The organism is Streptomyces sp. NPDC038707, assembly GCF_040636485.1.
Classification (GTDB): domain Bacteria; phylum Actinomycetota; class Actinomycetes; order Streptomycetales; family Streptomycetaceae; genus Streptomyces.
In genome coordinates this window covers 1-56,163 of the sequence record NZ_JBEZUP010000020.1, presented here as the reverse complement: position 1 = coordinate 56,163, position 56,163 = coordinate 1, and the positions used below count along the sequence as shown (strand labels likewise).

The 56,163-nt window shown below is 72.4% G+C and carries 52 protein-coding genes and 2 pseudogenes (1 of these 54 only partly in view); 21 read left to right on the top strand and 33 right to left on the bottom strand.

The annotated features are described in order from the left end of the window. From AB0E62_RS25340 to AB0E62_RS25285, 12 genes and pseudogenes are all read right to left on the bottom strand, one after another. Positions 1-563, bottom strand: the 5' portion of a protein-coding gene (locus AB0E62_RS25340) for a sugar ABC transporter substrate-binding protein (RefSeq protein ID WP_362198062.1). The gene continues 772 nt to the left of window position 1, outside the view; only the first 563 of its 1,335 coding nucleotides appear in the window; it begins with the start codon at positions 561-563; its stop codon lies beyond the left edge, outside the window. Between the two features lie 82 nt (positions 564-645). Next, positions 646-843 carry a hypothetical protein gene (locus tag AB0E62_RS25335; RefSeq protein ID WP_362198059.1) on the bottom strand — a complete coding sequence of 66 codons (198 nt, stop codon included), beginning with the start codon at positions 841-843 and terminating at the stop codon, positions 646-648. Beyond that, the gene (locus AB0E62_RS25330) at positions 840-2,132 is read right to left on the bottom strand and encodes a pectin esterase (protein ID WP_362198056.1); all 1,293 of its coding nucleotides are present in this window, start codon (positions 2,130-2,132) and stop codon (positions 840-842) included. Before AB0E62_RS25330 ends, AB0E62_RS25335 begins: the two co-directional genes overlap by 4 nt. Positions 2,133-2,161: 29 nt before the next feature. Further along, on the bottom strand, positions 2,162-3,667 hold the full coding sequence (locus AB0E62_RS25325) for a family 43 glycosylhydrolase (RefSeq protein ID WP_362198053.1): 1,506 nt from the start codon (positions 3,665-3,667) through the stop codon (positions 2,162-2,164). Next, positions 3,664-4,509 (bottom strand): PmoA family protein, encoded by an 846-nt coding sequence (locus tag AB0E62_RS25320; protein WP_362198050.1) that lies wholly within the window; start codon positions 4,507-4,509, stop codon positions 3,664-3,666. The genes AB0E62_RS25325 and AB0E62_RS25320 overlap by 4 nt, the downstream gene beginning before the upstream one ends. Continuing rightward, positions 4,509-5,648, bottom strand: a complete 1,140-nt coding sequence (locus tag AB0E62_RS25315) for a Gfo/Idh/MocA family oxidoreductase (protein ID WP_362198047.1) — start codon at positions 5,646-5,648, stop codon at positions 4,509-4,511. Before AB0E62_RS25315 ends, AB0E62_RS25320 begins: the two co-directional genes overlap by 1 nt. Beyond that, a pseudogene (locus AB0E62_RS25310) lies at positions 5,645-5,803 on the bottom strand (pectate lyase); the annotation flags it as partial. The pseudogene AB0E62_RS25310 and the gene AB0E62_RS25315, both read right to left, overlap by 4 nt. 11 nt (positions 5,804-5,814) lie before the next feature. Next, a complete protein-coding gene (locus AB0E62_RS25305) occupies positions 5,815-6,687 on the bottom strand; it encodes a carbohydrate ABC transporter permease (protein ID WP_362198244.1) in 873 nt (290 codons plus the stop codon). 8 nt (positions 6,688-6,695) lie between these two features. Then, positions 6,696-7,631 carry a sugar ABC transporter permease gene (locus tag AB0E62_RS25300; RefSeq protein WP_362198044.1) on the bottom strand — a complete coding sequence of 312 codons (936 nt, stop codon included), beginning with the start codon at positions 7,629-7,631 and terminating at the stop codon, positions 6,696-6,698. An 80-nt stretch (positions 7,632-7,711) separates the two neighbouring features. Continuing rightward, positions 7,712-9,454 carry an L-arabinonate dehydratase gene (gene araD, locus AB0E62_RS25295; protein WP_362198041.1) on the bottom strand — a complete coding sequence of 581 codons (1,743 nt, stop codon included), beginning with the start codon at positions 9,452-9,454 and terminating at the stop codon, positions 7,712-7,714. Next, a complete protein-coding gene (locus AB0E62_RS25290; RefSeq protein WP_362198038.1) occupies positions 9,442-10,353 on the bottom strand; it encodes a dihydrodipicolinate synthase family protein in 912 nt (303 codons plus the stop codon). Before AB0E62_RS25290 ends, araD begins: the two co-directional genes overlap by 13 nt. Beyond that, the gene (locus AB0E62_RS25285; protein WP_362198035.1) at positions 10,350-11,006 is read right to left on the bottom strand and encodes a GntR family transcriptional regulator; all 657 of its coding nucleotides are present in this window, start codon (positions 11,004-11,006) and stop codon (positions 10,350-10,352) included. Before AB0E62_RS25285 ends, AB0E62_RS25290 begins: the two co-directional genes overlap by 4 nt. Before the next feature lie 216 nt (positions 11,007-11,222). Between AB0E62_RS25285 and AB0E62_RS25280 the strand changes: the two genes are divergently transcribed. Beyond that, entirely contained in the window at positions 11,223-12,917 is a 1,695-nt protein-coding gene (locus AB0E62_RS25280) for an RICIN domain-containing protein (protein WP_362198032.1), read from the top strand. A 126-nt stretch (positions 12,918-13,043) separates the two neighbouring features. Continuing rightward, the gene (locus AB0E62_RS25275) at positions 13,044-14,258 is read left to right on the top strand and encodes an MFS transporter (RefSeq protein ID WP_362198029.1); all 1,215 of its coding nucleotides are present in this window, start codon (positions 13,044-13,046) and stop codon (positions 14,256-14,258) included. 33 nt (positions 14,259-14,291) lie between these two features. Here AB0E62_RS25275 and AB0E62_RS25270 read toward each other — a convergent pair whose 3' ends face one another. Next, positions 14,292-15,455, bottom strand: a complete 1,164-nt coding sequence (locus tag AB0E62_RS25270) for a hypothetical protein (RefSeq protein ID WP_362198026.1) — start codon at positions 15,453-15,455, stop codon at positions 14,292-14,294. Then, on the bottom strand, positions 15,452-16,393 hold the full coding sequence (locus tag AB0E62_RS25265; RefSeq protein WP_362198023.1) for a 5-dehydro-4-deoxyglucarate dehydratase: 942 nt from the start codon (positions 16,391-16,393) through the stop codon (positions 15,452-15,454). Before AB0E62_RS25265 ends, AB0E62_RS25270 begins: the two co-directional genes overlap by 4 nt. Positions 16,394-16,633: 240 nt before the next feature. Between AB0E62_RS25265 and AB0E62_RS25260 the strand changes: the two genes are divergently transcribed. The 7 genes from AB0E62_RS25260 (at position 16,634) to AB0E62_RS25230 (ending at position 23,966) form a co-directional block, all read left to right on the top strand. After that, entirely contained in the window at positions 16,634-17,443 is an 810-nt protein-coding gene (locus tag AB0E62_RS25260; RefSeq protein WP_362198021.1) for an NAD(P)-dependent oxidoreductase, read from the top strand. Positions 17,444-17,726: 283 nt separating this feature from the next. Further along, a complete protein-coding gene (locus AB0E62_RS25255) occupies positions 17,727-18,497 on the top strand; it encodes a DeoR/GlpR family DNA-binding transcription regulator (protein ID WP_362198241.1) in 771 nt (256 codons plus the stop codon). A gap of 89 nt (positions 18,498-18,586) precedes the next feature. Then, positions 18,587-19,951, top strand: coding sequence for a sugar ABC transporter substrate-binding protein (locus tag AB0E62_RS25250; RefSeq protein WP_362198018.1), 1,365 nt, complete (start codon positions 18,587-18,589; stop codon positions 19,949-19,951). Then, complete coding sequence (locus tag AB0E62_RS25245; protein ID WP_362198015.1) at positions 19,948-20,883, top strand: sugar ABC transporter permease; 936 nt, start codon at positions 19,948-19,950, stop codon at positions 20,881-20,883. Before AB0E62_RS25250 ends, AB0E62_RS25245 begins: the two co-directional genes overlap by 4 nt. Continuing rightward, entirely contained in the window at positions 20,880-21,704 is an 825-nt protein-coding gene (locus tag AB0E62_RS25240; RefSeq protein ID WP_362198012.1) for a carbohydrate ABC transporter permease, read from the top strand. Before AB0E62_RS25245 ends, AB0E62_RS25240 begins: the two co-directional genes overlap by 4 nt. Further along, entirely contained in the window at positions 21,701-22,690 is a 990-nt protein-coding gene (locus tag AB0E62_RS25235; RefSeq protein WP_362198009.1) for a zinc-dependent alcohol dehydrogenase family protein, read from the top strand. The genes AB0E62_RS25240 and AB0E62_RS25235 overlap by 4 nt, the downstream gene beginning before the upstream one ends. Before the next feature lie 91 nt (positions 22,691-22,781). Further along, entirely contained in the window at positions 22,782-23,966 is a 1,185-nt protein-coding gene (locus AB0E62_RS25230; protein ID WP_362198006.1) for a TerD family protein, read from the top strand. A gap of 142 nt (positions 23,967-24,108) precedes the next feature. Here AB0E62_RS25230 and AB0E62_RS25225 read toward each other — a convergent pair whose 3' ends face one another. Further along, entirely contained in the window at positions 24,109-24,684 is a 576-nt protein-coding gene (locus AB0E62_RS25225; protein WP_362198003.1) for a helix-turn-helix domain-containing protein, read from the bottom strand. Positions 24,685-24,836: 152 nt separating this feature from the next. Here AB0E62_RS25225 and AB0E62_RS25220 point away from each other — a divergent pair, with 152 nt between their 5' ends. Next, complete coding sequence (locus AB0E62_RS25220) at positions 24,837-26,285, top strand: MFS transporter (RefSeq protein ID WP_362198000.1); 1,449 nt, start codon at positions 24,837-24,839, stop codon at positions 26,283-26,285. 119 nt (positions 26,286-26,404) lie between these two features. Here the strand turns inward: AB0E62_RS25220 and AB0E62_RS25215 are convergent, their stop codons facing one another. Then, entirely contained in the window at positions 26,405-27,859 is a 1,455-nt protein-coding gene (locus tag AB0E62_RS25215; protein WP_362197997.1) for an alkaline phosphatase PhoX, read from the bottom strand. 410 nt (positions 27,860-28,269) lie between these two features. After that, on the bottom strand, positions 28,270-29,694 hold the full coding sequence (locus tag AB0E62_RS25210) for a hypothetical protein (RefSeq protein WP_362197994.1): 1,425 nt from the start codon (positions 29,692-29,694) through the stop codon (positions 28,270-28,272). A 268-nt stretch (positions 29,695-29,962) separates the two neighbouring features. Between AB0E62_RS25210 and AB0E62_RS25205 the strand changes: the two genes are divergently transcribed. Then, a complete protein-coding gene (locus AB0E62_RS25205; protein WP_362197991.1) occupies positions 29,963-31,789 on the top strand; it encodes an endonuclease/exonuclease/phosphatase family protein in 1,827 nt (608 codons plus the stop codon). Between the two features lie 67 nt (positions 31,790-31,856). On the opposite strand, the gene AB0E62_RS25200 is transcribed toward AB0E62_RS25205, so the two are convergent. Continuing rightward, a complete protein-coding gene (locus AB0E62_RS25200; RefSeq protein ID WP_362197988.1) occupies positions 31,857-32,426 on the bottom strand; it encodes a DUF3618 domain-containing protein in 570 nt (189 codons plus the stop codon). A gap of 161 nt (positions 32,427-32,587) precedes the next feature. On the opposite strand from AB0E62_RS25200, the gene dapA reads away from it, so the two are divergent. Next, positions 32,588-33,490 (top strand): 4-hydroxy-tetrahydrodipicolinate synthase, encoded by a 903-nt coding sequence (gene dapA / locus AB0E62_RS25195; RefSeq protein ID WP_362197985.1) that lies wholly within the window; start codon positions 32,588-32,590, stop codon positions 33,488-33,490. A 71-nt stretch (positions 33,491-33,561) separates the two neighbouring features. Here dapA and dapD read toward each other — a convergent pair whose 3' ends face one another. The 11 genes from dapD to AB0E62_RS25140 form a co-directional block, all read right to left on the bottom strand. After that, the gene (gene dapD, locus AB0E62_RS25190; RefSeq protein WP_189752301.1) at positions 33,562-34,548 is read right to left on the bottom strand and encodes a 2,3,4,5-tetrahydropyridine-2,6-dicarboxylate N-succinyltransferase; all 987 of its coding nucleotides are present in this window, start codon (positions 34,546-34,548) and stop codon (positions 33,562-33,564) included. Between the two features lie 64 nt (positions 34,549-34,612). Continuing rightward, positions 34,613-35,149 (bottom strand): TetR family transcriptional regulator, encoded by a 537-nt coding sequence (locus AB0E62_RS25185; protein ID WP_362197982.1) that lies wholly within the window; start codon positions 35,147-35,149, stop codon positions 34,613-34,615. Beyond that, on the bottom strand, positions 35,149-35,472 hold the full coding sequence (locus AB0E62_RS25180; protein ID WP_362197979.1) for a multidrug efflux SMR transporter: 324 nt from the start codon (positions 35,470-35,472) through the stop codon (positions 35,149-35,151). Before AB0E62_RS25180 ends, AB0E62_RS25185 begins: the two co-directional genes overlap by 1 nt. A gap of 89 nt (positions 35,473-35,561) precedes the next feature. Beyond that, a complete protein-coding gene (locus AB0E62_RS25175; protein ID WP_362197976.1) occupies positions 35,562-35,894 on the bottom strand; it encodes a metal-sulfur cluster assembly factor in 333 nt (110 codons plus the stop codon). Next, positions 35,891-36,358 carry a Fe-S cluster assembly sulfur transfer protein SufU gene (gene sufU / locus AB0E62_RS25170; RefSeq protein WP_362197973.1) on the bottom strand — a complete coding sequence of 156 codons (468 nt, stop codon included), beginning with the start codon at positions 36,356-36,358 and terminating at the stop codon, positions 35,891-35,893. The genes AB0E62_RS25175 and sufU overlap by 4 nt, the downstream gene beginning before the upstream one ends. Before the next feature lie 16 nt (positions 36,359-36,374). Beyond that, positions 36,375-37,631, bottom strand: coding sequence for a cysteine desulfurase (locus AB0E62_RS25165; protein WP_362197970.1), 1,257 nt, complete (start codon positions 37,629-37,631; stop codon positions 36,375-36,377). After that, the gene (sufC, locus tag AB0E62_RS25160; protein ID WP_289965555.1) at positions 37,628-38,392 is read right to left on the bottom strand and encodes a Fe-S cluster assembly ATPase SufC; all 765 of its coding nucleotides are present in this window, start codon (positions 38,390-38,392) and stop codon (positions 37,628-37,630) included. Before sufC ends, AB0E62_RS25165 begins: the two co-directional genes overlap by 4 nt. A gap of 7 nt (positions 38,393-38,399) precedes the next feature. Then, a complete protein-coding gene (locus AB0E62_RS25155) occupies positions 38,400-38,720 on the bottom strand; it encodes a non-heme iron oxygenase ferredoxin subunit (RefSeq protein WP_362197967.1) in 321 nt (106 codons plus the stop codon). Then, on the bottom strand, positions 38,717-39,898 hold the full coding sequence (gene sufD / locus AB0E62_RS25150) for a Fe-S cluster assembly protein SufD (protein WP_362197964.1): 1,182 nt from the start codon (positions 39,896-39,898) through the stop codon (positions 38,717-38,719). Before sufD ends, AB0E62_RS25155 begins: the two co-directional genes overlap by 4 nt. A 56-nt stretch (positions 39,899-39,954) precedes the next feature. Beyond that, positions 39,955-41,376: a Fe-S cluster assembly protein SufB gene (sufB, locus tag AB0E62_RS25145; protein ID WP_362197961.1), complete on the bottom strand. Its 1,422-nt coding sequence runs from the start codon at positions 41,374-41,376 to the stop codon at positions 39,955-39,957. Beyond that, positions 41,373-42,107, bottom strand: coding sequence for an ArsR family transcriptional regulator (locus AB0E62_RS25140; protein ID WP_362197958.1), 735 nt, complete (start codon positions 42,105-42,107; stop codon positions 41,373-41,375). The genes sufB and AB0E62_RS25140 overlap by 4 nt, the downstream gene beginning before the upstream one ends. A gap of 183 nt (positions 42,108-42,290) precedes the next feature. Between AB0E62_RS25140 and AB0E62_RS25135 the strand changes: the two genes are divergently transcribed. The 4 genes from AB0E62_RS25135 (at position 42,291) to AB0E62_RS25120 (ending at position 45,938) form a co-directional block, all read left to right on the top strand. Then, a complete protein-coding gene (locus tag AB0E62_RS25135) occupies positions 42,291-43,106 on the top strand; it encodes an AAC(3) family N-acetyltransferase (protein ID WP_362197955.1) in 816 nt (271 codons plus the stop codon). Positions 43,107-43,136: 30 nt separating this feature from the next. Next, the gene (locus AB0E62_RS25130) at positions 43,137-44,060 is read left to right on the top strand and encodes an ABC transporter ATP-binding protein (RefSeq protein ID WP_362197952.1); all 924 of its coding nucleotides are present in this window, start codon (positions 43,137-43,139) and stop codon (positions 44,058-44,060) included. Positions 44,061-44,107: 47 nt separating this feature from the next. Beyond that, complete coding sequence (locus AB0E62_RS25125) at positions 44,108-44,824, top strand: ABC transporter permease (protein ID WP_362198238.1); 717 nt, start codon at positions 44,108-44,110, stop codon at positions 44,822-44,824. A gap of 103 nt (positions 44,825-44,927) precedes the next feature. Then, a complete protein-coding gene (locus AB0E62_RS25120; protein ID WP_362197949.1) occupies positions 44,928-45,938 on the top strand; it encodes a COX15/CtaA family protein in 1,011 nt (336 codons plus the stop codon). A gap of 26 nt (positions 45,939-45,964) precedes the next feature. Here AB0E62_RS25120 and AB0E62_RS25115 read toward each other — a convergent pair whose 3' ends face one another. The 3 genes from AB0E62_RS25115 to AB0E62_RS25105 form a co-directional block, all read right to left on the bottom strand. Then, positions 45,965-46,831: a nucleotidyltransferase gene (locus tag AB0E62_RS25115; protein WP_362197946.1), complete on the bottom strand. Its 867-nt coding sequence runs from the start codon at positions 46,829-46,831 to the stop codon at positions 45,965-45,967. A 187-nt stretch (positions 46,832-47,018) separates the two neighbouring features. Next, positions 47,019-47,339, bottom strand: a complete 321-nt coding sequence (locus AB0E62_RS25110; RefSeq protein WP_362197943.1) for a hypothetical protein — start codon at positions 47,337-47,339, stop codon at positions 47,019-47,021. Positions 47,340-47,408: 69 nt separating this feature from the next. Continuing rightward, positions 47,409-48,413, bottom strand: a complete 1,005-nt coding sequence (locus AB0E62_RS25105) for a heme o synthase (protein ID WP_362197940.1) — start codon at positions 48,411-48,413, stop codon at positions 47,409-47,411. Between the two features lie 437 nt (positions 48,414-48,850). Between AB0E62_RS25105 and tkt the strand changes: the two genes are divergently transcribed. Genes tkt through pgl form a run of 5 tightly spaced genes read left to right on the top strand, consistent with a single transcriptional unit; the run spans position 48,851 to position 55,560 of the window. Further along, entirely contained in the window at positions 48,851-50,938 is a 2,088-nt protein-coding gene (gene tkt / locus AB0E62_RS25100; protein ID WP_362197937.1) for a transketolase, read from the top strand. A 33-nt stretch (positions 50,939-50,971) separates the two neighbouring features. Continuing rightward, a complete protein-coding gene (tal, locus tag AB0E62_RS25095) occupies positions 50,972-52,090 on the top strand; it encodes a transaldolase (RefSeq protein ID WP_362197934.1) in 1,119 nt (372 codons plus the stop codon). Between the two features lies 1 nt (position 52,091). Further along, positions 52,092-53,630: a glucose-6-phosphate dehydrogenase gene (gene zwf / locus AB0E62_RS25090; RefSeq protein WP_362197931.1), complete on the top strand. Its 1,539-nt coding sequence runs from the start codon at positions 52,092-52,094 to the stop codon at positions 53,628-53,630. Next, on the top strand, positions 53,627-54,781 hold the full coding sequence (gene opcA, locus AB0E62_RS25085) for a glucose-6-phosphate dehydrogenase assembly protein OpcA (protein ID WP_362197928.1): 1,155 nt from the start codon (positions 53,627-53,629) through the stop codon (positions 54,779-54,781). Before zwf ends, opcA begins: the two co-directional genes overlap by 4 nt. Continuing rightward, positions 54,778-55,560 (top strand): 6-phosphogluconolactonase, encoded by a 783-nt coding sequence (gene pgl, locus AB0E62_RS25080; RefSeq protein ID WP_362197925.1) that lies wholly within the window; start codon positions 54,778-54,780, stop codon positions 55,558-55,560. The genes opcA and pgl overlap by 4 nt, the downstream gene beginning before the upstream one ends. An 85-nt stretch (positions 55,561-55,645) precedes the next feature. Here the strand turns inward: pgl and AB0E62_RS25075 are convergent. Further along, positions 55,646-56,163, bottom strand: a pseudogene (locus tag AB0E62_RS25075) (glucose-6-phosphate isomerase); the annotation flags it as partial.

Here is a 56,163-nt window from a genome sequence, read left to right as displayed (position 1 = left end):
AACTTCGTCCAGGTGGTCGGCGGCTCCAGCTTCGCCGCGCGGAACAGATCGGTGCGGTACCACAGCGTGCCGTTGTTCGCGGAGGTCGGGACGGTGTACGTCTTGCCGTCCCCGCCGGCCGCCTTCACGCTCTCCAGGAACTTGGCGTTGAGCTTGCCGCTGAGCGGGCCGGAGGAGAGCCGCTCGTCCAGCGGCTCCAGCGCGCCCTGCGCGGCGACCTCGGCCAGCATCGCCGTGCCGACGCCGCCGACGTCCGGCAGGCCGCCGCCCTGGATGGCGGTGTCGTACTTGGACTGCACGCTCGCGGCGGGCACGCCGACGTACTTGACCTTGATGTCGGGGTACTTGTGCTCGAAGTCGGCGATGATCTGCTTCCAGACGTCGGTGCGGACACCGCCGTTGTTGTCCCAGAAGGTGATCGTGCCCTTGCCGGAGCCCTCGTTCCCCTTCTCCCCCGCGCTGCCGCTGCCGTCGTCGCCGCAGGCGGTGGCGGTCAGCGCGAGGGCGGAGCCCAGGGCCACGGCCAGGGCGGCGCGCCTGCTTCTGCGGATGCTGCTCTTCATTGGTCGGCTCTCTTCTGCTGGATCGTGCGGGGACTCTGCTGGATCGTGCGGGGACAGGGAGGAGTGTGGGGGCGGTGCGAGGTCAGCGGCGGGCGAACGGCGCCCGGCCGTCCGTGCCGCGCAGACAGCCGGCGACGGTGTGCGACCGCGCGTCCGCGTCGCTCAGCCGCGGCCGGCCGGGGCCTTGGGCGGCTCCGGGGCCGTAGGTGCGGTACTCGGCGAACCGGGCGTCCTGCCACGGGAAACCGCCCATGCCGGTCCACGGCGCGGACGTGATCACGACGGGCAGCTCGGTGTTCCGGACGAGCACCTGGCCGGCCGCGCCCGGATCACCGACCGCTCGATGACGGCCGAGGCGCGCCCGTGGACGAAGTCGACGTCGCCCTCGATGTGGCGGTCGCCGGACTTCTTCGAGGTCAGATGCCGGGCGGTGTCGCCGTCGGGCACGGCGTCCACCGCGGACCGCACGGCCGGGTGGTCGCCCGGCACGCGCAGCACGGTGCCGATCCGCTGTTGCGGGCCGGAGAAGCGCTTGACCAGGGCGGGGACGGCGGCGGCCGGGTCCGGCCGGTAGTCGTAGAAGGCGTGCGGGTCGAAGGCGGTGCCGTGCTCGTCGGTGCGCCCGCCGGTGTTCCTCAGGATCGAGCCGCGCTGCACCAACTCGGCCGTGGCATCGGCCTGGTAGGGGTGCTGCACACCGTCGTAGTAGCTGTTCTCGATGACCATCTTCGTGTGCCCGCGGGACCAGTTGCCGTACGTCCACACCGGGTCGCCGTCGGCCACCTGGTCCGACAGGTAGTTGTTGTAGAGGTGCGCGTAGGCGCAGTTGTCGGCGGACGGGTTGCGCTGCTTGGTGCCGGAGAACCAGTTGTGGTCGATGGTGATCTGGGTGCGCACATTGCTGGTCCAGCCGATGCCGAGCGCCTTGTTGTGGTGCGTGAACCGGTTCCAGGAGACGGTGACGTACTGGCTGTCCTTGCGGATGTCGAGCAGCCCGTCGCCCATGTGCGTGAAGCGGTTGTGGTCGATCCAGACGTGGTCGGCGCCGTCCATCTGGATCGCGTCGAAGTCGGTGGTCTTGCCGTCCCAGTCGCCCTCGACATAGGAGTCACGGATCGTCAGGTTGCGGATGACGACGTTGTGCGTGCCGGGGTTCAGGTGCAGTTCCCCGTGGACGATCTCGCCGGTGTCGCCGACGCCGACGATGGTCTTGTCGGAGGCGACCACGATGTCCGAGCCGAAGGGTTCCACCGCGATCGATCCGGCGACCCGGATGACGTACGGCTCCGGGGCCGAGGCGTAGCGGGCGAGGGACGCCTGGTCGGTGACGGTGACGATCCGGCCGGCGGCGCCGCCGGTGGTGCCGCCGGCCAGTGCGGCGAAGCCGTGCGGCCGGTCGCCGTAGGGCCCGGCGGCGGCCGGACCGGCGGCCCGCGCGGGGGGCGCGGCCTCGGGGGTGGCGGCCGTCGCCTCGCCCGCCAGGCCGAGGCCGGCCGTGGCGACGAGGGCGGTCGCGGCGGCCAGGGCGGCGCACCGGTGGGGCAAGCGCTTGCCAGGGATGTGCGTCATTGCGGCTCCCAACAGGGCTTCTTCGGCGATTACAGGGGCGTGATCCGGAACCGGGTGAAGGTCGCCGAGCCCGCGTGCCCGGGGCCCTCGGGTGCGACGGCGAACAGGCCGAGCAGGGCGCCGACCCAGCGCCAGGGCGTGGCGGCGAAGACCGGGCCGGAGGGCCGGAAGCCGTCCCCGGCGTCGTAGGAGAACCGGCAGCGTGCCCCGGGCCCGGCCTCGATCCGCAGCCGTGCCCGGCCCCCGGGCGCGGCGCACGGCACCCCGGCGGCGCGCTCCCGGTCGGCGACCGCCTCCGCGAACCGGTGCACCAGCCGGACCGTTCCGTCGGTCCCGCGCTCCAGCCCGATCCACGAGAAGGCGTCCCCGAGGACCACCAGTCCCGCGCGGGCACCCGGCTCGCCGGCGTCCAGCCGCAGCTCGACCTCGGCCGCGCTCGGCAGCCCGGGCAGCCGCTGGGTGAGGACGTTCGGCAGTTTCCGCGGGTCATGAGCCTCGGCGGAGCGGACGCAGGCCAGCCGCAGCCCGTCCCCGGAGTGCTGGGTGGCCCAGCCGTCGCCCGGATTGGCGGTCCACTGCCACTGCCGGCCGTACCGGCCGCCGGGGAAGTCGTCGTCGGTGGCGGGCGCGGCGGGCGGCTGCGCCGGCAGGGCGGGCCGCCGGTGTACGGCGACGGGGGCGCCCTCGTCCCCGATGACCGGCCAGCCGTCCCTCCCCCAGCGCATCGGCTGGAGGTGGACCACCCTGCCGTAGGGGCCGCGCTGCTGGAAGTGCAGGAACCAGTCCTCGCCGGCCGCGGTGCGCACCCAGCCGCCCTGATGGGGGCCGTTGACGTCGGTGTCCTTCTGCTCCAGCACGATCCGTTCCTCGTACGGACCGAAGAAGCCGCGCGAGCGGAACGCCCCCTGCCAGCCGGTCTCCACGCCCCCGGCGGGGGCGAGGATCCAGAACCAGCCGTCGTGCCGGTAGAGCTTGGGCCCTTCGAGGGTGAACCAGCCGGGGATGCGGTCGCCGTCGACGATCACCTTGCCCTCGTCGAGCAGCGAGGTGGCGTCGGGGTGCATCCGGTGGCCGGTGAGGCGGTTCTTGACGCCGGAGCGGGACTTGGCCCAGGCGTGCACGAGGTAGGCCTCGCCGGTCTCGTCGTCCCACAGCGGGCACGGGTCGATCAGGCCCTTGCCCGCCTTGACCAGGTGCGGGCGGGTCCACGGGCCCCTGATCTCGGGGGCGTTGACCTGGAAGATGCCCTGGTCGGGGTCGCCCCAGAAGATCCAGAAGCGGTCGTCGTGGTGCCGGATGGACGGCGCCCAGACCCCGCGGTCGTGCCGGGGCAGGGCGAACTCCTCCTCGGGTTCGAGGCGTTCGAGGGCGTGGCCGACGAGGGTCCAGTCGACCAGGTTCCGGGAGTGCAGCAGGGGCAGTCCTGGGGCGCGGCCGAAGCTGGAGGCGGTCAGGTAGAAGTCGTCGCCGACCCGGACCACGTCCGGGTCGGACCAGTCGGCGTTCAGCACCGGGTTGCGGTAGGTCGCGGTCACTGGGCCACCGCCTTGCGGACCAGGGCGGCCAGCTCGTCGCGGGCCGGGCGGCCGTCGGCGACGACGGTGACGATCCGGCGGACGACGGTCCCGCCGGGCGCGATCGTCAGCCGCTCGGTGTGCGCCAGCGAGGAGCCCACCCCGGGGTACTCGGCGGCCCGGACGAACCAGGGGTCGCGGCGGGTGTCCTCGGTGGCCCCGGCGAACGCCAGCGTCCAGCCGGCGCCGGCCAGCGCGAGCCAGTCGGCGCGGGTGCCGTGCACCTCGGCCTCGCCCTCCCGGTCGGCGGTGAAGACCTCGGGCGGCCGGGATTCCCCGCGGGCCCGCCAGAAGAAGCCGCCGTAGGCCGCGCCGGGCCGGCCGTTGGTGGCGGGGCTGCCGATCGACAGCGGGCCGGGGGTGACATTGGTGAGGGAGAAGGTGAAATCCAGCGCCCAGGCGGTCTCGGTGAGCCCGGTGGCCGCGACCGTGCGGCGCTCGCGCAGCAGCTCGGTGCCGGCGGCGGTCCAGCGCAGCTCCTCCACGAAGCCGTCGGGGTCGCACAGCTGGAAGCCGGTGTGCCGCTGGATGCCGTGGTTGTCCAGCTCGGTCGGTCCCTGGTCGCGCACGAAGGTCCGGCCGCCCCAGAAGTTGTGCCCCTCGACGTCGGGGACGGCGACACCGACGCCGAGGTGGTGCGCGTGGTCGGCGGGGCTCACCTCGGTGACCGCCGTGCCGGCCAGGGTGGTGACGGGGTGCAGATAGGGGCGCGGGGCGAGCCGGGCGGGCAGGCCGGGCCGGGTGACATAGCGGCCGACCGGGCGGCCCGCGGCCCGCAGGACCAGGCTGTCGTGGGTGGTCATCAGGTGCTCACCTCGTTCGGCAGGGGCCAGGAGGCGCCCAGTTCGGAGTAGAGGGCGAGGGTGTCGGCCGCCGCCGCGACCAGGCCCTCCACGCCGGGCACGATCCGGCGCCGCTCGCCCGGCAGCGACCGCCAGGCGGACTCGGGCAGGGGGGCCGGGTCGGGGGCGGTGCGGATCGCCTCGACGACCCGCATGAAGGCGCCGGTGTCGTCCGGCGGGACCAGCAGCGCGGTGCCGTGCTCCAGGTGGCCGGCCAGGTTCTCCAGCAGGTCGGTGCGGCCGTACTCGGTCTCCTCGGGGCCGTGCCCGGAGCGCTGGAGCAGCACCCGGTCCTGCTTGTACCAGAAGGTGATCCGGCCGCGGTCGCCGTGCACCAGCACGTACGGCTCGCCGGGGTGCTCGGCGCACAGGGTCGCGGCGACCGTGACCGGTCCGCGCGGGGTGCGCACGCGGACACAGGAGGTGTCGTCGGACTCGATGGCGTTGGCGCGCAGCAGCTCGGTCTCGATGCCGGTGACGTCCTCGGCGCGGGTGGTGCCGAGCAGGGCGAGAGCGGTGGCGACGGCGTGCGCGAGGGGGTTGGTGAGCACCCCGTCGACCACGTCGGCGCCGTTCAGCCGCCGCCGGCCCGCCCAGGGGGCCCGCCGGTAGTAAGCCTCGTCCCGGGCCCAGGCCCCGGCGGCGCCGACCCCCTTGACCGCGCCGATGGCGCCCTCGGCGATCAGCCGCCGGATCGCGGGCACCGCGTGCGAGCCGAGCGACTGGAAGCCGACCTGGCAGGCCACCCGGGCCTGGGCGACCCCGTCGGCCATGCGGCGGAACTCGGCGTAGGAGGGCGCGGGCGGCTTCTCCAGCAGCAGGTGCACGCCCCGCGCGGCGGCGGTCAGGGCCAGCTCGGTGTGGGTGGGGATGGGCGTGCAGATCACGGCGATCCGCGCGCCGGTCGTGTCGAGGAGCGCGCCGAGGTCGGCGGACTGCTCCGGGGTGCCCAGGCCGTCCGGGATCTCCGCCCCGGTGAGCGGGGTCAGTTCGCAGATCCCGGCGAGCCGCACCACGCCCCGGTCCTGGAGCCGGCGGATGTTGTCCAGGTGCCAGCGGCCGTGCCCGCGGGCGCCCGCGAGGACGACGGGTACGGTCATGTGGTCCTCCCCGCGCCCGCGCCGCGCGCCACCGCCCGGCCGGCCACCGCCGCGCTGTCGATCTTCCCGTGCGGGACGGGGGTCCAGCCGACGTCCGCCGTCAGGTCGCGCTCGCTCCCGGAGTTGTGGATGGCGAGCAGGTCGACCGGACAGCCTCTCCCGGATCTCATCCCTTCACCGCCCCCGCGCTGAAGCCGGTGATCAGCCACTTCTGGATGAAGGCGAACACGATCACCACGGGCACGGCGGCGATGATGCCGCCGGCCGCCAGGGCGCCCAGGTCGACGCTGTCGGCGCTCATCAGGGTGTTCAGGCCGACCGGGATGGTCTGCTTGCCCTGGTCGGACAGGAACATCAGGGCGAACAGGAAGTGGTTCCAGGCGTGCACGAAGGCGAAGGAGCCGACGGCGATCAGCCCGGGCCGCAGCAGCGGCAGCACCACGATCCGGAAGCCGGTCAGGCGGTTGCAGCCGTCCACCCAGGCCGCCTCCTCCAGGGAGTAGGGCACGTTCCGGATGAACCCGCTGATCAGGATCATCGACAGCGGGAGCTGGAAGACGGTCTCGGCGAGGACCACGCTGCCCAGGGAGTTGATCATCCGCAGGTTGGCGAAGATCTGGAACAGCGGGACCAGCAGCAGCGCGCCCGGCACGAACTGGGAGCACAGCAGCGCCAGCATGAAGCCGCGCTTGAGCCGGAAGTCGAAGCGGGCGAGCGCGTAGCCGCCGGCCAGGGCGACGACGGTGGTCAGCACCAGGGTGGCCAGGCCGACGTAGACGCTGTTGGTGAAGTAGGTGCCGAAGCTGCGCTCGGTCCACACCTTCTCGAAGTGCTCGAAGGTCATCGGCCAGGGCACCAGGGAGGTGGAGCCGGCCGGGCGGAGCGCGAAGAGCAGGATCCAGTAGAAGGGGATCAGGGTGAACAGCAGGTAGAGGGTCAGCGGGACGTAGATCTGCCAGCGCGGGACCTGGTCCCAGGCTCGGCGCTTCCTGCCGGGCCGGGCGGGCTCGGCCGCCACGCGCTCGGGAGCGGGAGCGATCTCGGTGATCACCTGGACTCACCTCCGAACTTGCTCAGCCGCAGATAGACGATCGAGCAGAAGAGCAGGATCACGAACGCCACCGTGGTGAGGGCGGAGGCGTAGCCGAAGTTGTGGGCGTCGACGGATGTGTTGGCGATGTACAGCGGCAGGGTGGTGGTCTCGCCGGCCGGGCCGCCGCCGGTCAGGGTGTAGAGCAGGTCGACGTTGTTGAACTCCCACACCGCGCGCAGCAGCGTGGACAGGACGATGGCGTCCTTCAGGTGGGGCAGGGTGATGTGCCAGAACTGCTTGAGCCGGCTCGCCCCGTCGACCTCGGCGGCCTCGTACAGGTCCTTGGAGACGGACTGGAGGTCGGCGAGGATGAGGATCGCGAAGAACGGCACCCCGCGCCACAGGTCGGCGACCACGGTCGCCGGGAACACCGTGGAGGTGTCCGACAGCCAGCTGGTGCCGTACGAGCCGAGGCCCGCGTCGGCGAGGTAACGGCTGATGCCGGTCTGGGAGTTGTAGAGCAGCACCCAGATGGCGGAGGTCAGCACGCCGGAGACCGCCCAGGGCGAGAAGACGAGCGCGCGGCCCACCGCCCGGCCGACGAAGGTCTGGTTGACGATGAGCGCCAGCGCGAGACCGAACAGCAGCTGCAAGCCGACTTCCACCACGACCCACTTGGCGCTGAAGGTCAGGGTGTCCCAGAACTGCGGGTCGTGGGCGAAGGCGTGGGTGAAGTTGTCCAGGCCCGCGAATCCGTTCCGCCAGGGCTTGGTGGGGTTGTAGTTCCGCAGGCTGTAGTAGAAGACGCTGAGCACCGGGTAGGCGATGAATCCCAGCATCAGCAGGGCCGCCGGGGCGATCAGCAGATACGGCAGCCTGCGCGGGGTGGCGGAGGCACGGCGCCGCCGGGGTGGCGCGGGCGGTTTCGCCACGGCTGCGGCTTGGGCCATGACTGTTCTCCGTTCTCGGTGAAGCGCTTTCCGATCAGTGTTCGAGATCTCGACCGAAGGGGGTCGTGGTCGAGGGCGGTTCAGCCCGCGTACGGGTCCTGCACGGTGCCCGGCCGGGCGAGGAACTCGAAGTCGCAGCCGGTGTCCGCCTGGGTGATCTGCTCGCTGTAGAGCGCGCCGTAGCCGCGTTCGTAGCGCACGGGCGGCGGGGTCCACTCGGCCCTGCGGCGCTCCAGTTCGGCGTCGTCCACCTCGAGCCGGAGGGTGCGCGCCTCGACGTCGAGCGTGATGAGGTCGCCGGTGCGCACCAGGGCCAGCGGTCCGCCGACGTAGGACTCGGGGGCCACGTGCAGCACGCACGCGCCGTAGCTCGTGCCGCTCATCCGGGCGTCGGAGATCCGGACCATGTCCCGCACGCCCTGCTTCAGCAGGTGGTCCGGGATGGGCAGCATGCCGTACTCGGGCATGCCCGGGCCGCCCTTGGGGCCGGCGTTGCGCAGCACCAGGACGCTGTCGGCGGTGATGCCGAGCGCGGGGTCGTTGATGGTGCGCTGCATGGTCTTGTAGTCGTCGAAGACGACGGCCGGGCCGGTGTGCCTGAGCAGGCGCGGCTCGGCGGCGATGTGCTTGATGACCGCGCCGTCCGGGCAGAGGTTGCCGCGCAGTACGGCGACCCCGCCCTCGCTCGCCACCGGGTTGTCCCGGGTGCGGATGACGTCGTCGTCGTGGACCCGGGCACCGGCGAGCTGTTCGCGCAGGGTGTCGTGGGACACCGTCGGCCGGTCCAGGTGGAGCAGGTCGGTGATCCGGGACAGGAAGCCGGGCAGGCCGCCGGCGAAGTGGAAATCCTCCATCAGGTACTTCTGTCCGCCGGGGCGGACGTTGGCGAGGACCGGGACCGTGCGGGCGATGCGGTCGAAGTCGTCCAGGGTGAGCCGGACCCCGGCCCGGCCGGCCATGGCGATGAGGTGGATCACCGCGTTGGTGGAGCCGCCGAGGCCGAGCACGGTGGTGACGGCGTCCTCGAAGGCCTCCGGGGTGAGGACGGCGGACAGCCTGCGGCCTTGGTGGACGAGGTCCACGGCGGTCATGCCCGCCTTCGCCGCCATCCGGTCGTGCCCGGAGTCCACCGCCGGGATGCTGGACGCGCCCGGCACGGTCACCCCGAGCGCCTCGGCCGCCGCGGTGAGCGTGGACGCCGTGCCCATCGTCATGCAGTGGCCGGGCGAGCGGGCCAGGCCGCTCTCCAGCTCGGCCATTTCGCAGTCGCCGATGAGGCCGGCCCGCTTGTCGTCCCAGTACTTCCACATGTCGGTGCCGGAGCCGAGGACCTCGCCGCGCCAGTGGCCCGGGAGCATCGGACCGGCGGGCACGAACACCGCGGGCAGGTCGGCGGAGGCCGCGCCCATCAGCAGCGCGGGCGTGGACTTGTCGCAGCCGCCCATGAGCACCGCCCCGTCGACCGGGTAGGAGCGCAGCAGTTCCTCGGTCTCCATGGCGAGCAGATTGCGGTAGAGCATGGGGGTCGGCTTCTGGAAGGTCTCGCTGAGCGTGGAGACCGGGAACTCCAGCGGGAAGCCGCCCGCCTGCCACACCCCGCGCTTGACGGCCTGGGCGCGGTCGCGCAGGTGGACGTGGCAGGGGTTGATGTCGGACCAGGTGTTGAGGATGGCGATGACCGGCTTGCCCAGGTGTTCCTCGGGCAGGTAGCCGAGCTGGCGGGTGCGGGCGCGGTGGCTGAAGGAGCGGAGCCCGTCGGTGCCGTACCACTGGTGGCTGCGCAGTTCCTCGGGGCGCCTGGGGGCTGCGTTCATATGGACCATCCGGCGGCGATCGCGGCGACCTCGGCACGTTCGTCCTCGGGCAGCGGCCTGCTGGGCGGGCGGACGTCCCGGCGGCAGAGGCCGAGCGCGGCGAGGGCCTCCTTGACGACGGTGACGTTGTTGGCGCTGCCCTGCGCGGCGCGCAACTCCTCGAAGCGGCGGATCTGCTCCCAGACCTTCATGGCGGCCGGGTAGTCGCCGGCGCGCAGCGCGTCCAGCATGGCGCGGGAGACGGCCGGGGCGACGTTGACGAGCCCGGAGGTGAAGCCGGTGGCGCCTGCGGAGAAGTAGGAGGGGGCGTACGGCTCGGCGAGTCCGGCCACCCAGGCGAAGCGGTCCAGGCCGGCGTCCCGGGCGAAGGCCGCGAAGTGGGCGGCGTCCGGGACGGCGTACTTCACCCCGATGACGTTCGGGCAGTGGTCGGCGAGTTCGGCCAGCCGGGCGCCGGGCAGCTGCGCGTTGCGGATGTACGGCACCACGCCCAGCTCGGGGACGGCCTCGGCGATGGCGCGGTGGTAGTCGACCCAGCCGGCCGCGGACACGTACGGGTGCACCGGCTGGTGGACCATGACCATCCGGGCGCCGAGGCCCTCGGCGTGCCGGGCGGAGGCGATGGCGGTGGGCAGGTCGTGGCCCACGCCGGCCAGGATGGCGGCGCGGTCGCCGGCCTCGTCCACGGTGATCTCGGCGACCAGCCGGCGCTCCTCGGGGGTGAGGGCGTAGAACTCGCCGGTGTTGCCGTTCGGGGTGAGGGTGGTGATGCCGCCGTCGAGCAGACGGCGCAGCAGCGCACGGTGGGTGGCGGTGTCGATGGTGCCGTCCGCGGCGAAGGGGGTCACCGGGATGGCCACCACCTCGGCCAGGGCCGCCCGTTGGGTCTCGAAGGTCACGCTGCTCATTGCTCGCCTTCCGTGGGGAGGGGCTCGGGGAACGCCCGCCGGACGAAGGACGCGATGTGGGCGTGCAGGGCGCCCGCGGCCCCGTCCGCGTCGCCGTCCAGGGCGAGCCGCAGGATCTCCCGGTGCTCGGCGGCCTCCCGCTCCCAGGAGGGGTCGGTGGCCCAGGCGACGGCGGAGACGAGGGCGGCCTGGTCGCGGACCTGGTCCAGCATCCGGGCGAGCAGCGGGTTGCCGCACGGCAGGTACAGCGCGCGGTGGAACTCGCGGTTGGCCAGGGAACGTTCGGCGGCGTCGGTGGCGTCGTCGGCGCGGGTCAGCGCGGCGCGGGCGGCCTCCAGGGAGGCTCCGTCGGCCACGGCCCGGCGCAGCGCCTCCGGCTCCAGCAGCAGCCGTACGTCGTAGACCTCGCGCGCCATGTCCGCGTCCACCATGCGCACCGTGACGCCCTTGTACTGGCTCATCACGACCAGGCCGGTTCCGGCGAGGGTCTTCAGCGCCTCGCGCACCGGGGTCTTGGACACCCCGAACTGCGCGGCCAGTTCCGTCTCCACCAGCGCCTGACCGGGCGTCAGCTGCCCGGTGAGGATGCGGTGTTTGATCGCGTCCAGCACGTACTGCGTGCGGGACGGGATCGGGGTGGGCACAGAGGTCATGCGGCCCTCTCGGATCTCACATATCGCGTCTCATATATGACGTACGGAGTACGACGCGTTGAAGGTAGGAGGGGGCGCAAGTTTCGTCAATGGTTCTGACAAAGGACGTTGCGGGAGCGGGAGTTCCGCTTTGCGGTTCGGAACCCCAGGTGCACACCGGCCACTTCGGCAGGCTAATCGGAGCAAGTCGGCCGTGCCGTGGTTGACTTACCCCCCGTGAAACGATTGTTCGAACACGTACGGCGTGTCCTGACCCCCGTGGCCGGCGCGGCGTTGGCCGCCGGTCTGCTGCTTCCCGCACAGCCCGCCCAGGCGGCATCCCAGCTGACCTCTTTCGACGCCGACTTCACCCTGACGCGAGTCAGCGGTGGCAACGAGGCCCTGATCGAGTCGGCGGAGGCGGCCGGTGTCGCGAAGGCGTCCGTCACCGAGGTCCTGGACTCCCACACCGGCAAACCCCACCTGTGCCACGGCACCGGGCTCAACGGCGCGCTGGCCTACGACGGCTTCTGCTGGGACGATATTGACGACCTCACCGGATACACGGACACGGACAAGGTCCCCGAAGGCGGCTGGATGCCGCAGGGGTTCACCGGATCACACGCCGCCTACGCGGGCGGCCTGTACGAGGGCCGGCACCTCTACGTCGCCTCCTGGTACTTCGGAAAGTTCGCCGACGGAAAGCCGAACGAGCAGTACACCCGGATCTCGATCATCCAGTCGACGGGTGACCAGGTGACGTACGGCCACGTGGCGCTGGTGGAACCGACGCTGGGCAACTTCAGGGAACTGTCCTACCAGTCGCACGCGGACGGAATAGCCTGGTACGGCGACCGGCTCTTCGTGGCCAACGGCGTGGAACTCCAGGTGTACGACCTCAGGCACCTGTGGAGGATGGACGACACGAGCAGCGCCGCCACCGGACTGATCGGGGGGCGCGCCTCCGCCCGCTACCACAGGTGGGCCCTGCCGCTGCTGGCCCGCTACACCACCAAGCCCGGCGCCGTCGCCGACACCGACCCCCAGCCGTTCGGCGCGGGCGTGCGCACCTGCGGACCCGCCAAGAACGTGGTGTGCCTGAGCAGCCTGAGCGTGGACCGGTCGACCTCCAGCCTGGTCTCCGCGGAGAACATCGGCACGAACAGCGGGGCGCGCATCGTCCGCTGGCCGCTGGCGCAACTGGGGACCCAGCTCCCCGCCAAGGTGACCTCGGCCTCCCGCGGCTACTACGCCGACCCGGTGCTCAACGTGCAGGGCGTCGCCACCGACGGCACCCACTTCTACCTGAGCGGCGACTGCCCGGCGTCCTGGCACGCGGGCTACTCGTGCGTCCACGTGGCAGCGGAGGGCGAGGCGACGCACGTGCTCACGCAGGCGCCATGGCTGACCCAGAACCTCTCCTGGGACCCGAACGCCGGGCGTCTGTGGGGCCTCAACGAAGCCTTGGAGGACAAGGACGTCGGCGGCAAACGCGTGGTGTTCTCCCTCAACCCGTCCGCCGGGGCGGCGGTCGACGGCTGGGGGTGGATGTCCAACTTCACCAAACCGGGATTCACTTGTGCCACGCCCAAGGGCGACGGCACCGCCAACGGAACCATCGTCACGGTCTGGCACTGCATCGGGTCCGAGAGCCAGCGGTGGGCCTTCAAGGACGGCCGCCTCGTCCACAAGGCGAGCGGCAAGTGCCTGACGCCGCAGGCCGACGCGGAGGACACCAACGGCGCCGTACTGACCCTGTGGACCTGCAACGGCAACGCGTCACAGCTGTTCAAGCAGGACGGGGGCGCCGTGACCAACCGCCTCGGCAAGGCCGTCACCCCCAAGGGGGACTCGCTGAACGACGGCACCTATCTGACCCTGTGGTCGAAGACCGGCAACGACTCGCAGGAGTGGCGGGTCAAGGGCTTCTGACGCCCTGACACCGCCGCGCCGGGGTGGCGGCCGGCGGGGGCCTTACGAACGCCCCCGTCCCCGCCCCCCGGCCTCGGGCATCCGCCCGATCCCCGCCCTGGTGCCTCAGGCCCACGATGGGCGGGCATGACGACTTCTCCGACCGCGTTCCGTGTGCTGCGGGACCGCGACGCGGCGCTGTATCTGGGCGCCGTGGTGGTGTCCGGGTTCGGCACCTCCTCCCTGTGGCTGGCCTCAGGAGTGTGGGTGAAGGACATGACCGGCTCCGACGCCCTCGCCGCGCTGTGCATGCTCGCCATGTGGGCGCCCTCGCTCGCCGGGCCGGCGCTCGGCACGCTCGCCGACCGGGTGCGCCGCAGACCCCTGCTGGTCTGCCTGAACCTGGGCCTCGCCGCGCTGCTCCCGGTGCTGTTCGCCGTCGACTCCCCCGGCCGCCTGTGGCTGCTGTACGCCGTGCTGCTGGTGTACGGCGCGGCCGGCACCGTGCATGACGCCGCCGAGTCGGCGCTGGTGACCTCCGTGGTCGGCGCGGACCTGCTCGGCGACTTCAACGGGCTGCGGATGACGGTCACCGAGGGCATGAAACTCGTCGCCCCGCTGACCGGCGCGGGCCTGTACGCGGTCTGGGGCGGACCGGCCGTGGCCTGCCTGGACGCGGCCAGTTTCGTGCTCGCGGCCGGGGTGTGCGCCCTGCTGCGGGTGCGCGAGGAGCAGCCCGTACCGTCCGGCACGGGCTGGTGGCGGGAGACCGCCGAGGGCACCCGGTACCTGTGGGGGCACCCGGTGCTGCGCCCGCTGGTCCTGGCGGGCGGCCTGACGATGCTGTTCACCGCGGTGGCGAGCACGGCGGTGTACACCGTGCTCGACCGGCTCGGCCACTCCCCCGCCTACCTGGGCGTGCTGTACGCGGCCCAGGGCGCCGGCTCGGTGGCGGCCGGGCTGCTCGCCGGGCCGGCGCTGCGCCGGCTGGGCGCGCGGCGGTTCGCGGCGGCCGGGATCGCGCTGACCGCGGTCGCGGCGGCGACGCGGGCCGTGGCGTGGGACCCGGTGGCCCTGGCGTCGAGCGTGGCCGGCGGACTGGGCCTGCCCTGTGTGCTGGTCGCCGCGCTCACCGCCGTGCAGCGGGAGACGCCGGGGGCGCTGCTGGGCCGGGCGACGGCCACCGCGAACACGCTGATGTTCACGCCCACGGCACTCGGGCTGGCCGCCGGGGCCGGCCTGGTGGGGCCGGCCGGCCCCGGGCTGCTGCTGCCGCTGTGCGGCCTGGCCCTGCTGGCGACGGCCGCCCCGCTGCGCCGGCGGCCGGCCACCACGGCACAGTCCCCGTCCGGCCCCGCGTGAAAGGGCCGCGCCCGCTCGGACGGCCGGACCCCCTCAGAGGGCGGACAACCCGGCCCGCACCGCCGCCAGGTCCTCGTCCGACGCCAGCCCGGCGTGGTACAGCCGCAGTTCGGTCGCGCCGGCGTCCCGGGCGCGGGCCGCGTCCGCCGCGAGCGTGCCGGGGCTGCCGCCCATGCCGCCGACGACGGTGAGGTTGGCGGCCAGCACCGTCCCCTCCCGGGCGGCGGCGGCGAACGGCGCCAGCAGGTCCGTGCCGCCGGTGCAGGGCACCACGACGCCGTCGGCCACGGACAGGATGTGGGCGGGGTCGACGCCCGCGTTGGCTCCGCAGTGGTAGGAGACCGGATCGGCGTGCAGCAGCACCCGGAAGCCCTGGGGCGCGGCGGCGCGCACGGCGGCGACGGCCTCCTCCTGGAGGGTGCGGGCGGTGGTGTCCCGCCAGGCGCGCGTGGCCGCCGCCGGCTCCGCCCCGAGCAGCTTCTCCACCGTCGGCCAGCCGGTGTCGTCGGCCGTGCCCCGCCACAGCGGTTCCAGCGCCTCGCGCACGGCCGCGGCCAGCGCGTCGGCGTCCAGGCCCCGGTCGCCGTAGCCGGCCCGGCAGGACGGGCAGAAGCACAGGGACATCAGGTACTGCCCGGCCTCCCCGAGGGCGACGCCGGCGGTCTTGTCGTGGGCGTGCAGGTGCTGGAGCCCGTACCAGCCCAGGGACTCCAGTTCGGTGCCGTGCGCGCCGGGGCGTACGGCGGCCTCGGCGGCCAGGTCGGTCAGGTAGGCGCGGGTGCCGGGCTGGGCGATGCAGGGCGCCCACGGGTAGCGGTCGCCGTAGGCGTTGACGACGGAGGTGTCCGGGTGTTCGGCGCCCATGCGGGAGTTGTGGGCGAGGACGACCCAGGTGTGCACCTCCAGCCCGGCCGCGGCCAGGGCCTCGGCGGCCTCCGCGTAGGCGTCGCCCGGGGCCCAGCGGCCGGCCGGGTAGGGGCGCAGGCCACGGCCCGCCCAGCGGTCGCCGGGGGGATAGAGGACGGCCGCGTACTCGGCGGTGACGATCCGGTGCCGGGGGTGTCGGGGGGTCAGCGCGCGGGTGGAGTGGTAGGCGGCGGCGAGGGTGACCTGCCCGACGCCGAGCCCGGCGATGCGCGCGGGTGCCTCCGGGTCGCCGCCCACGTCCCAGGGGTAGACGAACGCCGACGTCCTCACGCCTCCCCCTCCAGCAGCGCCTGGCCGCGCTCGATCAGCCGGGCGAGCTGTTTGACGTGCTCCTCGGCCGGTTCGTGCAGCGGGGGCCGGACCTCGCCGACGTCCAGGCCGCGCAGCCGTACGCCCGCCTTGACCAGGGAGACCGCGTAGCCGCGGCCCTGGGCGCGCAGGTCGGCGAACGGGCCGTAGAAGCCGTCCAGGAGCCGGTGCGCGAGGGGCAGGTCGCCGGTGCCGAGGGCGCGGTGGAAGGCGAGGGCGATCTCGGGCGCGAAGCAGAACACCGCGGAGGAGTACAGGGTGATGCCCAGCGCACGGTAGGCGAGCTGGGTCTGCTCGGCGGTGGGCAGGCCGTTGAAGTACAGGAAGTCGCCGGGCACCTCGGTGCGCACGGCGCTGACCACGCGCTGCATCAGGTCGAGGTCGCCGAGGCCGTCCTTGAGGCCGATGACGCCCTCGGTGCGGGCGAGTTCGACCGCGGTCTCCGGGGTGAAGACGGCGTTGTCGCGCTGGTAGACGATCACCGGCAGGCCGGTGGCCGCGGCCAGCTCGCGGTAGTGCCGCAGCAGGCCCTCCTGGCCGGCGACCACCAGGTACGGCGGCATGGCGAGGAGGCCGTCGGCGCCCGCGTCCTCGGCGAGCCTGGCGTAGCGGACGGCGAGGGCGGTGCCGTACCCGGCGCCCGCCACGACCGGGACGCGCCCGTCGGCGGCCTCGACGGCCGCGCGCACGCAGGCCTCGAACTCCTCCGGCAGCAGCGCGTGGAACTCCCCGGTGCCGCAGGCGGCGAAGACGGCGGCGGCACCGGCTTCGACGCCCCGGCGCACATGGGTGCGGTAGGCGTCCAGGTCGAGTGCGCCGCCGGGGCCGTAGGCCGTGACGGGGAAGAAGAGCGGCCCGCGCGGGTCGCGGAGCCGGGCGGCGAGAGGGGCTGGCGTCACAGGCGCTCCCTGACGGTGCATGTTTCTGATCAGTGTCTATATTTCTGAACAGCCTCACGCTAAGGGCCGCCCTTACGGCGGGTCAAGCCGGAGAACGGGCAACAGAGCAGCGGATTCGCCCGCCGCGGGGCACACTTGACGGAGCGCGGCACCCCTCCCTAGCGTGTCCACGCATGTGAACCATGTCCACGCATGCGGCCGTTGAGGACGCTGGTTCCCGGACACCAAGGAGATCGAAGGATGCCCGCTCCCCGTACCGTCCTGCTCACCGGCGCCGCCGGCGGGCTCGGCACCCTGATGCGGTCCCTGCTGCCCGAGCACGGTTACGCCCTGCGCCTGTTCGACGTCCGCCCCGTCGAGGGCGAGCCGGACGCGATCACCGCGGACCTCACCGACAGGGACGCGCTGCGCGAGGCGGTGCGGGGCGTGGACGCGGTCCTGCACCTCGCGGGCATCTCCCTGGAGGCGCCCTTCGAGAAGATCCTCCGGTCGAACATCGAGGGCACCTACAACCTGTACGAGGCCGCGCGCGAGGAGGGCGTCGGGCGGATCGTGTTCGCCTCCTCCAACCACGCCGTCGGCTTCACCCCGGCCCCGCGCCCGGGCGAGCCGCTCATCCCGGTCGACACCCCGCGCCGCCCGGACACCTTCTACGGCCTGTCCAAGTCCTTCGGCGAGGACCTGGCCCAGTTCTACTGGGACAAGCACGGCCTGGAGACCGTCTCGGTGCGCATCGGCTCCTGCTTCCCGGAGCCCACCAGCGTGCGCATGCTCTCGGTGTGGATGAGCCCCGCCGACGGCGCCCGCCTGTTCCACGCGGCCCTCACCGCCGAGGGGGTCGGGCACACGGTGGTCTACGGCTCCTCCGCCAACACCCGCCTGTGGTGGGACCTGAGCAGCGCGCGGGCGCTCGGCTACGACCCCCAGGACGACTCCGAGCCGTACGCGGCGAAGCTCATCGCCGAGCAGGGCGAGCTGGACCCGGAGAACCCGGCCCACGGCCGCCTGGGCGGGCACTTCGTGAACGACCCGCCCATCTGGCCGTACTGAACCCCGGCCGGCCCCGGGTGACGCCCCGGCGGCCGGAAACGGACGTCCACGCGCGCGGGCGGGCACCGAACGGGCCCGCCCGCCGCCCTGTCCGGGCATCCGCGGTGCCCGCTTCCGCCTCGTGCCGGACGGCCGCGCAGGTCCGCCGCGGGCACGGCCCGGGGGAAACGGGCCCGAACGGGCAGCATCGGGCCCGCGACGGGCCTGGTCAGCGCCGCGCGCCGACGGTAGAACTTCCCCCATGGGCCCGAACGGGCAACTCCACAGGGAGGCGGGTGACGACATGGGCGCCTGGACCGCGGAGGCACGCCGGCGCGAGATCGTGCGGGTCGCGCGCGCCACCGGCTCGGTGGACGTCACCGCCCTCGCCGCCGAACTCGGCGTGGCCAAGGAGACCGTCCGGCGTGATCTGCGGGTGCTGGAGGACCACGGCCTCGTCCGCCGCACCCATGGCGGCGCCTGTCCGGTGGAGAGCGCCGGCTTCGAGACGACGCTGGCCTTCCGCGCCACCAGCCGGGTGCCCGAGAAACGCCGGATCGCCGCGGCGGCGGCCGGGCTGCTCGGGGAGGCGGAGACGGTCTTCGTCGACGAGGGCTTCACCCCGCGGCTCATCGCCGAGGCACTGCCCCGGGACCGCCCGCTGACCGTCGTGACCGCCTCCCTGCCCGTCGCGGGCGCCCTCGCCCAGGCCGACCGGGTGTCCGTGCTGCTGCTCGGCGGCCGGGTCCGCGCCGGCACGCTGGCCACCGTCGACCACTGGACGACGAGGATGCTGGCGGGCTTCGTGCTCGACCTCGCCTACATCGGGGCCAACGGCATATCCCGCGAGTACGGCCTGACCACCCCCGACCCGGCGGTCGGCGAGGTGAAGGCGCAGGCCGTGCGGGCCGCCCGCCGCACCGTCTTCGCGGGCGTGCACAGCAAGTTCGGCGCCGTCGGCTTCTGCCGGTTCGCGGAGGTCGGCGCGCTGGAGACGATCGTGACCAGCACCCTCCTGCCGTCCGCCGAGGCCCATCGCTACTCCCTGCTGGGCCCTCAGGTCATCCGGGTCTGACCGCCCGCCCTGCCCCTTTCCCCGGCCGTGGCAACCCTTCGGCAACCCTTCGCATGCCCTTTATGTCCCCTTCTATCCAGGAGCGATCCATGCGCACCCCGAGCCGACGGAGGCCGCGAGCGGCGCTCGTCATGGCCGCCGGGACGCTGCTCGCCCCGCTGCTGTCCGGCTGCTGGGCCGGTGCGGGCGGGGCCGGTTCCGGCGACGCCATCAACGTCCTGATGGTCAACAACCCGCAGATGACCGAGTTGCGGAGGCTGACCGCCGCCCACTTCACCCGGGACACCGGCATCAAGGTCAACTTCACGGTCCTGCCGGAGAACGACGTCCGCGACAAGATCAGCCAGGACTTCGCCAACCAGGCCGGCCAGTACGACGTCGCCACCCTGTCCAACTACGAGATCCCGGTCTACGCCCGCAACGGCTGGCTGCACGAGATGGACTCGTACGTGGCGAAGGACCCCGCGTACGACGAACCGGACATCCTGCGGCCCCTGCGCGAGGCCCTGACCGGCACCGACGGCAAGCTCTACGGGCAGCCCTTCTACGGCGAGTCGTCCTTCCTGATGTACCGCAAGGACGTGTTCGCGGCGAAGGGCCTGACGATGCCCGCCCGCCCCACCTGGCGCCAGGTCGCCCGCCTGGCCGCGAAGGCGGACGGCGCCCGGCCCGGCATGCGCGGCATCTGCCTGCGCGGACTGCCCGGCTGGGGCGAGCTGACGGCACCGCTGACCACGGTCGTGAACACCTTCGGGGGCACCTGGTTCGACAAGGACTGGAAGGCCCGGCTCGACTCGCCCGCCTTCGCGGAGGCGACCGGGTTCTACGTCGGCCTGGTCCGCCGGCACGGCGAGTCCGGCGCCGCCCAGTCCGGGTTCGCCGAGTGCCTGAACAACATGACCCAGGGCAGGACCGCCATGTGGTACGACGCCACCTCCGCGGCCGGGCTGCTGGAGGCGGAGGACTCCCCGGTGCGCGGCAAGCTCGGCTACGCCCCCGCGCCCGTGGAGCGCACCGCGTCCTCCGGCTGGCTCTACACCTGGGCCTGGGGCATCCAGCAGTCCTCCCGCAACCCGGACAAGGCCTGGAAGTTCGTCTCCTGGGCGTCCGGCAAGGGCTACGAACGGCTGGTCGGCGAGACCAGCGGCTGGGCGAACGTCCCGGCGGGCAAACGGGCCTCGACGTACGCCAACGCCGAGTACCGGGCGTCCGCCGCCGCCTTCCAGGAGATGACCCGGAAGGCCATCGAGAGCAGCCGCCCGGACGACCCCGGCGTCCAGCCGCGCCCCGCGCCCGGCATCCAGTTCGTCGGCATCCCCGAGTTCACCGATCTGGGCACCAAGGTCTCCCAGGAGATCAGCGCGGCCATCGCCGGACGCCAGTCCGTGGGCGCGGCGCTGCGCACGTCCCAGCGGCTCGCCGAACGGATCTCCGAGGAGTACGAGGGACGATGACCGCGACGACCGCCCCTCTGACCCGCACCCCGGTGCGCGCCGCGCGCCGGCCGCCCGCCCGGCTGCGCGCCTGGGCCACCCGGGCCCCGCTGCTGCCCGCCCTGGTCTTCCTGATCGCCGTCACCCAATTGCCGTTCGCGGCCACGCTGGTGATCTCCTTCTTCGACTGGAACGCCCTCTATCCGAAGGCCCGCCGCTTCACCGGCCTGGACAACTACCGCCAGGTCCTGACCGACGCGGACCTGCGCCACTCGGTGGGGACGACCGTGCTGCTCACCACGACGGTGGTGCTGGCCAGCCTGGTCCTGGGACTCGCGCTGGCACTGCTGCTGGACCGCCGGTTCCGCGGCCGGGGCATCGTGCGCACCCTGCTCATCGCGCCGTTCCTGGTGGTGCCGGTGGCGGCGGCCCTGTTGTGGAAGCATGTGCTGTACAACCCTGAATACGGCCTGCTGAATGGCTTGTCGCACTATGTGGGCGGCCCACAGCCCGACTGGATCTCCCGCACCCCGCTGCTCGCCGTCGAGGTCTCCCTGGTGTGGCAGTGGACGCCGTTCATGATGCTGATCCTGCTGGCCGGGCTGCAGAGCCGGGACCAGCAGCAGATCGAGGCGGCCCGGGTGGACGGCGCGGGCAATCGGCAGATCTTCGTCCACCTCACGCTGCCACACCTGCGCCGCTACCTCGAACTCGGTGCCCTGCTGGGCTCGATCCACATCGTGCAGAACTTCGACGCGGTGTTCACGATCACCTCCGGGGGCCTGGGCACCGCGAACCTGCCCTACACCGTGTACCAGAGCTTCTACCAGGCCCACGAGAACGGTCTGGCCTCCGCCGCCGGGGTCCTGGTGGTCATCGGCTCGCTCGTCCTCGCGACGTTCGCGCTGCGCGTGGTGTCGTCCCTGTTCCGCGAGGAGGTGTCCCGCGCATGAGGGCCGTACGCCGCCACGGGCCGGGCCTGCTGGCCTGGTTCGCCGGGATCGTGTTCTTCCTGCCCATCGCCTGGATGGCGCTGACGTCCTTCCACTCCGAGGCGGACGCGGCGACCAACCCGCCGTCCTTCACCGCCGCCCTGACCCTGGACGGCTACCGCGCGTTCTTCGGCAGCGGCGGCGGCGCGAGCCCGTGGCCCGCGCTGGCCAACTCCGCGGTGGCCTCGGTCGCCTCCACCCTCCTCGTCCTGCTGCTGGCCCTCCCGGCGGCCTACGCGCTGTCGATCCGGCCGGTGCGCAAGTGGACGGACGTGCTGTTCTTCTTCCTGTCGACGAAGATGCTGCCGGCCGTGGCGGGCCTGCTGCCGGTCTACCTCTTCGCGAAGAACGCCGGGCTGCTCGACAACATCTGGCTGCTGGTCGTCCTGTACACCTCCATGAACCTGCCGATCGCGGTGTGGATGATGCAGTCCTTCCTCGCCGAGGTGCCGGTCGCGGTCATCGAGGCGGCCCGGGTGGACGGCGCCCGCCTCCCGGTCGTCCTCACCCGCGTGGTGGCCCCGATCGCCCTGCCCGGCATCGCCGCCACGGCCCTGATCTGCTTCATCTTCAGCTGGAACGAGCTGCTCTTCGCCCGGGTCCTGACGGGCGTGGTCGCCGAGACCGCCCCCGTCTTCCTGACCGGCTTCATCACCAGCCAGGGCCTGTTCCTGGCGAAGGTGTGCGCCGCGTCGCTCGTCATCTCCCTGCCGGTGCTCGCCGCGGGGTTCGCCGCCCAGGACAAGCTGGTCCAGGGCCTGTCGTTGGGAGCCGTGAAATGAAGGCCGCCGTCATCGAGTCCGTGGGCCGCGCCGTCGTCTCCGAGGTCCCCGACCCGGCGCCCGGGCCCCGCGAGGTCGTCGTCGAGGTCGCCGCCTGCGGCCTGTGCGGCACCGACCTGCACATCCTCCAGGGTGAGTTCGCGCCGAAGCTGCCGATCGTGCCGGGGCACGAGTTCGCCGGCGAGGTGGTCGCGGTCGGCGCCCGGGTCACCGAACTGTCGGCCGGCGACCGGGTGGCCGTGGACCCCTCCCTGTACTGCCACGAGTGCCGCTACTGCCGGACCGGCCACAACAACCTGTGCGAGCGCTGGGCGGCGATCGGCGTGACGGCGGCGGGCGGCGCGGCCCGGTACGCCGTGGCCCCCGTCGCGAACTGCGTGAAGCTGCCGGAGCACGTCCGCACCGAGGACGCGGCCCTGGTGGAGCCCCTGTCCTGCGCGGTACGCGGCTACGACGTGCTCCGCTCCCGTTTGGGCGCGCACGTGCTGATCTACGGCTCCGGGACGATGGGCCTGATGATGCTGGAGCTGGCCAAGCGGACCGGCGCGGCGAGCGTGGACGTGGTCGACGTGAACCCGGCCCGCCTGGAGACCGCCCGCCGGCTCGGCGTCACGGGCGCGGCGGGCGGCGCGGACGAGCTGGACCGGCCGCAGGGCTGGGACGTGGTCGTGGACGCGACCGGCAACGCGGCGGCGATCCAGGACGGCCTGGACCGGGTGGCGAAGGCGGGCACCTTCCTCCAGTTCGGCGTGGCGGACTACGCGACCCGCGTGAGCATCGACCCGTACCGGATCTACCACCAGGAGATCACGATCACCGGTTCCATGGCCGTGCTGCACAGCTTCGAGCGCGCGGCGGAGCTGTTCGCGAACGGGGTGCTGGACCCGGAGGTCTTCATCAGCGACCGCGTCCCGCTGGAGCGCTATCCGCAGGCTCTGGAGCAGTTCGCGGCGGGCGTGGGGCGGAAGATCGTGGTGGTGCCGTAGGCCGTCCGGCGGGTTCCGTGGGCCGTTCGGCGGGTTCCGGCCGGTAAGGGAACGGTAAAGCGGTGTCGTTCGTTCACCCGGCATGACAGCTATGACCCCAGGCTCGAACATCCCTCTGCCGACCGCGCGCGTGACGGTGGACGTCTCCGCCCCGGTGCGGCTCGACGTGTCGGGCCTGCTGCTCACCGGCGACGGCAAGGTGCGTTCCGACGACGACTTCATCTTCTACAACCAGCCGAACGGCCCCGGCGTCACCTACCGCTCGGGCGGCGGCGCGGCTCCGGACGCGGTCACGGTCGACACCGCCGCCGTCCCGGCGGAGATCGAGAAGATCGTCGTCACGGCCAGCCCGGACGCGGCCGGCCAGACCTTCCAGGGCATCGAGCCGACGGCCACGGTCCGGGACGCGGACGGCGGGGCCGTGCTGGCGACGTTCACCCCGCCCCGGCTCGGCACCGAGACCGCGCTGGTGATCGTGGAGATCTACCGCCGGGGCGGCCAGTGGAAGGCGCGGGCCGTCGGCCAGGGGTACGCCGACGGGCTCGCGGGCATCGCGACCGACTTCGGTGTGACGGTGGAGGAACCGGCCGCGGCCCCGCCGGCTCCGGCCGCCCCCGTGGCCCCGCCGCGGCCGGCCGCCGCCCCGGCCGCCCCGCCGCAGCCGGCGACCCCGCCGCCCGCTCCGGTGCCGGGCGCGGGGAAGATCAATCTGGACAAGGGCCGGGTCAGCCTCCAGAAGAACCAGACCGTGTCGCTGGTCAAGGGCGGCCGGCCGGTGCTGTCCCAGGTGCGGATGGGCCTCGGCTGGGAACCGGCGTTCCGGGGCAAGGACATCGACCTGGACGCCTCGGTCATCGCCTACGGCCCGCAGCGCAACCCCATCGACAGCTGCTACTTCGGCAACCTGGTGATCCTCGACGGCGCGATCCGGCACTCCGGTGACAATCTGACCGGCGAGGGCGGCGGCGACGACGAGGTCATCACGGTCGACCTCGGCCGGCTGCCCCAGGAGGTCACCGGCCTGGTCTTCACGGTGAACTCCTTCTCCGGCCAGAAGTTCACGGAGGTCGCCAAGGCGTACTGCCGCCTGGTCGACGCGGCCACGGACGAGGAGCTGGTCCGCTTCGACCTCACCGCCGCGGAGCCGCGCACGGGCGTCATGATGGCCAAGCTCATCCGCCAGTTCTCCGGCGAATGGGACATGACGGCGATGGGCGAGTTCGTCAAGGCCCGCACGGTGCGCGACATGGTCCGCCCGGCGGCGAAGGCACTGTAACTCCGGCAGCGCTTCGAGCAGGAGCCCCCGGACGGCACGGGCCGGCCGGGGGCTCCTCCGGGAGCGGCACCCCGCCGGTGCGGGCCGGCGAACCCACCCCCGGCCGGCTGCGGCCGCCCGCGCCGACAAGCATCCTCACCGGTCAGCCCCCGCCGCCCCGCAAGCCCTCCCCCAGCAGACTCAGGTAGCGGCGGATCTCCTTCTCCCCCGCCCCCGCCAGCTCCGCCGCCGTGGCCACGCCGTGGGCCAGCCGCAGTACCTCGATCGGCTCCACATCCCCCCGCAGCGCGCCCTCCGTCTGCGCCGCCAGCACCAGCCGCGCCACGGCCCCCTTCACCACCGCCCCGCACGCGGTCAGCGCCGCCGTGCCGCCATCGGTCACCGCCGACCCGAGCAGCGCCTTCATCCCGCGCACCTGGATCGTGCCGACCGCCAGCTCGTACAGCCACTCCGCCAGCGCCTCCCCCGGCGCCAGCTCCTTGGCCAGCTCGTCGGCGCGCGCCCCCAGCGCCTCGATGCGGTCCACGTACGCCGCCTCCAACAGCGCCTGCCGCGTGGGGAAGTGCCGGTACAGCGTGCCCGAACCGACCCCCGCCCGCTTGGCGATGTCATCGAGTGACGCGTTCTCTCCATGCTCGGCGAAGGCCTCCGCCGCCACCTTCAGCAACCGCTCGTAGTTGCGCCGAGCGTCCGCGCGCATGGGCCTGCCCTGCGTCATCCACTCACTCCTTGCCAACCGGGGACTGCCTCCGTATCTTATCGAGCACCAAACGGAGACAGTCCCCGCTTACCGTCACAGCGCTCCGCGTGGCAGCTCGCACCTGCCCGCGTGAAGCCGCGCGCCCGGGGACCCCAGACCGGGAGACCGCCATGTCCACCCCGTCCGCACCGTCCGCCGGCACACCCGCGGCCCCCGCACCGCCGCCCGCGTCGACCGCGCGGCTCGGCACCACCCTCCTCGTCATCGTCACCGCCTACTTGATGGTCGGCGTCGACTCCACCGTCGTCAACGTAGCCCTGCCCGACATCCAGCGGGGCCTCGGCTTCAGCCCCACCGGACTGTCCTGGGTGCTGAACGCCTACACCCTCGCCTTCGGCGGTCTGCTGCTGCTCGGCGGCCGGGCCGGCGACCTCCTCGGCCGCCGCCGCACCCTGACCTCCGGCGTCCTGCTGTTCGCGCTGTCGTCCCTGCTCGGCGGCCTCGCCACCGACGCCGGCTGGCTGCTCGCCGCCCGCGCGCTCCAGGGCGTCGGCGCCGCCCTGATCGCCCCGAGCACCCTGGCCCTGATCACCACGAGCTTCCCCGACGGCCCGCCCCGGCACCGCGCGCTGAGCGTCTACTCCTCCATGGCCGGCATCGGCGGCTCCGTCGGCCTGGTCCTCGGCGGGATGCTCACCTCGTGGGTGTCCTGGCGCTGGGCACTGCTGATCAACGTTCCCATCGGCCTCGCGCTGGCCCTCGCCCTCCCGCGCTCCGTCCCCGAGACCCCGCGCCACGCCGGCCGGTTCGACCTGCCGGGCGCGCTCACCGGCACGGCCGGCACGACCTCGCTGGTGTACGCGTTCGTCCGGGTGTCGGAGGGCGGCTGGAGCGACCCCCGGGCACTGGCCGGTTTCGCCGCGGCGGCCGTCCTGCTCGCCGGCTTCCTGCTGCTGGAGTCCCGGGCGGACCAGCCCGTGCTGCCGCTGTCCCTGTTCGCCGACCGGAACCGGGCCGGCGGGTACGTGAGCATCCTGCTGCTGCCCGCGGGCATGTTCGGCGCGTTCTACTTCCTCACCCTGTTCGGCCAGCAGGTGCTGCGCTACAGCCCGCTCCGCGCCGGTGTCGCCTTCCTGCCGATGACCCTGGTGATGTTCACGACCGTACGGCTGGTGCCCCGGCTGCTCGCCCGGTTCGGCACCAAGCCGGTGCTGCTGACCGGCCTGTCGCTGGCCACGCTCGGCACCGGCCTGCTGGCCCTGCTGGAGCCCGGGGACGGCTACGCGGCCGGGCTGCTCGGACCGCTGCTCCTGGTCGGCCTGGGCATCGGGCTGAGCTTCATGCCGCTGAACGCGACGATCCTGTCCGCCGTCGCCCCACGGCAGGCCGGCGCCGCCTCCGGCCTGCTGCAGACGCTCCAGTGGCTGGGCGGCACCGTCGGGCTGTCCGTCCTGGTCACGGTGTACGGCACGGCGACCCGGCACGCCACCGGCTCCCCGGACGCCGTCCTCACCCACGGCGCCGCCCACGCCTTCGCCGCCGGTGCCCTGCTCACCCTGACCGCCCTGCTGGTGGCGGCGACGGTACTGACCGGCGGGCGCCGGAACCTCCGTGCGTGAGCGCCGGCGCCCTCGTACCGGCCCTGCCGATCGCCGCCCCGTCCCACGCCGGCGCCGCGGCGGGCACGACGGCCGCCGCGGCGTCCCGAGCGGGGCCGGCGGCCGCGGATCCGGGAGGATCAGCGGCGGTGCCGCTTCCAGGGGCCGGTGATGGCGAGCATGATGCCGGGCGTCTGGATGTTGGCGAACAGGGTCCGGCCGTCGGGCGAGAAGGTGACACCGGTGAACTCGCTGTACTCCGGCTCCTCGGGGGTGCCGATGTTCAGCTCGTTGCGGGCGATCGGGTAGGTACGGCCGCTCTCGGTGGCGCCGAACAGGTGCTGGACGCCCTCGCCGTCCTCGGCGATGACCAAGCCCCCGTAAGGGGAGACGGTGATGTTGTCGGGGCCGTCGAAGGCACCGTCGACGGCCGGGTCCGGGTTCACCCCGAGCAGCACCTTCAGCGTCAGGGTGCGCCGCTTGGGGTCGTAGAACCAGACCTGCCCGTCATGCTGGGCCGGGCTCTCCTGGCGGGCGAAGGAGGAGACGACGTAGACACCGCCGTCGGCCCACCACATGCCCTCCAGCTTGCGGGCGCGGGTGACCTGGCCCTCGGTGAACTGCTTGCGCACCGAGACGGTCCGGGCGTCCCGGTCGGGGACGTCCACCCAGTCCACGCCGTACACGGTGCCGGTCTTGGTGGCGCGGGACAGGTCGTCCACGAACCGGCCGCCGGAGTCGAAGCACTTGAAGGCCTGGAGCACACCCGCGTCGTCGGCGAGGGTGCGCAGCCTGCCGCGGCCGTGCCGGAAGCCCGTCGGCGGGACCCAGCGGTAGAACAGGCCGTTGGGGCCGGAGGCGTCCTCGGTGAGGTAGGCGTGGCCCCGCTTGGGGTCGATCACGACGGCCTCGTGGGCATAGCGGCCGAACGCCTTGACCGGCTTGGGGTCGCGGTTGGCCCGGCGGTCCTCCGGGTCGACCTCGAAGACATAGCCGTGGTCCTTGGTGAAACCGTTCTTCCCGGCCTTGTCCTCGGTCTCCTCGCAGGTCAGCCAGGTGCCCCAGGGGGTGCTGCCGCCCGCGCAGTTGGTGGCGGTGCCGGCGATGCCCACCCACTCGGCGACCTCCCCGCCCCGGCGTACCTCGACCACCGTGCAGCCGCCGGCCGCGGCGGGGTCGTAGACCAGGCCCTCGGTGAGCGGCACCGGGTGCGGCCACTGGGCACGGGCGCCGGCCAGCTCGTGGTTGTTCACGAGCAGGGTGGTGCCGCGCCGGCCCTCGAAGGTGGCGGTGCCGTCGTGGTTGGACGGGGTGAACTCGCCGGACTCCAGCCGGGTCCGGCCGCTGTAGGTGATGATCTCGTAGCGGAAGCCGGCCGGCAGGGCGAGGATGCCGTCCGGGTCGGGGAGCAGCGGGCCGTAGCCGACGCCGCGGTGGTCGTGACCCCCGTGCGCCGAGGCGGCTTCGCCGCTCTCGGTCTCCGTGGCGGCAAGGGCGTTCGGCGCGGTGGCGAGGGCGCCGACGCTGCCCGCCAGGGCGACTCCGGCGCCGGTGAGCGCGGATGTCCTGGTGAAGTCCCTGCGGGTGAGCGACATGGTGTCTCCTGTGACGACGGTTGCGGTGTCGTGGAGGGTGGGGGGCCTCGGTTCGGCGCCACGCTCCCGTCCACCCGTGAACGGGAGTTGAACACCGGACCACCACCACGGCACCTGTTCCATGAATCCGTACGCACCGGACCACGACTCCGTGCACGACGGCTCACGACCGCCCCGCCCCCGACCCCGCCACCGGCCACCGGCCACCGGCCACCGGCCACCGGCCACCGGCCACCGGCCACCATGGCAGCTCCGGTCACCACCCCTGCCGACGCCCGCGCCCCCGTGCCGCGGCCTCACCGGTCAGCGCCGACCCCGGTGCCAGGACCACACCCGTCGGCACCGGACCCCCGTGCCAAGACCCCACCCGTCGACACCGGACCCCGTGCCAGGACTACACCCGTCGACGCTCAACCCGCTTGCTGTGACCGCGCCTTGAACGCCGCCTTCCGGGCCTCCTTCGCCACCTTCTTGTCCGGGTGCAGCCGGCCCATCGCGTCCAGCACCTCGGCGGTCGCGGGATGGTCCACCCGCCAGGCCGCCGCGAAGAACCCGCTGTGCTGGGCCGCCAGCCCCTCCACCAGGGCCCGCAGCTCCTCGGAGTTGCCCTCGGCCGCCAGCTGCGCGGCCAGCGTGTCGATGGTCAGCCAGAACACCAGGTCCTGGGAGGGCGCCGGCACCTCCGCGGCCCCCCGCTCGCTCAGCCACACCCGGGCCAGCCCGCCCAGCTCGGGGTCGTCCAGCACCTCCCGCAACGCGGGCTCGGCCTCGGCGCCCACCAGCGACAGCGCCTGCTGGCAGCGCAGCCGGCGCAGCGGGCCCCCGGCGTCCGCACCGCGTGCCGCCGCCAGCAGCTCCCGGGCGGCGGTGAGCGGTTCGCGGCGGGCGAGCCACTGCTCGGTCTCGGCGCGGGCGGCAAACCGGCCGAACCGGGCGGTGCCGTCGAGCAGCGCGTCCGCGCCCTTGTCGGCCAGCTCCCCGACGGCCGGCGCGTCGAACCCGGCCTCCAGCAGCCGCGCCCGCAGCCCGTACACGCCGAGCGGGGTGAGCCGGACCATGCCGTAGCGGGCGACGTCGGCGTCGTCCAGGGGCGCCGCCGGTTCCTCGTCGGCGCCGGCCATCAGCGCCTCGTCCACCGGCCGGTACGCCACGAGCCCGGCCGGCTCCAGCGCGCGGAACTGGTCGTCCAGCCGCATCATCGCGTCGGAGACCTGCTCCAGGACGTCGTTGGTGGGCTCGCCCATGTCGTCGGGCACCAGCATCGACGCGGCGAGGGCGGGCAGCGGGACGGGGGTCTCGCCGGGGTCGTCCGCGCCGACGGTCAGCAGATAGAGGTTGCCGAGGACGCCGTCGAGGAACTCCGCGTCGGCCTCCGGATCCCAGTCGAGTGACGAGAAATCGACCCTGCCGTCCTCGTCCACCGCGTCGGCCAGGTCGTCCAGGTCGGGCACGGCCGCGTCGGCGAGGACGGTCTCCAGCGCGGTGAGCCACACCGTGAGCACCTCGCGCGGGGAGCCGGTGAGCAGGGCCAGGTTCTCCCCCGCCCGGACGGTGCCGGCCTCCTCGTCCACGATCTCGACCAGGCCCGCGTCCACGGCGACCCGCCAGGCCTCGCTCGCGTGGGCGGCGGCGTCGTCCCCGGTCAGTCCGAGCAGGCCGGCGGCGGCCGGCAGCTGCTCCTCGGCCAGGGTGCCGCCGGCGTCCACCCGGGTGTCCGGCCCGGCCCAGCGGGCGAGACGGGCGGCCCGCGACAGCAACGGCGTGGACAGCGCGGCGCGCGCCAGCTCCGCTTCGGGGTGCAGCCGGGCGGGCGGCAGGGGGGAGCTGTCTGACATCGGCTGGTTCTCCTAGGACCGTGAATCGGGCTCAGCCGCTCAGCCTAGACGGATTTCCACCCATGCCGCCCGGTTCAGCTGCGCGCAAGGAGCCGTACATGGCCGAAACCTTGACAACTCCCTGGGCCAGGCAGGAGATTGACGCGCGTAGAAGTTGGGGGGACAACTGTTCACTCGGCTCTGCGCGTGTCACTGCGGGCCACGCGTCCCCCACGGTCTCCGTTCCGTCCTCGTCCCGGCGCTCACGCACGTCCCCGGAGGGAATCCCTTGCCGAGCAGGTCTTCCGCGCGCCTCGCCGCGCTCACCGTCGCCGCCGTCTGCGGCGCGGCGTCCGCCGTCGTCCTCACCTCGCCCGCGCACGCCGACTCGGTGCGCGTCCACGACATCCAGGGCACGACCCGGATATCCCCGTACGCCGGGCAGAAGGTGACGGACGTGCCCGGCATCGTCACCGCCACCCGCACCTACGGCTCCTCGCGGGGCTTCTGGCTCCAGGACCCGGCCCCGGACGCCGACCCGGCCACCAGCGAGGGCGTCTTCGTCTTCACCAGCTCCACGCCGAAGGTCGCGGTCGGCGACGCGGTGACGGTGACCGGCACGGTCTCCGAGTACGTCCCGGGCGGCGCCTCCTCCGGCAACCAGTCGCTGACGGAGATCACCAAACCGCAGGTCACCACCGTTTCCACCGGCAACGCGGTGCCGGCGCCGGTCGTGATCGACGAGGACGCGGTGCCGGACGCCTACACGCCCGGGGGCGACCCCGCGGCGGCGGGCTCGGTCAACGGCCTGCCGCTGGACCCGTCGGCGTACGCCCTGGACTACTACGAGTCCCTGGAGGGCATGAACGTCCAGGTCGCCGACGCCCGCGTGGTCACCGCGACCGACGCGCACAGCGAGCTGTGGGTCACGGTCAAGCCGTGGGAGCACCGCAGCCGCCGCGGCGGCACGGTCTACGGCTCCTACGACTCCCAGAACACCGGCCGGCTCCAGATCCAGTCGCTGGGCTCCGCCGCCGACTTCCCCCTGGCGGACGTCGGCGACCGCCTCTCGGGCACGACGGCCGGTCCGCTGGACTTCAACCAGTACGGCGGTTACACCCTGGTCGCGAGCCGGCTCGGGGCACTGGAGAGCGGCGGTCTGGAGCGCGAGACCACGCGGAAGCAGTCGGGCCGCGAGCTGTCGGTGGCGACGTACAACGTCGAGAACCTCGACCCGTCGGACATCACCTTCGAGGCGCACGCCGCCGCGATCGTGGACCGCCTCGAGTCGCCGGACATCGTGTCGCTGGAGGAGATCCAGGACAACAACGGCGCGACGAACGACGGCACGGTCGACGCGGACCGCACCGTCACCAAGCTGATCGACGCCATCGCCGCGGCGGGCGGCCCGGTGTACGACTGGCGCTCGGTGAACCCGGTCGACGGCCAGGACGGCGGCGAGCCCGGCGGCAACATCCGTCAGGTGTTCCTGTTCAACCCCCAGCGGGTCTCCTTCACGGACCGCGCGGGCGGCGACTCGACCACCGCGACCGGCGTCACCAAGGCGCACGGCAAGGCGCGGCTGACCCTCTCGCCGGGCCGGATCGACCCGGCGAACGCGGCCTGGAGCAACAGCCGCAAGCCGCTCGCGGGCGAGTTCGTCTTCCGCGGCAAGACCGTCTTCGTGATCGCGAACCACCTCAACTCCAAGGGCGGCGACCAGGGTCTGACCTCGCAGTACCAGCCCCCGGTGCGCGGCTCGGAGATCCAGCGGCACGCCCAGGCGACCGCGGTGAACGCGTTCGTCAAGGACATCCTGGCGGTGCAGAAGAACGCGGACGTGATCGCGCTCGGCGACATGAACGACTTCGAGTTCTCCGGCACCACGAAGATCCTGGAGGGCGACGGCGCGCTGTGGTCGGCGATCAAGTCGCTGCCGAGGAGCGAGCGGTACACCTACGACTACCAGGGCAACCAGCAGGTCCTGGACCAGATCCTGATCAGCCCGGCCATCCGCCGCGGTGACGGCTTCGAGTACGACAGCGTGCACATCAACGCGGAGTTCCACGACCAGATCAGCGACCACGACCCGCAGGTGCTGCGGTTCCGTCCCTGACCCGGACACGGCGGCGGGACCGGCCGGGCGCCCCGCCCGGCCGGTCCCGCCGTTCCGTGCCGTCGGCTCAGCAGCCGCAGCGGCCGACGCGGCGCCGGGCCAGGGCCGCGCCGACGAGGGCGGCGCCCGCCGCGCCGGCGAGCATCGCGGACCGGGGACGGCGCAGCGCCGCGCGCACGGCCCTGCGCACCGGTCGCGGCAGCCGCGGGTCGTACTGCGCGCTGTGCCCGGCGTGCACCGCCCGGTCCCGCAGCACATGCCGGGAGTGACCGGCCCGCTCCTGCACCAGGTGCCCGGCCCGGGTCATCCGTTCCTGCGCGCCGTGCCCGGCCCGCACGGCCCGGTCCTGCGCCAGCAGCCCCGCCCTGGCCGCCCGGTCCTGCAGCAGGTGGCCCGCCCTGGCCGCCCGGCCCTGGGCGCCGTGTCCCGCGTGCGCGGCGCCGGAGCGCAGCTGGACGGTCATGGCGCCGGCCTTGTCCCGCAGGTCCGCGGCCCGTGTCCGGGCCCGGCCCGCGACCTCACCACGGCCCGTCAGCCGGCCGACGGTGCCGCCGAGCCGGCTCCGGGTCTGTCCGATCTGCCGCAGCAGCTCGTCGGGGCCCTTGGCGCCCGGGCTGTGCGGGTTCCTGTGCCTCATCGGTGTGCCCTTTCCTGATCCGTGCGGATCGTCCGGGTACCCGGCGTCCGGGCCCGGTCACGCTCGGCCCGTACCGAGCGCGGGAAAACTAAGCACTGCTTGACAATATCTCGCAGGAGAATTAAGTAGTCCTTCACGGAGGTGCCGCCGAGACTACTGCCATGACGAGCACCCGCAAGCCCCCGCCCCCCTTCGGCCGCACCCTCTGCGCGATGATCACGCCGTTCACCGAGGCGGGCGCGCTGGATCTGGACGGCGCCCGGCGGCTGGCCGCACACCTGGTGGCGGAGGGCTGCGACGGCCTGGTCCTGAACGGCACCACGGGCGAGTCGCCCACCACCACCGACGAGGAGAAGACCCGGCTGGTCGAGGCCGTACGGGAGGCGGTCGGCGACCGGGCGGCACTGGTCGCGGGGGTGGGCTCGGCGGACACCCGGCACACGGTGGAGCTGGCCCGCGCCGCCGGCAAGGCGGGCGCGGACGGCGTCCTGGTGGTGACGCCGTACTACAGCCGGCCCCCGCAGGAGGCCGTGGCCGCCCACTTCCGCGAAGTCGCCGACGCGAGCGGGCTGCCGGTGATGCTGTACGACATCCCGGGCCGCACCGGCACCCGGATCGAGCCGGAGACGCTGATCGCCCTCGCGCAGCACCCGGGAATCGTGGCCGTCAAGGACTGCTCCTACGACTTCCTCGGCGCCCAGAAGGTGCTGGCCGAGACCGGGTTGGCGTACTACGCGGGCTGCGACGAGCATGTGCTGGCGCTCTACGCGGTCGGCGCGGCGGGCTGTGTCAGCACAGTGGCGAACGCCGTGCCGGCGCACATCGCCGCGATCCCGGCCGCGTTCGACGCCGGTGACACCGCGCGGGCCCGGCAACTCCAGCTCGCGGCCATGCCGTTGATCGAGGCGATGACGGCCGCGGGGCTGCCCGGCACGGTCACCGCGAAGGCCCTGCTGTCCCGTCTGGGCCTCCCTGCGGGCCCGGTCCGCGCCCCCCTGCTGCCGGCGGACCGTCACACGGCCGACGGCCTGCTGGCCCGGTACGAGGCCCTGCGCGCGGTCTGACCCCTCCCCCCGCATGACACAGCGCCCTCCACCGCGGGGTGAGGGGCGCTGCGCCGGATGTGGCGGGGGTGTCAGTTGTGGCTGTGCAGGATGTCGTTCAGGCCGCCCCAGACCGCGTTGTTCGGGCGGGCCTCGACCGCGCCGGTGACCGAGTTGCGGCGGAAGAGGATGTTGGAGGCGCCGTTCAGCTCGCGGGCCTTGACGATCTGGCCGTCGGGCATGGTGACGCGGGTGCCGGCGGTGATGTAGAGGCCTGCCTCGACCACGCACTCGTCACCGAGGGCGATGCCGATGCCCGCCTCGGCACCGATCAGGCAGCGCTCACCGATGGAGATGACCACGTTGCCGCCGCCGGACAGGGTGCCCATGGTGGAGGCGCCGCCGCCGATGTCCGAGCCGTCGCCGACCACGACGCCCGCGGAGATCCGGCCCTCGACCATGGAGGTGCCGAGCGTGCCGGCGTTGAAGTTGACGAAGCCCTCGTGCATGACCGTGGTGCCCGCGGCGAGGTGGGCGCCGAGACGGACCCGGTCGGCGTCGGCGATGCGCACGCCCTTGGGGACGACGTAGTCCGTCATGCGCGGGAACTTGTCGACCGAGGTCACCTGGAGGTGCAGGCCCTCCGCGCGGGCGTTCAGCCGCACCTTCTCGATGTCGTCCACGGCGACCGGGCCGAGCGAGGTCCAGGCGACGTTGGCGAGGAAGCCGAACTGGCCCTCCAGGCTGAGGCCGTGCGGCTTCACGAGCCGGTGGCTGAGCAGGTGCAGCCGCAGGTAGACGTCGTGCGCGTCCACCGGCTTGTCGTCCAGCGACGCGATGACCGTGCGGACCGCGACCACCTCGACGCCCCGGCGGGCGTCCGGGCCGGTCGCCGCGGTGGCGCCGCCGCCCAGCAGCTGCGCCGCCTGCTCGGCGGTCAGCCGCTCGGTGCCGGCCGGGCCCGGCTCCTCGACCAGTTCGGGGGCCGGGAACCAGGTGTCGAGAACGGTGCCGTCGGAGGCGATGGTGGCGAGGCCGGCGGCGACGGCGCCGGTGGTACGGGTTGCAGACTCGGTCATGGGGGAAAACCTAACGTGGGCGGGGTGGTGAGGGCGAACCGCGTCTCACGTGCCGGGCGCCGGTTCAGGGGATCAGCCGAGCCAGCAGGGTGCGCGCGTGCTCCTCGTCGTACGAACCGCCCGTCAGCAGCGCCTGGAGGCACAGGCCGTCCATCAGCGCGAGCAGGGCCCGGGCCGTGACCGGGTCGGTGCGCCGGGCCAGTCGCGCCGCCGTCCGCTCGGTCCACTCGGCGGCGACGGGGCGCAGCGCGGGGCGGCCCAGCGCGGCCAGGTACAGCTCGTACTCCAGCTCCACGCCGGTGCGCTCGCCGTCCAGCCACACCCCGAGGGCCCGGGCCAGCTGCGCGGCGAGTCCGTCCGGGCCGCCGTGCTCGGGGACCAGCTCGGCCAGCACCCCGGAGAACCCCTCGCCGGCCTGCCGCAACGCGGCCACCAGCAGCTCCTCCAGGGTGGCGAAGTGGTACGTGGTGGAGCCGAGCGGCACGTCGGCCTCGGCGGCGGCGCTGCGGTGGCTCAGCCCGGCGATGCCGTCGCGGCCGACCACACGGATCGCCGCGTCGATGATCCGCTGCCGGCGCCCGGGGTCGTGCCGGCGCGGCATCAGTGCGCCGCCCCGCCCAGGTTGAGCACCACCACGCCCACGATGATCAGCAGGATCCCGCCGACCCTGGCCGGGGTCAGCCCCTCCCCGAACAGCAGCAGCCCGAGCAGGGCGACGGCCGCGGTGCCGACCCCGGACCAGATGGCGTAGGCGGTGCCGATCTGCACGGACTTCAGCGTCTGCGCGAGCAGCGCGAACGACACCACGTACCCGAGCACGGTCACCACCGAGGGCCACAGCCGGCTGAACCCCTCGCTGTACTTCATCGCCGTGGTAGCGGTGATCTCGGCGGCGATGGCACCCGCGAGCAGCAGATATCCCATGTGTACGAGCGTACACAACCGCTTCCGCGGAGGGTACGCGAAAGCGGCGGCACCCGGGTGGGTGCCGCCGCTTCACGCACGCGGTGCGGTCAGACGTTGAAGCCCAGTGCGCGGAGCTGGTCGCGGCCCTCGTCGGTGATCTTGTCGGGGCCCCACGGCGGCATCCAGACCCAGTTGATGCGCAGTTCGTTGACCAGCCCGTCGGTGGCCGACTTGGCCTGGTCCTCGATGACGTCCGTCAGCGGGCAGGCCGCCGAGGTCAGGGTCATGTCGACGGTCGCGATGTTGGAGTCGTCGATGTGGATGCCGTAGATCAGGCCCAGGTTGACGACGTCGATGCCCAGCTCGGGGTCGACCACGTCCATCAGGGCCTCGCGGAGTTCCTCCTCCGAGGCCGGCTTCATCTCTGCGGTGTCGGTCATGCCGTCTTCCTTTCGGCGTCGGCGCCACCCAGCGCCTGGGCCGTCGCGTCCTTCCACGCCATCCAGCTCAGGAGGGCGCACTTGACCCGCGCGGGGTACTTGGAGACCCCGGCGAACGCGACCGCGTCCTCCAGGACCTCCTCCATCGCGTCGTCGGGCTCGATCCTGCCCTTGGACTGCATCAGCTCCAGGAAGGTCTCCTGGATCTTCTGCGCCTCGGCCAGGTCCTTGCCGACCAGCAGGTCGTTGAGGACCGACGCGCTGGCCTGGCTGATCGAGCAGCCCTGGCCCTCGTACGACACGTCCTCGATCTTCGTGCCGTCGTACTTCACGCGCAGGGTGATCTCGTCGCCGCACGTCGGGTTCACGTGGTGCACCTCGGCGTCGCCGTCCCTCAGACCACGCCCGTGCGGGTTCTTGTAGTGGTCCAGGATGACGTCCTGGTACATCGAGTCCAGCTTCACCTTGTCAGCACGCCTCTCAGCCGAAGAAGTTCCGTACGTGCTCCAGGCCGTCGACCAGAGCGTCGATCTCGGCCGGCGAGGAGTACAGGTAGAACGACGCTCGCGTGGTCGCGGGAATTCCGTAGCGCAGGCAGACCGGACGCGCGCAGTGGTGGCCGACCCGGACCGCGATGCCCTGCTCGTCCAGCACCTGGCCCACGTCGTGCGGGTGGATGTCGCCGAGCGTGAAGGAGATCGCCGCACCCCGGTCCTCGGCCGTCGTCGGGCCGATGATCCTCAGGTCCGGGACCTCCGCCAGGCGCCGCACCGCGTACTCGGTCAGCGCGTGCTCATGGGCGAGGATCTTGTCCATGCCGATCGAGTTCAGGTAGTCGATCGCCGCGCCGAGCCCGACCGCCTGGGCGATCGGGGGCGTGCCCGCCTCGAACTTGTGCGGTGCCGGGGCGTAGGTGGAGGAGTGCATCGAGACGGTCTCGATCATCTCGCCGCCGCCCAGGAAGGGAGGCAGGTCCTCCAGCAGCTCCTGGCGGCCCCACAGCACGCCGATGCCGGTCGGGCCGCACATCTTGTGGCCGGTGAAGGCCACGAAGTCGGCCTGGAGCGCCTGCACGTCCAGCGGCATGTGCGGGGCGGCCTGGGAGGCGTCGATGCACACCAGCGCGCCGACCTCCTGGGCGCGCCGGATGATCGTCTCGACCGGGTTGACCGTGCCCAGGATGTTCGACACCAGCACGAAGGAGACGATCTTCGTCTTCTCCGTGATGATCTCGTCGATGTTCGACAGGTCCAGCCGGCCGTCGTCCGTGAGGCCGAACCACTTCAGCTTCGCGCCCGTGCGCTGCGCCAGCAGCTGCCACGGCACGATGTTGGAGTGGTGCTCCATCTCCGTGATGACGATCTCGGTGTCGGAGTCCACCCGGTAGGGCTCGTCGGCCCAGCCGAGCATGTTGGCCACGAGGTTGAGCGACTCGGAGGCGTTCTTGGTGAAGATCACCTCGTCGCGGCTGGGCGCGTTGATGAACTCGGCGACCTTGTCGCGCGCGCCCTCGTACAGCGCCGTGGCCTCCTCGGCGAGCACATGCACACCGCGGTGGACGTTGGCGTTGTAGCGCTCGTAGTACTCGCTCAGGGCGTCCAGCACCTGGCGCGGCTTCTGACTGGTCGCCGCGTTGTCCAGGTACACGAGCTTCCTGCCGTCGTGGACCACTCGGTCCAGAACGGGGAAGTCCTTGCGGATCGCCTCGGTGTCGAGGAGGCCCGGCAGCTGTGTCACGCGGATGCGCCACCCTTCACGTATGCCTCGTAGCCCTCGTTCTCCAGCTTGTCCGCGAGCTCGGGGCCGCCGGACTCGACGATGCGGCCGCCGGCGAACACGTGGACGTGGTCGGGCTTGATGTAGCGCAGGATGCGCGTGTAGTGCGTGATCAGCAGGGTGCCGACCTCGCCGGTCTCGCGGACGCGGTTGACGCCCTCGGAGACGATGCGGAGCGCGTCGACGTCCAGGCCGGAGTCCGTCTCGTCGAGGATCGCGACCTTGGGCCGGAGCAGCTCCAGCTGGAGGATCTCGTGGCGCTTCTTCTCACCGCCGGAGAAGCCCTCGTTGACGTTGCGCTCGGCGAAGGACGGATCCATGTTGAGGCGCTCCATGGCCTCCTTGACCTCCTTCACCCAGGTGCGCAGCTTCGGGGCCTCGCCGCGGATGGCGGTGGCGGAGGTGCGCAGGAAGTTGGAGACGGAGACGCCGGGGACCTCGACCGGGTACTGCATCGCCAGGAACAGGCCGGCGCGGGCGCGCTCGTCGACGGACATCTCCAGGACGTCCTCGCCGTCCAGGGTGACGGTGCCGCCGGTGATGGTGTACTTCGGGTGACCCGCGAGGGAGTAGGCGAGGGTCGACTTGCCGGAGCCGTTGGGGCCCATGATGGCGTGCGTCTCGCCCTGCTTCACGGTGAGGTCGACGCCCTTGAGGATCTCCTTCGTGGCGTTGTCGGCCTCGACGGTGACGTGCAGGTCTCGGATTTCAAGCGTTGCCATGGGTGCCTCAGGACTCCTGGGTGAGGGAGACGAGCACGTCGTCCCCTTCGATCTTTACGGGGTATACGGGGACGGGGCGCGTCGCCGGAAGACTGTCGGGCTTGCCGGACCGCAGGTCGAAGCGCGAGCCGTGCAGCCAGCACTCGAGGTGGCAGTCGTCGACCTCGCCCTCCGACAGCGAGACGTTCGCGTGCGAGCAGATGTCGTGGATCGCGAACACCTCGCCCTCGGTGCGCACGACCGAGACCGGCGTGCCGTCGATCTCCACCCGCTTGGGGGTGTCCTCCGTCAGCTCGCTCAGCCCGCAGACGCGTACGAAGGTCGTCATGCGACCGAGGCCTCCAGCTCCGTCTCGATCTTGGCGAGCAGCCGCTCCTCGATGTCGGCGACACCGATCTGCTGGACCAGTTCGGCGAAGAAGCCGCGGACCACGAGACGGCGGGCCTCGTGCTCCGGGATGCCGCGGGCCATCAGGTAGAAAAGCTGCTCGTCGTCGAAGCGGCCGGTGGCGGAGGCGTGGCCCGCGCCGACGATCTCGCCGGTCTCGATCTCCAGGTTCGGCACCGAGTCGACGCGCGCGCCGTCCGTGAGGACCAGGTTGCGGTTCATCTCGTAGGTGTCCGTGCCCTCGGCCGCGGCCTCGATGAGCACGTCACCGATCCAGACCGCGTGCGCGCTCTCGCCCTGGAGCGCGCCCTTGTAGACGACGTTCGACTTGCAGTGCGGGGTGTTGTGCGTGACCAGCAGGCGGTGCTCGTGGTGCTGGCCGGCGTCGGTGAAGTACAGGCCGAACAGCTCGGCCTCGCCGCCGGGACCGGCGTACTCCACACGCGGGTGGATGCGCACCAGGTCGCCGCCGAAGGTGACGAGGACGTGCTTGAAGCTCGCGTCCCGGCCGATCAGGGCGCTCTGCTGGGCGACGTGCACGGCGGTGTGGTCCCAGTCCACGATGGTGACCACGGTCAGCTTGGCGCCGTCACCGAGGACGTACTCCACGTTCGCGGCGCGAACGGTGTCGCCGGTGTGGTCGATGACGACCGTGGCCTCGGCGAAGGCGCCGAGCTCGAACACGGTGTGCCCGTAGGTCACGCCGCCCTCGCCGTGCAGGGTGAGGCGCACCGGCTCGGTCAGCACGGTCTCCTTCGGCACGGTGACGATCGTGGCCTGCTCGAAGGAGGAGTACGCCTGGGCCGCGACCCGGTCCACCGGCTTGCCGGCCCTGCCGAGCCGGGCGTCGTCGCGGCCGACGGTCTCCAGGGTGACGCCGTCGGGAGCGGAGAAGTCGGTCTTGACCGAGCCTCCGGCGACCGCGGTGCCGTCGTGCAGACCGCGCAGCCGCTCCAGCGGGGTGAACCGCCACTCCTCCTCACGGCCGTGCGGGACCGGGAAGTCCGCCACGTCGAAGGAGGGGGGCGCGCTCATGCGCGAGACGACGGTCGACTCCGCGGCGACCGCGATGGAGCCCGCGGTGGTGGAACCCACGGGGATGTTCTGGGCCTCAGCCATGGCTGTCGTATTGCTCGCTTTCTCAGGTCAGTGGCTTGACGGGGGACTGCCGGCGGTCAGCCGACCGCGCCCTCCATCTGCAGCTCGATCAGCCGGTTGAGCTCCAGCGCGTACTCCATGGGCAGTTCCTTGGCGATCGGCTCGACGAAGCCGCGCACGATCATCGCCATCGCCTCGTCCTCGGACAGACCGCGGCTCATCAGGTAGAAAAGCTGGTCCTCGGAGACCTTGGAGACGGTGGCCTCGTGGCCCATGGACACGTCGTCCTCGCGGACGTCGACGTACGGGTACGTGTCCGACCGGGAGATGGTGTCGACCAGCAGCGCGTCGCACAGCACGTTGGACTTGGAGCCGGCGGCGCCCTCGCCGATCTCGATCAGACCCCGGTAGGAGGTACGGCCACCACCGCGCGCCACCGACTTGGAGACGATGTTCGACGAGGTGTTCGGGGCCATGTGGACCATCTTGGCGCCCGCGTCCTGGTGCTGGCCCTCGCCCGCGAAGGCGATGGAGAGCGTCTCGCCCTTGGCGTGCTCGCCCATCAGGTAGACGGCCGGGTACTTCATCGTCACCTTGGAGCCGATGTTGCCGTCGACCCACTCCATGGTCGCGCCCTCGTAGGCGACGGCGCGCTTGGTGACCAGGTTGTAGACGTTGTTCGACCAGTTCTGGATGGTCGTGTAACGGCAGCGGGCGTTCTTCTTGACGATGATCTCGACGACCGCGGAGTGCAGCGAGTCCGACTTGTAGATCGGCGCCGTGCAGCCCTCGACGTAGTGCACGTAGGCACCCTCGTCGACGATGATCAGGGTCCGCTCGAACTGGCCCATGTTCTCCGTGTTGATGCGGAAGTAGGCCTGGAGCGGGATCTCGACGTGCACGCCCTTCGGCACGTAGATGAAGGAGCCGCCGGACCACACGGCGGTGTTCAGCGCGGCGAACTTGTTGTCACCGGCCGGGATGACGGTGCCGAAGTACTCCTTGAAGAGCTCCGGGTGCTCCTTCAGCGCGGTGTCGGTGTCGAGGAAGATGACGCCCTGCTCCTCCAGGTCCTCGCGGATCTGGTGGTAGACGACCTCCGACTCGTACTGGGCGGCGACGCCGGCGACCAGGCGCTGCTTCTCGGCCTCCGGGATGCCCAGCTTGTCGTAGGTGTTCTTGATGTCCTCGGGCAGGTCCTCCCAGGACTCCGCCTGCTTCTCCGTGGAGCGCACGAAGTACTTGATGTTGTCGAAGTCGATGCCCGAGAGGTCGGAGCCCCAGTTCGGCATCGGCTTCTTCTCGAAGAGCTTCAGGCCCTTGAGGCGCAGCTTGGTCATCCACTCCGGCTCCGACTTCTTGTCGGAGATGTCGCGGACGACATCCTCGCTCAGGCCACGCCTGGCGGAGGCACCGGCCACGTCCGAGTCGGCCCAGCCGTATTCGTACTTGCCCAGGCCCTCGAGCTCAGGGTGGGCAGTCTCCGTGGGGAGAGTCATGCGGGGTTCCTCCCGGCCGTGCTTGCAGGTGCGTCAGTGGAAATCTTGGGGATGAACGTCGTGCAGACGCCGTCGCCGTGCGCGATGGTCGCCAGTCGCTGGACGTGCGTGCCCAGCAGCTCCGCGAAGATCTCCGTCTCCGCCTCGCACAGCTGCGGGAACTGTTCCGCGACATGGGCGACCGGGCAGTGGTGCTGGCAGAGCTGCTCGCCGACCGGTGCGCTGCGCGCCGTAGCAGCGTACCCGTCCGCGCTCAGGGCCTTGGCCAGTGCTTCGGCGCGTTTGTCCGGGGTCGCGGACTCGATCGCCGCGCGGTACGCGCTCGCCTGGGCGGCGACCCGGGCGCGGGCGAAGGCGGCGACCGCCTGGGGGCCGCCCTCCCGCTCGGCGATCCAGCGGAGCGCGTCCGCGGCGAGCTTGTCGTACGACTGGTCGAAGGCGTCCCGGCCGCAGTCGGTGAGCGCGAAGACCTTGGCGGGGCGGCCACGCGTGCGCGTGCCGTACACCCGCTGTTCGCGGGCCTCCACGACCTCGTCGGCGACCAGCGCGTCCAGATGGCGCCGGACGGCCGCCTGGGTCAGTCCCAGCCGGCCGGCGAGATCGGCGACGGTCGACGGCCCGTGGTCCAGGATGGAGCGCGCGACCCGGTTGCGCGTGGAGCGCTCACCGGTCGCTAGCTCCTCCTGAGGGGCCCCCGTGGGGGTCTCCCGAGCCTCGCCGACGTTTTTCACAACGCCATTGTTGCGTAATTCCGCGGAGCCTGACAAGCGACGTCCGGATCATCGGACGGTGCCCTGCGTCACTTAGGCATACCTAATCTGACCTGCGCAAACGATCTTCCGTAGATCATCTCAAAGCATTTCCGCGGCCAAACCGGTGGCGCCCCGAGGCCCCGTCCGGAAGACTCCCGGACCATGCCCGCACCCCCTCCGACCGGCCCACTTGTCACCCGGGACACCCTCGCCGCAGGTCTGCGCCTGCTCGGCGTGGAGACCGGCGAGACCCTGCTCGTCCACTCCTCGCTCAGCTCGCTCGGCTGGGTGAACGGAGGCGCGGTCGCGGTCGTCCAGGCACTCCTGGACGCGCTCGGCCCCGACGGCACGCTCGTCGTCCCCACCCAGACCGGCGACCAGTCCGACCCGGCCCTGTGGGAGAACCCGCCGGTGCCCGAGGCGTGGTGGGACCGGATCCGCGCCACCATGCCCCCGTACGACCCGCTCGTCACCCCCTCGCTCGGGGTCGGCGTGATCCCCGAGACCGTGCGGACCTGGCCCGGCGCCCTGCGCAGCGCCCACCCCCAGACCTCCTTCGCCGCGCTCGGCCCCCGCGCGCGGGAGATCACCGAGGACCACGCCCCGGACTGCCGGCTGGGCGAGCACAGCCCGCTGGCCCGACTGGAGAAGCTGGGCGCCCGGGTGCTGCTGCTCGGCGCGGGCTACGACTCCTGCACCGCCTTCCACCTGGCCGAGTACCGCGTCCCCTCCCCGCGCGTACGGGTCGGCCGGCCCGCTCCGGGCGGCGGCTGGGAGACGGTGGCCGAGGTGTCGGTCAGCTCCGACCGGTTCGACGAGCTGGGGCACGACTACGAACGGGACCGGCCCGTCGTCCGCGGCCGGGTCGACGGCGCGGACGCCCGGCTGTTCCCGCTGGCGGACGCCGTGGCCTACGCCGAACGGTGGCTGCCCCTGCACCGGCCACGGGAGGAGGACTTCCCGCACCCGCCCGCCTGAACCGCGCGCGCTCTCCCTACACTCGGCCCCATGCGAAGTGAGCCCGTGGTCCAGGTAGCGGCCCTGGTGAAGCGGTACGGCACGAAGACCGCGGTGGACGGCCTCGACCTGGTGGCCCGGCCCGGAGTGACCGCCGTACTCGGCCCGAACGGCGCCGGGAAGACGACCACGGTCGAGACCTGCGAGGGGTACCGGAAGCCGGACTCCGGCACGGTGCGCGTCCTGGGCCTCGACCCGGTCCGGCAGGCCGCCGAGCTGCGGCCCCGCATCGGGGTGATGCTCCAGTCCGGCGGCGTGTACTCCGGCGCCCGCGCCGAGGAGATGCTCCGGCACGTGGCGAAGCTGCACGCGCACCCGCTCGACGTCGACGCCCTCATCGAGCGCCTCGGCCTCGGCTCCTGCGGCCGGACCAGCTACCGCCGGCTCTCCGGCGGCCAGCAGCAGCGGCTCGCGCTCGCCATGGCCGTCGTGGGCCGCCCGGAGCTGGTCTTCCTGGACGAGCCGACCGCCGGCCTGGACCCGCAGGCCCGCCGGGCCACCTGGGACCTGGTGCGGGACCTGCGCGCCGACGGCGTCTCGGTGATCCTCACCACCCACCACATGGACGAGGCCGAGCAGCTCTCGGACGACGTGGCGATCATCGACGGCGGCCGGGTCATCGCCCAGGGCTCCCCGGAGGAGCTGTGCAAGGGCGGCGCCGAGAACACCCTGCGCTTCACCGGCCGCCCCGGCCTCGACGTCGGCTCGCTGCTCAAGGCGCTCCCGGCCGACTGCACGGCCGCCGAGCTGACCCCGGGCAGCTACCGGGTCGTCGGCAGGGTGGACCCCCAGCTGCTGGCCACGGTGACCTCCTGGTGCGCCCAGCACGGGGTGATGCCGGACCGCATCTCGGTGGAGCGGCACACCCTGGAGGACGTCTTTCTGGAGCTGACCGGCAAGGAGCTGCGCTCGTGACCGTGGGTACGTACACGCCGAAGCCCGGAGCCGCCCCGCTCCCCCGCATGATCGCGGCGCAGGCGGCCCTGGAGACCAGGATGCTGCTGCGCAACGGCGAGCAGCTGCTGCTGACGGTCGTGATCCCGACCCTGCTGCTGGTGCTCTTCAGCTCGGTCGACATCGTGGACACCGGGAAGGGCGAGGCGGTCGACTTCCTCACTCCCGGTGTGCTGGCGCTGGCCGTGATGTCGACGGCGTTCACCGGGCAGGCCATCGCCACGGGCTTCGAGCGCCGCTACGGCGTGCTCAAGCGGCTGGCCGCCTCGCCGCTGCCGCGCTGGGGCCTGATGACCGCGAAGACGGCTTCCGTGCTGGTCACGGAGGTTCTGCAAGTCCTGCTGCTGACCACGATCGCCTTCGCGCTGGGCTGGTCCCCGCACGGCAACCCGGCCGCCGTCGTCGCTCTGCTCGTCGTCGGCACCGCCGCCTTCTCGGGGCTCGGCCTGCTGATGGCGGGCACCCTGAAGGCGGAGGCGACGCTGGCCGCCGCCAACCTGGTCTTCCTGCTGCTGCTCGTGGGCGGCGGGGTGATCGTGCCGCTGGAGAGGTTCGGCTCGGCGGGCGAGCGGATCCTGGGCCTGCTGCCCATCTCCGCCCTCTCCGACGGCCTGCGGGACGTGCTCCAGCACGGCGCCGGCATGCCGTGGGGCGACCTGGGCGTCCTGGCCGTCTGGGCGGTCGCCGGCCTGGCCGCGGCCGGACGCTTCTTCCGCTGGGAGTGACCCCGCGGAAAGCGCCGGCCCGTCGGCGAGTGACCCTCCTGTGAGGAGGAGCACCCCCCATCGGAGTGACCCTCGTGAACGCGTGCACAAGCAGCGGCCTACGATGGTGCGCGTGCCTAAGCTGAACCGCGCCGACGCCGAAGCCGCCCTGCGCAATCCGCTCGCCTTCATCGCCGACCGCTGGACCCCGGACCCCCGGACCGTCCGGCGGGCGGCCCTCGCCGCGCTCGTCATGTCGGTGGTCATCGTGGTCACCGGCGGCGCCGTCCGCCTGACCGGCTCGGGCCTCGGCTGCCCGACCTGGCCCACCTGCACCGACGACTCGCTGACCACCACCCGGGCCATGGGCTTCCACGGGATCATCGAGTTCGGCAACCGCATGCTGACGTACGTGCTGTGCGCCGCCGTCGGCTGGGCGATCATCGCCGCGCGCTCCGAGAAACCGTGGCGGCGCGGCCTGACCCGGCTGGGCTGGGCGCAGTTCTGGGTGGTCATGGGCAACGCGGTGCTCGGCGGGATCGTGGTCCTGGTCGGCCTCAACCCGTACACGGTCGCCGCGCACTTCCTCCTCTCCACGGCCCTGATCGCCATCGCGACGGTCATGTGGCAGCGCACCCGGGAGGGCGACGAGGCCCCGCGTCCGCTGGTCGGCAAGGCGGTGGCGCAGCTGGTGTGGTTCCTGGTGACCGCGTCGGCGCTGCTCATCGCGGTCGGCACGGTGGTGACCGGGGCGGGGCCGCACGCCGGTGACTCCAGCGAGGTCGCGCGCATCCCGATCGACTGGGAGAACGTCTCCAAGCTGCACGCGGTGCTCGCCTGGATCGTGGTCACGCTGACGTTCGCGCTGTGGTTCGTGCTGAAGGCGGTCGACGCGCCGAAGGCACCGCTGGCCCGCACCCGGGAGCTGTTCGTCGTCCTGCTGTGCCAGGGCGCCATCGGCTACGTCCAGTACTTCACCCACCTCCCGGAGGCCCTGGTGGCCGCCCACATGCTCGGCTCCACGGTGATGTGGATCTGGGTGCTGCGGGTCCTGCTGTCACTGCGGGAACGCCCCGAGACCCCGCAGGACCTGCCGACGGCCCCGACCGAGGTGACGGTCGGCTCACACGCCTGAGCCACCCCACGCCCGCGACCAAGGCGTCAATCGCCGCACCCCGGAACACCCGGGTCACCCCCGCAGGACCGGCCAGGACGGGCACTCGTACCACCGGCCGGCGACGTCCCCGACGACCTCGCCGGCCGCACCGGCGCCCCCGCCCGACCTGACCATCGGCTCACGCCCGCCACCAGGGCGTCGATCTCCGGAGCCAGGAACGCCCGGGTCGCTCCGGCACGTCGGGCGAGCCAGTCCGGGCCGGCCGGGGCGAGGCGCTCGTACCGGCGGCGAGCGATGTCCGCGACGACCTCGGCGGGCGCGCCGAGGCCGGGCAGCTCGGCCAGGGCCTCGCGTTTCGAGATCAGCCGGCCGTCGCGCAGGGTCACCGTGGCCCGGGCGAAGGTCAGCAGTCCCAGGTCCACCCAGACGTCCTGCTGCCACAACCGGGCCTTGTCCACCGCCGGCCGCCAGAAATCACGCTGATCGCGCACGACGAAGTCGCGCAGCCGCCCCTGCGGCACCGGCGGCAGCAGCCCGCCCGGCGGCTCCCCGTGCAGCACCCGGCCGAAGTCGTGCAGCTCGCGCCGGGTGACGGGGGTGACCGGGCGGCGCAGCAGCCCGCCGTGCGCCCAGGTCAGGTGCGGGCGGTCCGGGTCGTCCAGGGTGGCCGGGGTGAGATAGGAGCAGTGGAGCTTCGCCGCGAGGGGGCGCTCGCGCAGCCCGCTGTGCAGGGTGGCGATCCGCCAGGCGTGTCCCGGGCCGAGCGGGCCGGGCAGTACGGCGATGAGGTCCAGGTCGCTGCGCCCCTCCTGGTAGTCACCGCCGGCCAGCGAGCCGTGCGCCCAGACGGCACGGGGCCGCAGCGGCAGCAGGGCCTTCAGGAACGCGTCGAGCAGGGAAGCGGTCGTCATCCGCCCAGTCTCGACAAGCGCACCGGATCCTGTACACCCCGCGCGCGGGGCCGTCGGCGGGCTCCGGGTCAGCGGTGGAGGACGAGCAGCCCCGAGGCACCGTGCGGGCAGCCCCGGGGCGACCGCTCCCCCACAGGCGCCGGCCCGAGAGGCGCTCGCGATCCGGCGCGGGACGCGGGGCTGCCGGTCAGCCGCCGACCTGGATGCCGGCCATCCGCTTCCACTCGTACGGTCCCGTGGTCACCTTGCCCGCGAACTCGCCGTCGAAGGACTCGTGGACCGTGATGCCCGCCTTGGCCACGGCCTGCTCGGCGATGGCGTACGTGGGGGCCACCAGGTCGCCCCAGCCGCCGTCCGCGCCGACGAGGACGATGCGGGCGCCGCGTTCGCCGATGTAGGCCACCTGGCCCTCCGCGCCGCCGTGCGCCGCGGCGAAGGCGCCGATCCGGTGGGCGAGCCGGGACACCGTGCGCTCGGCCTTCGCGTCAACCTGCTGCGTGTCTGCCATGCCCAGGATGCTACTCACCGGTAGATCGACTGGCGAGGCCAGGGCACTGTGACGTACGCCCGGTGCGGGTCAGCGCAGGAACGGGTCCACCGCGACCGCCACGAACAGCAGCGACACGTAGGTGATGGACCAGTGGAAGAGGCGCATCTCCTTCAGCTTCGTGCCGGTGGCCTCGGCCTTGGCCCGGTTCTGCAGCGCGTGCGCCTCCCACAGCCACCAGCCGCCCGCCGCGAGGGCGACCGCCGTGTAGAACCAGCCGGTGTAGCCGAGGGGGGTCAGCAGCAGGGAGACGACGACCATCACCCAGCTGTAGATGACGATCTGCCTGGCCACCACCTTGTTGGAGGCGATGACCGGCAGCATCGGCACGCCCACGCGCGCGTAGTCCTCCCTGACCTTCATGGACAGCGGCCAGTAGTGCGGCGGGGTCCAGAAGAACATGACGAGGAAGAGGATGACCGGCGCCCACGACAGCGAGTTCGTCACGGACGACCAGCCGATCAGCACCGGCATGCAGCCCGCGATGCCGCCCCACACGATGTTCTGCGACGTGCGCCGCTTGAGGATCATCGTGTAGACGACCACGTAGAAGAGGAGCGCCCCGAGTGACAGCCAGGCGCTCAGCCAGTTGACGGTGAGCCCGAACAGCAGCGTCGAGACGACCGCCAGGGCGATGCCGAACGCCATGCACTCGCGCGGGCTGACCATGCCGGTCACCAGCGGGCGCTGCGACGTGCGGTCCATCAGGGCGTCGATGTCCCGGTCGATGTACATGTTGAGCGCGTTGGCGCCGCCCGCCGACAGATAGCCGCCGAGGCAGGTGACCAGGACCAGCTTCAGGTCGGGCACACCCTGCTGCGCCAGGAACATCACCGGAACGGTGGTGATGAGCAGCAGCTCGATGATCCGCGGCTTGGTCAGCGCCACGAACGCTTTGACACGGGCCCCGAACGGCCGGTGAACCGGGCCCTGGCTCGCGCCACCGAGCGCACCCTCCCCCAGGGCCTTGAGGGCCTGGGAGGGACCCCCAGGACGGGATTCGACGGCCGTCACGCACACCCCTGACAGAGACATCCCAGCAAGCCTCTCCGCCGGACACTCCGGGGCGAGGCTCGCGCGTACCACGCCACTTTAGACGTTGCCCATACCCCGGCCTTCGCGGGGGTGGGGTCGTGTTGGCGGGGGCCTCCGTACACACGTGCGCGGGCTCGCTCGGACGTGCTCGTGGACATGCCCGTGGACGTGCTCGCGAAGGCATGATCCTCCGTGCGCGGGAAGGCTCTGTTGAGCGGTCAGATGAGCGGCCTCGCATTCATGTGCCGAATGCCGTTCCGCCCAGTCGGGAGGCGGATTCCACCGACTCCCGGCAGTCTGGAAACACTCGAAAAAACGCACGTCCTCACGGGGGTAGGCTCGACAACGGCCGGCGGGCGCCAAGCCCGTCGGCGGCCGGGCGGGGCGCACGCTCCGACGTCCGGCGACCGACATGTGGAGAGGAGCCCTGACCCAGGGTGAGCACCAAGCCGACCACCACAGACCTTGAGTGGACCGAGCTGGACCAGCGGGCCGTGGACACCGCCCGTGTCCTGGCCGCAGACGCCGTACAGAAGGTCGGCAACGGCCATCCCGGTACGGCGATGAGCCTGGCCCCCGCCGCCTACACCCTCTTCCAGAAGGTGATGCGGCACGACCCGGCCGACCCGGAGTGGGTCGGCCGCGACCGCTTCGTGCTGTCCGCCGGCCACTCGTCCCTGACCCTCTACACCCAGCTCTACCTGGCCGGTTTCGGCCTGGAGCTGGACGATCTGAAGGCCTTCAGGACGTGGGGCTCGAAGACCCCGGGCCACCCGGAGTACGGGCACACCAAGGGTGTCGAGACCACCACCGGCCCGCTGGGCCAGGGTGTGGCCAACGCGGTGGGCATGGCGATGGCCGCCCGCTACGAACGCGGTCTGTTCGACCCGGACGCGCCGGCCGGCGAGTCCCCCTTCGACCACTTCGTCTACTGCATCGCCGGTGACGGCTGCCTCCAGGAGGGCATCGCCGCCGAGGCGTCCTCGCTGGCCGGCCACCAGAAGCTGGGCAACCTGGTGCTGCTGTGGGACGACAACCACATCTCCATCGAGGGCGACACCGAGACGGCCGTCTCCGAGGACACCGTCAAGCGGTACGAGGCCTACGGCTGGCACGTGCAGCGGGTGGAGGCCCAGGAGAACGGCGACCTGGACCCGGCGGCGATCTTCGCCGCGATCCAGGAGGCCAAGCGGGTCACCGACCGGCCGTCCTTCATCGCGATGCGCTCGATCATCGCCTGGCCGGCCCCGAACGCGCAGAACACCGAGGCCGCGCACGGCTCGGCGCTGGGCGACGACGAGGTCGCGGCCACCAAGCGCGTCCTCGGCTTCGACCCGGAGAAGTCGTTCGAGGTCACCGACGAGGTCATCACCCACACCCGCAAGGCGCTGGAGCGCGGTGCCCAGGCGAAGGCCGAGTGGGAGAAGTCGCTCCAGGAGTGGCGCGAGGCCAACCCGGAGCGGGCCGCCGAGTTCGACCGGATCGCCAAGGGCGAGCTGCCCACCGGCTGGGAGGAGAAGCTCCCGGTCTTCGAGCCCGGCAAGGCCGTGGCCACGCGTGCCGCGTCCGGCAAGGTGCTCCAGGCGCTCGGCGCGGTGATCCCCGAGCTGTGGGGCGGCTCCGCCGACCTGGCCGGCTCGAACAACACCACCATCGACAAGGACAGCTCGTTCCTGCCCGCGGGCAACCCGCTGCCGGAGGCCAACCCGTACGGCCGCACGATCCACTTCGGCATCCGCGAGCACTCCATGGGCGCCGAGCTGAACGGCATCGCCCTGCACGGCAACACCCGTGTCTACGGCGGCACCTTCCTCGTCTTCTCCGACTACATGCGCAACGCCGTGCGCCTGTCGGCGCTGATGCACCTGCCGGTGACGTTCGTGTGGACGCACGACTCCATCGGCCTCGGCGAGGACGGCCCCACCCACCAGCCGGTCGAGCACCTGGCCTCGCTGCGCGCCATCCCGGGCCTGAACGTCGTCCGCCCGGCCGACGCCAACGAGACCGCCATCGCCTGGCGCGAGATCCTGGGGCGCTGGACCAAGGAGTTCGGCAAGGGCCAGCCGCACGGCCTCGCGCTCACCCGCCAGGGCGTGCCGACGTACGAGCCGAACGAGGACGCGGCCAAGGGCGGTTACGTCCTGTTCGAGGCCGACGGCGGCGAGCCGCAGGTCGTCCTGATCGCCACCGGTTCCGAGGTGCACGTGGCCGTGGAGGCGCGGGAGCGGCTCCAGGCCGAGGGCGTGCCCACGCGTGTCGTCTCGATGCCGTGCGTGGAGTGGTTCGAGCAGCAGGACCAGGGGTACCGGGACTCCGTGCTGCCGCCGTCCGTCAAGGCTCGCGTCGCCGTGGAGGCGGGCATCGGCCTGACCTGGCACAAGTACGTGGGGGACGCCGGCCGCATCGTTTCCCTGGAGCACTTCGGTGCGTCCGCCGACGGCAAGCTGCTCTTCCGCGAGTTCGGCTTCACCGCGGAGAACGTGGCCGCCAAGGCGCGGGAATCCCTCGCCGACGCCCAGCGCTGACGCCCATATACGACACGTAGGAGATGTAATTCCATGACAGACGCACTGAAGCGCCTCTCCGAAGAAGGCGTCGCGATCTGGCTGGACGACCTGTCGCGCAAGCGGATCACGTCCGGCAACCTCGCCGAGCTGATCGACCAGCAGCACGTCGTGGGCGTCACCACCAACCCGACGATCTTCCAGAAGGCGATCTCCCAGGGCGACGGCTACGACCAGCAGCTGTCCGACCTGGCCGCCCGCAAGGTCACCGTCGAAGAGGCCATCCGCATGATCACGACGGCGGACGTCCGTGACGCCGCCGACATCCTGCGCCCGGTCTTCGACGCCACCGACGGCCAGGACGGCCGGGTCTCCATCGAGGTCGACCCGCGCCTGGCCCACCACACCAAGGCGACGGTCGCCGAGGCCAAGCAGCTGGCCTGGCTCGTCGACCGCCCCAACACCCTGATCAAGATCCCGGCCACCCAGGCGGGTCTGCCGGCGATCGCCGAGGTGATCGGCCTCGGCATCAGCGTCAACGTCACGCTGATCTTCTCGCTGGAGCGCTACCGGGCCGTCATGGACGCGTACCTCACCGGCCTGGAGAAGGCGAAGGAGCGGGGCCTCGACCTGTCGAAGATCCACTCCGTGGCGTCCTTCTTCGTGTCCCGCGTGGACACCGAGATCGACAAGCGACTGAACAGCATCGGCACCGACGAGGCCGAGGCGCTGCGCGGCAAGGCCGCCCTCGCCAACGCACGGCTGGCCTACCAGGCGTACGAGGAGGTCTTCTCCTCCGACCGCTGGCAGGCCCTGGAGAAGGCGGGCGCCAACAAGCAGCGTCCGCTGTGGGCGTCGACCGGCGTGAAGGACCCGGCGTACCCGGACACCCTGTACGTCACCGAGCTGGTCGCGCCGAACACGGTCAACACCATGCCGGAGGCCACCCTGGAGGCCACCGACGACCACGGCGAGATCACCGGCGACACGGTCTCCGGCACCTACGAGCAGGCGCGCGCCGACCTCGACGCGCTGGAGCGGCTCGGGATCTCGTACGACGACGTCGTGCAGGTGCTGGAGGACGAGGGCGTCGACAAGTTCGAGGCGTCCTGGAACGACCTGCTCAAGTCGACTCAGGCGGAGCTCGAGCGCCTTGCCCCCTCGGAGGGCTGAGTTGTCACCCGTTTCCGGTTCCGGAGCGAACCCGCTTCGTGACCCGGCCGACCGACGGCTCCCGCGCATCGCGGGGCCGTCGGGCCTGGTCATCTTCGGTGTCACGGGCGATCTGTCCCGCAAGAAGCTGATGCCCGCGGTGTACGACCTCGCCAACCGGGGTCTGCTGCCGCCGGGCTTCTCCCTGGTGGGCTTCGCCCGCCGCGACTGGGAGCACGAGGACTTCGCCCAGGTCGTGCACGACGCGGTCAAGGAGCACTCGCGCACCCCCTTCCGGGAGGAGGTCTGGCAGCAGCTCATCCAGGGGATGCGCTTCGTCCAGGGCACCTTCGACGACGACGATGCCTTCGAGCGGCTGCGCGCCACCATCGAGGAGCTGGACAAGGCGCAGGGCACGGGCGGCAACTTCGCCTTCTACCTGTCCGTGCCGCCGCGCTCCTTCCCGGTGGTCATCCAGCAGCTGAAGAAGCACGGTCTGGCCGACCAGTCCGGCGGTTCCTGGCGGCGCGCGGTCATCGAGAAGCCGTTCGGCCACGACCTGGAGTCGGCCGAGGAACTCAACAAGGTCGTGCACGAGGTGTTCGATCCGGACCAGGTGTTCCGGATCGACCACTACCTCGGCAAGGAGACCGTCCAGAACATCCTGGCGCTGCGCTTCGCCAACACCATGTTCGAGCCGATCTGGAACCGGTCCTTCGTGGACCACGTGCAGATCACCATGGCCGAGGACATCGGCATCGGCGGCCGGGCCGGGTACTACGACGGCATCGGCGCCGCCCGTGACGTCATCCAGAACCACCTGCTCCAGCTGCTGGCACTGACCGCGATGGAGGAGCCCGCCTCCTTCGACGCGGACGCGCTGGCCGCGGAGAAGGAGAAGGTGCTCGGCGCCGTCCGGCTGCCGAAGGACCTGGGCGCCAACACCGTGCGCGGGCAGTACGCGGCGGGCTGGCAGGGCGGCGAGAAGGTCATCGGCTACCTCGAAGAGGAGGGCATCGACCCGAAGTCGAAGACCGACACCTACGCGGCGGTCAAGCTGGAGATCGACAACCGCCGCTGGGCCGGGGTGCCCTTCTATCTGCGCACCGGCAAGCGGCTGGGCCGCCGGGTCACCGAGATCGCGGTGGTCTTCCAGCGGGCCCCGCACTCCCCGTTCGACACCACGGCGACGGAGGAGCTGGGCCAGAACGCGATCGTGATCCGCGTCCAGCCGGACGAGGGCGTCACGGTCCGCTTCGGCTCCAAGGTGCCGGGCACCTCGATGGAGATCCGGGACGTGTCGATGGACTTCGCCTACGGCGAGTCGTTCACGGAGTCCAGCCCGGAGGCGTACGAACGGCTGATCCTGGACGTGCTGCTCGGCGACGCCAACCTCTTCCCGCGCACGGAGGAGGTCGAGCTGTCCTGGAAGATCCTCGACCCGGTCGAGGAGTACTGGGACACGCACGGCAGGCCCGCGCAGTACAAGTCGGGCACCTGGGGTCCGGTGGAAGCGGACGAGATGCTCGCACGAGACGGACGGAGCTGGCGCCGGCCATGAAGATAGATCTGACCGACACCACCGCCGGAGAGATCAACAAGGCGCTCGTGCGGGGCCGCCGCGCCATCGGCACGCCCGCCGTCGGCATGGTCCTGACCCTCGTCATCGTCACCGACGAGGAGAACGCCTACGACGCCCTGAAGGCCGCCAACGACGCCTCGCGCGAGCACCCCTCGCGCACGCTCGTCGTCGTCAAGCGGGTCTCCCGCGGCCCGCGTGACCGCACCGCCTCGCGGCTGGACGCCGAGGTGCGGGTGGGCGCGGACGCGGGCACCGGCGAGACGGTGGTCCTGCGGCTGTACGGCGAGGTCGTCGAGCACGCCGACTCGGTGGTCCTGCCGCTGCTGCTGCCGGACGCCCCGGTCGTCGTGTGGTGGCCGGTGAACGCGCCGCTCGACCCGGCGAAGGACCCGCTGGGCGCGCTCGCCCAGCGCCGGGTCACCGACAGCTACGCCGCCGAGCAGCCGGTGCGGGAGCTGTCCGCCCGCGCAGCCGCCTACACGCCCGGCGACACCGACCTGTCCTGGACCCGGATCACGCCGTGGCGCTCCATGCTGGCGGCGGCCCTGGACCAGATCGACTGCGAGGTGCGCGGCGTCGAGGTGGAGGGCGAGGAGTTCAACCCGAGCTGTGAGCTGCTGGCGATGTGGCTCGCGGACCGGCTGGACGTCCCCGTCCGGCGTTCCCTGTCCGCCGGCCCGGGGCTCACGGCGGTCCGTCTGGACACCAGCCGGGGCCCGATCACGCTGGACCGCGCGGACGGCTCGCTCGCCACGCTCGCCATCGAGGGCCAGCCGGCCCGCGCGGTGGCGCTGAAGCGGCGGGACACCGCCGAGCTGATCGCGGAGGAGCTGCGCCGGCTGGACCCGGACGACACCTACGCGTCGGCGCTGCGCTACGGCGTGGAGCGGCTGGCCAAGGTGCCCCAGCAGGCCGCCGGGGCCCCGGCCGAGCCGGCCGCCGAGGCGTCTGCCGCGCCTGAGGCGACTGCCGGGCCGGCGTCCGGGGAAGCCGCCGAGCCGGCGTCCGGAGAGGCCGCCGAGCCGGTCGCCGTCCCGGAACCGGTGGAGGAAGCGGCCAAGGCCCCCGCGAAGAAGGCGGCGGCCAAGTCCGCGAAGAAGGCACCGGCGAGGAAGGCGGCGGCGAAATGAGCACACCGCAGCTGGTCGTCCACCACGACAAGGAACTGATGGCGCAGGCCGCCGCGGCCCGCCTGATCACGAAGATCGTGGACGCGCAGGCCTCCCGGGGCACCGCGTCCGTGGTCCTCACCGGCGGTCGCAACGGCAACGGCCTGCTGGCCGCGCTGGCGGCGGCGCCCGCCCGGGACGCCATCGACTGGGGCCGGCTGGACCTGTGGTGGGGCGACGAGCGCTTCCTCCCCGAGGGCGATCCCGAGCGCAATGTCACCCAGGCCCGCGAGGCCCTGCTGGACTCCGTCCCGCTGGACCCGGAGCGCGTGCACGCCATGCCCGCCTCCGACGGCCCCCACGGCACGGACGTCGAGGCGGCGGCCGAGGCGTACGCGGCGGAGCTGGCGAAGGCGGCCGGGCCGGAGAACCACGGCGCGGTGCCCGCCTTCGACGTGCTCATGCTGGGCGTCGGCCCGGACACCCATGTGGCCTCGCTCTTCCCGGAGCTGCCGGCCGTGCGGGAGACCGAGCGCACGGTGGTCGGCGTGCACGGCGCGCCCAAGCCGCCGCCGACCCGGATCACCCTCACCCTCCCGGCGATCCGCGCGGCCCGCGAGGTCTGGCTGCTCGCGGCCGGCGAGGACAAGGCGGAGGCCGCGGCCATCGCCCTGTCGGGCGCGGGCGAGATCCAGGCCCCGGCGGCGGGCGCGTACGGCACCCGGCGCACCCTGTGGCTGCTGGACTCCGCCGCGGCCTCGCAGCTGCCGCGGTCGCTGTACCCGCCGGCGTCGCCGTAAGGCGCGGCACGGGCGCGGAGCAGAAGACGGCGGGGGCCTCGGCCCCCGCCGTCCTTCTTTCCGTCCTTCTGTGCCGGGCCCGGGTTCAGCTCCGGCCGCGCAGCTCCCGGTACGCGGCGACGAGCGCCTTGGTGGACGCGTCCAGGCCGGGGACGTCGGCGCCCTCGGTGAGCGCGGGTTCGACCCGCTTGGCGAGGACCTTGCCCAGCTCCACGCCCCACTGGTCGAAGGAGTCGATGTTCCACACCGCGCCCTGCACGAACACCTTGTGCTCGTACAGCGCGATGAGCTGGCCGAGCACGGACGGGGTCAGCGCGCGGGCGAGGATCGTCGTGGTGGGCCGGTCGCCGGGGAAGGTCTTGTGCGGGACCAGTTCGTCGGGCACGCCCTCGGCGCGGACCTCCTCGGCGGTCTTGCCGAAGGCCAGCGCCTGGGTCTGGGCGAAGAAGTTGGCCATCAACAGGTCGTGCTGGGCCTTGAGTTCGCCGCTCAGCTCGGCGACCGGCTCGGCGAAGCCGATGAAGTCGGCCGGGATCAGCTTGGTGCCCTGGTGGATCAACTGGTAGTAGGCGTGCTGCCCGTTGGTGCCGGGCGTGCCCCAGA

Coding starts and splice junctions, on each gene's coding strand:
- AB0E62_RS25300 (WP_362198044.1), bottom strand. CDS start 7,631: ATGGCCCAAGCCGCAGCCGTGGCGAAACCGCCCGCGCCACCCCGGCGG.
- AB0E62_RS25235 (WP_362198009.1), top strand. CDS start 21,701: ATGAAGGCCGCCGTCATCGAGTCCGTGGGCCGCGCCGTCGTCTCCGAG.
- AB0E62_RS25290 (WP_362198038.1), bottom strand. CDS start 10,353: ATGAGCAGCGTGACCTTCGAGACCCAACGGGCGGCCCTGGCCGAGGTG.
- AB0E62_RS25255 (WP_362198241.1), top strand. CDS start 17,727: ATGGGCGCCTGGACCGCGGAGGCACGCCGGCGCGAGATCGTGCGGGTC.
- AB0E62_RS25240 (WP_362198012.1), top strand. CDS start 20,880: ATGAGGGCCGTACGCCGCCACGGGCCGGGCCTGCTGGCCTGGTTCGCC.
- AB0E62_RS25225 (WP_362198003.1), bottom strand. CDS start 24,684: ATGACGCAGGGCAGGCCCATGCGCGCGGACGCTCGGCGCAACTACGAG.
- AB0E62_RS25230 (WP_362198006.1), top strand. CDS start 22,782: ATGACCCCAGGCTCGAACATCCCTCTGCCGACCGCGCGCGTGACGGTG.
- AB0E62_RS25130 (WP_362197952.1), top strand. CDS start 43,137: ATGCGAAGTGAGCCCGTGGTCCAGGTAGCGGCCCTGGTGAAGCGGTAC.
- AB0E62_RS25220 (WP_362198000.1), top strand. CDS start 24,837: ATGTCCACCCCGTCCGCACCGTCCGCCGGCACACCCGCGGCCCCCGCA.
- AB0E62_RS25285 (WP_362198035.1), bottom strand. CDS start 11,006: ATGACCTCTGTGCCCACCCCGATCCCGTCCCGCACGCAGTACGTGCTG.
- sufB (WP_362197961.1), bottom strand. CDS start 41,376: ATGACTCTCCCCACGGAGACTGCCCACCCTGAGCTCGAGGGCCTGGGC.
- AB0E62_RS25135 (WP_362197955.1), top strand. CDS start 42,291: ATGCCCGCACCCCCTCCGACCGGCCCACTTGTCACCCGGGACACCCTC.
- AB0E62_RS25115 (WP_362197946.1), bottom strand. CDS start 46,831: ATGACGACCGCTTCCCTGCTCGACGCGTTCCTGAAGGCCCTGCTGCCG.
- AB0E62_RS25120 (WP_362197949.1), top strand. CDS start 44,928: ATGGTGCGCGTGCCTAAGCTGAACCGCGCCGACGCCGAAGCCGCCCTG.
- AB0E62_RS25315 (WP_362198047.1), bottom strand. CDS start 5,648: ATGACCGTACCCGTCGTCCTCGCGGGCGCCCGCGGGCACGGCCGCTGG.
- AB0E62_RS25125 (WP_362198238.1), top strand. CDS start 44,108: ATGATCGCGGCGCAGGCGGCCCTGGAGACCAGGATGCTGCTGCGCAAC.
- AB0E62_RS25110 (WP_362197943.1), bottom strand. CDS start 47,339: ATGGCAGACACGCAGCAGGTTGACGCGAAGGCCGAGCGCACGGTGTCC.
- sufD (WP_362197964.1), bottom strand. CDS start 39,898: ATGGCTGAGGCCCAGAACATCCCCGTGGGTTCCACCACCGCGGGCTCC.
- AB0E62_RS25180 (WP_362197979.1), bottom strand. CDS start 35,472: ATGGGATATCTGCTGCTCGCGGGTGCCATCGCCGCCGAGATCACCGCT.
- dapD (WP_189752301.1), bottom strand. CDS start 34,548: ATGACCGAGTCTGCAACCCGTACCACCGGCGCCGTCGCCGCCGGCCTC.
- tal (WP_362197934.1), top strand. CDS start 50,972: ATGACAGACGCACTGAAGCGCCTCTCCGAAGAAGGCGTCGCGATCTGG.
- AB0E62_RS25275 (WP_362198029.1), top strand. CDS start 13,044: ATGACGACTTCTCCGACCGCGTTCCGTGTGCTGCGGGACCGCGACGCG.
- pgl (WP_362197925.1), top strand. CDS start 54,778: ATGAGCACACCGCAGCTGGTCGTCCACCACGACAAGGAACTGATGGCG.
- AB0E62_RS25245 (WP_362198015.1), top strand. CDS start 19,948: ATGACCGCGACGACCGCCCCTCTGACCCGCACCCCGGTGCGCGCCGCG.
- sufC (WP_289965555.1), bottom strand. CDS start 38,392: ATGGCAACGCTTGAAATCCGAGACCTGCACGTCACCGTCGAGGCCGAC.
- AB0E62_RS25155 (WP_362197967.1), bottom strand. CDS start 38,720: ATGACGACCTTCGTACGCGTCTGCGGGCTGAGCGAGCTGACGGAGGAC.
- AB0E62_RS25105 (WP_362197940.1), bottom strand. CDS start 48,413: ATGTCTCTGTCAGGGGTGTGCGTGACGGCCGTCGAATCCCGTCCTGGG.
- AB0E62_RS25320 (WP_362198050.1), bottom strand. CDS start 4,509: ATGACCACCCACGACAGCCTGGTCCTGCGGGCCGCGGGCCGCCCGGTC.
- dapA (WP_362197985.1), top strand. CDS start 32,588: ATGACGAGCACCCGCAAGCCCCCGCCCCCCTTCGGCCGCACCCTCTGC.
- AB0E62_RS25210 (WP_362197994.1), bottom strand. CDS start 29,694: ATGTCAGACAGCTCCCCCCTGCCGCCCGCCCGGCTGCACCCCGAAGCG.
- AB0E62_RS25175 (WP_362197976.1), bottom strand. CDS start 35,894: ATGACCGACACCGCAGAGATGAAGCCGGCCTCGGAGGAGGAACTCCGC.
- AB0E62_RS25215 (WP_362197997.1), bottom strand. CDS start 27,859: ATGTCGCTCACCCGCAGGGACTTCACCAGGACATCCGCGCTCACCGGC.
- araD (WP_362198041.1), bottom strand. CDS start 9,454: ATGGTCCATATGAACGCAGCCCCCAGGCGCCCCGAGGAACTGCGCAGC.
- AB0E62_RS25330 (WP_362198056.1), bottom strand. CDS start 2,132: ATGACGCACATCCCTGGCAAGCGCTTGCCCCACCGGTGCGCCGCCCTG.
- AB0E62_RS25250 (WP_362198018.1), top strand. CDS start 18,587: ATGCGCACCCCGAGCCGACGGAGGCCGCGAGCGGCGCTCGTCATGGCC.
- AB0E62_RS25260 (WP_362198021.1), top strand. CDS start 16,634: ATGCCCGCTCCCCGTACCGTCCTGCTCACCGGCGCCGCCGGCGGGCTC.
- opcA (WP_362197928.1), top strand. CDS start 53,627: ATGAAGATAGATCTGACCGACACCACCGCCGGAGAGATCAACAAGGCG.
- AB0E62_RS25200 (WP_362197988.1), bottom strand. CDS start 32,426: ATGAGGCACAGGAACCCGCACAGCCCGGGCGCCAAGGGCCCCGACGAG.
- AB0E62_RS25185 (WP_362197982.1), bottom strand. CDS start 35,149: ATGCCGCGCCGGCACGACCCCGGGCGCCGGCAGCGGATCATCGACGCG.